Consider the following 57,299-nt stretch of genomic DNA (forward strand, 5'->3'; position numbering starts at 1 on the left):
GCTAGTTTTCCGTTTTCTACCGTATTTTTAAAGCTAATTCGGTATTCTACTTCTTCTCCTAACTTCGGCACTAGATTATTTACGCTTTTCTTTGCTTTCATTTTTCCATCTTTGTGTAATGGCGTAATTTTTGCTTCTGGCTCTTTTGAATCTTTCGTATCGTCAACAATTGCCTTATTGACGATTTCCTTGCCTACTTCCGCTTCTTCTTTCACCTTTACTTTAAAGACGATACTTCTTTCTTTCGTATCCGTAATATTTTCGTATTCAGCGATAACTTTTCCATCTTTCACACGTAACTTTACTGGAGCTGGTTTATCGCCTTCCGCCTTTTCACTATCATTTACATACTCTAAACCATTAGGGATTGTATCCTCTATTTTTACCTTTTCTAGTTTTCCGTTTTCTACCGTATTCTTAAAGCTAATTCGGTATTCCACTTCTTCTCCTAGTTTTGGCGTTGGATTATCTACTGTCTTCTTCGAATCAATCATTCCATCTTTATACTGCGGAGTAATTCTTTCCTCCGGCTCAATCGGTGGATGTTCCGTATCGTCAACAATTGCTTTATTGACAATCTCTTTACCTACTTTTGCTTCTTCCTTCACCTTTACTTTAAAGACGATACTTCTTTCTTTCGTATCCGTAATATCGATATACTTAGCTTTAACTACCCCAGCTTCAACTGTTAATTCTACTGGACCCGGCGCTTCGCCTTCAGCCTTAATACTATTCTCTACATATTCAAGGCCTGTTGGAATTGTATCTTCTACTCGCACCTCTGCTAGTTTTCCGTTCTCTACCGTATTATGAAAACTAATTCGATATTCGATTTCTTCTCCTAGCTTCGGCTTTTCATTATTAACTACCTTTGTAGCAGCAATTACACCTTTTTTACTTTGCGGTGTAATAACAACCTTTGCATCAGTCGGATCATGTTTCGGATCTTTTGCAACTGCTTTGTTTACAATTGCTTCCCCTACTTTTGCCGTCTCTTTTACTTTCACTTTAAAAACAATACTTCTTTGTTCCATATCCGTAATTTCTGGATATGTTGCAGTTACTTTGCCATTCTCCATTTTTAGTTCTACTGGCTCTGGTTTTACACCTTCTGCTTTCAAACTACCTTTCACGTATTCAACACCTTCAGGCAACGTGTCTTCTATCATTACCTTTTCGAGCTTTCCGTTTTCTACTGTATTATGAAATGTAATGCGGTATTCCACTTCTTCTCCTAGTTTTGGTGTTTGATTCGTTACGCTTTTATCTACGTCTACTTTACCGTCTTTATAACCTGGCGTAATCTTTTCTTCTGGGTACTCAGTCTGACCATTCGGATCACTTACAATTGCTTTATTAACAATTGTTTCTCCTGCTTTTGCTTCTTCTTTTACTTTCACTTTAAAAATGATGCTTCGCTCTTTTGTATCTGTAATCTCTGGATACTTTGCGATTACCTTACCATTTTCTACTTTTAACTCTACTGGATTTGGTCCAGCACCTTCAGCTCTCTCACTACCTTGAACAAATTCTAAGTTAGCTGGAATTTCATCTTCTATTGTAACTGCCTCTAGTTTTCCATTTTCCACCGTATTTTTGAAGCTAATTTGATATTCAACTTCTTCTCCTAGCTTCGGCTTCTTATTTGTTGCTTTTTTCTTTGCAGCAATTTTGCCGGCCTTATGCTGTGGTGTAATCTTTTCTTCTAGATCCTTTGGTGGATTTGTTTTATCACTAACAATTGCTTTGTTAACAATTTCTTCACCAATTTTTGCAGTTTCTTTTACTTTCGTTTTAAAGACGATACTTCTTTCTTCCATATCCATAATTTCTGGATACTTTGCAATTACTTTGCCATTTTCAAATTTCAGCTCTACTGGCTCTGGTTTTGCACCTTCTGCTTTCAAACTATCTTTCACGAACTCAAGACTACTCGGTAATTCATCTTCAATCGTCAATACATCTAGACGTCCATCTTTGATAATGTTTTTAAAAGTAATGCGATACTCTACTTCATCACCTAAACTCGGTGTTTTATTTGAAGCTACTTTTGTCGCTTCTATTTCTCCAGGAACCTCTTTTGGAGTCGTAACTGTAACATTTGCATCGTCTTCACTCTCATACTTTATCTCAGCACTATCTTGTCCCTTTACAGCAACGACATTTTTGACTGTTGTATCTGATTGTATAGATTCTTTCACTTTCACCTTAAATGTAATAACGGCACTTTCACCAGGCTGTAAAACACCACCGTCTGTAGAATCTGCCCCTTCACCAAGACGGAAATCAATTTGATTATTTACAAACTCTGCTTCATCATCGTTTGCATCATCTGTTTTTTGTCCTTTATTGCTCCCAGTAACATATTGAATGGATCCCGGGACATACTCTAAGCGATTATCTAATTTATCAAATCCTTTTACATTAGATACCGGTGCTTGATTATTCTTCGTATCATTTTTCACTTCAATTTGGTACGTAATTTCTTCGCCAACTTTAACTTCCTTAATTTCTTTTCCAGCACTATCTAACGCCTTTTTATCAACTTGTAAATTTGGCGCATTATGTTCTGTGACGAATGTAGTGTTGTTTAATACGTAAATATCACCGCCGCCACCATATGCTCTAAAGCGCATTTTTCCTTCTTTTAAATCGTTTTTCACTTGCTTTGGTCCCTCAAGATGATACGTATGAATATCTGTACTAAATGAATTTGTCCAATCTGGGTTATATCCCGGATATTTTTTTGTAACAAACTCGTTAGTCCCATCCACTTGTACTTCTGTCATAGACGAGTCATTAACATCATTGTCCTTACCGTTAATATTTTTCAGCTTTTGATATCCTAATCCAAAGTCATACTCTCCATAATCATAGGCATATCCATCATTATCAGCAGGATCTCCTTGTGACGAGAAATAACTAAATTTCGCCTTAAAAGCCCCTTCTTTCGGTGTGTTTATTTTATTAACACTAATATCTGTCCAAGCTGTACTTTTTTGAGAAACTAAACCTTCCCAAATTTTCATATCTTTTACGGTTTCTTTATAGTTTTCATACACTAATATAAGATTCCAGTTGCCCCAGTAGTAGCCACTACCCTTTTCAAATTTAATTTGTGGTACATTTGCAACTGTCACCGTTTGAGAAATACCTTGTTTTGCAATCACATTTGTTACGTCAGCATATGCAACATATCCTGCGCCACTGCTATAGTGATTTGCAATATACGGTAAATAATTCGCTTTTCGTATACTATCAGCACTTACTTCGGTGTATTGCTTATTTCCCATCTTCACTTTAACAGGCTGTCTTACATCTTCATCGCTAACTCTATAATCTGTCCTTGCATCACTTGGAGTTCCCATAGCAGCTGTCCAAAATAAATACGCCTTTTTCACTTTACTTCCAGCAGGGATGTTAGGAAAAGCTCCTGTTGATGAATTAAATGTAGTGTCATCATTATCAATATCTACAGCTTTTTTATTTACTTTCCCCCCGACACTTTGCCTAGTATAGTGATTATCTGTTAGCCCAAGCGTCACATTACCAGTCTGTACTAAATCACCAGCAGCAATTACGGAATACAGTGGATCTCCAAACCCTTGCTTATCCCCTGTTTGGATTTGAACCTTTGAAGCATTTTCTGATGCAGCTTGTACTTCTGTATTGCCCTGCTTTGCTGCCTCTTTTTCTGGCTGTTTCTCAGCTTCAGTTACTGGTTGTTCTGCCTTCTCCAGTTCTGTTTTTGATGTAGGTTTATTTTTATCTTCTACAGATACTTTTAGCTTTTCATCAACTTTTTTAGCTGTATTATCAACTGATGCGCCTACTTCTTTCTTATTACTGTCAGCCTCATCATCGGCATTCACTTCAACCTTGTCTTCAGACGGAATCCCTTCAACATCTACAGACATATTTCCTATTTGCACTTGATCTTTTTGCACACTAATTTTTTGTTTGTATTCTTTATTAAAATGCTGTGCACGACTAGCTTTTATTAACACAGTCATTTTTTCGTGTGATTTTAAATCTTGAATTTTAAGATTAAAAGAAAGAAGCTTTCCTCCCTTATCTTTTTCTTCTATATAGAAATCAGCTACCCTATTTTCAGGTAGTTTCTCCCCGTTTACTTTCATAGATTGAGGAAGAAACATAATTTCATTGTCATTATTTTGTTTCATCACCAATTCTTGAATTGGTGTATCTCCCGTATTTTCAATCGTATATTGAAATACGTGCTCCCTCTCAGCTACTTCTCCCCTGTATATTTCAGCATTCACTTTCTCTGCCTTAATCTTCACATCATTCCCTTGTAACTCATCCCAGCTCTTTTTATTTATCTCTGTAGCAAAAGCGCTAGGTGAAGGTAATATGATGGATAGGAGAAGTGTAATCATTGTTACGACATTAAAACTTTTCAACACTTTTTTCATATTTCTACCTTTTCTCCTTTCTATATATTTGCTATCCGTCTACTTCATTTCAGTACCCATTTCATTTAGTAACCGGAAACATAGCAATATATATCCACTCGCAACAATCCGTCCTACGAAGATGCATCATTGAAATCCCTATTTCAACAATACAAATCTCATAGAATATTACTATTTTAATTTATCAAAAATAGCATATATATCGGATACCCATATAAACCCCTACTATTTTTTTAATATAGGAAAAACCCTCTATTATATAGGTTTATATGACAGTTAAAGGATACATAAAAATCTTAACATACTCGTTAATCTATTTATACAAGCAATAGGAAGTTTACCATTTTTTACTTATTTTAGTTCATTAATTATTATTTAAATTCCCGAAAAATAGTAACCGTTACATGTAAAAATATGTTATATTAAAATGAGAACAAACGTTCTAATTTAGAGGAGGAATTTTTAATGATAAACGAACCTATTATCGTAAAAAAAGAAGCTTTCCAAGCAATCGGCGTTTCGACTACGACGACAAATGAAATAGAAGCATCTACTGAAGGAAAAATTCCCGGGCTTTGGAACCAATACTTCCAAGAACAAATGATGCATCACATCCCAAATCAACAAACGAAAGAAACATTCGCTTTCTACTCAAATTATGAATCAGATGAAACTGGTACATATCAATTTACAATCGGCATGCCAGTTTCCTCATTAGAAGACGTTCCTGAAAATATGACAACTGTAACAATACCTGCCGCTACATATGCGGTATTTACAACAAGAAAGGGACCAGTTGCTGAAGTCGTTTGCGAGGCCTGGGAATATATTTGGAAATGGTCAAAAGAAAACAAACGTGCTTTTACAACAGACTTTGAGCTTTATGATGAAAAAGCAACAGATCCAACCAACGTACAATTGGATATTTATATTGCATTAGCCTAAACGACAAAAAAGAAGATACCATTTGGTATCTTCTTTTTTGTCGTTAAATAGCCACTGTGCAAATTCCACATTATTGTCTACAATGAGAAAGTGCAGTATAGAAATATTAGAAACTGTATAAAGTGAAACTATACTCAGTAGTGGGGGGGCATCCCCCCACTACTGAGTATTAGTTGAACCAATCGGACGTTTACGGGCAGTTGGTCTCCCACCTAACTTCTTTGCTCGAGCCAAATTTTGAGGTGGGAGTTTTACTGCCCGTTAACGCGGGATAAAGTGATTGTTAACAGGTTTTTTAGTTTAAATTTGTCACATAGAAAGGAAGCAATATGGAGGAACTACAACAAAATAAATCTGCTTTAAAAGAAAACGCGAAACCGTTATTAAAAAATACGAATTTCCTTTTTCTTTGGGCAGCTACTCTCTTTTCAAGCTTTGCTTTAGCCTTTTTTACTTTTTCACAAACGTGGTACATAGCAAAAACATTAAACCTTGAAGCTTCACTCGGTGTTGTTTTCGTCGCTCTTAGTGTTCCAAGGCTTATTTTTATGATTATCGGCGGAGCATTAGCTGATAAATTCCCGAAAAAAAACATTATGTTTTATTCTAATATTATTCGTGCCATTCTTGTCGCAACCATACTCACGTGGTTCATCGTAGGTGATGTAACACTATATACATTTGCTTTATTCGCTTTATTCTTTGGGCTTGCTGATGCTTTTTTCTGGTCAGCAGATGGATCTATCTTGCCTGAACTTGTAGAAAAAAGCCGTTTAACACAAGCAAACTCACTTACGCAAATGACAAACCAAGCATCGGTCATCTTAGGCCCTGTACTTGGCGGCATTCTTATCAAATTTACGAACTATGAAACGATCTTTTCGATCACAATTTTATTGCTGATCGTCGCAGCCATACTCGTTCAAAAAATACAATTTACGATGCCAGAGCAGAGAGATACAGACAAAGGCATGTTCACTTCTATTAAAGAAGGAATCTTATATGTAAAGGAATCACCATTCCTTTCAACTTTCCTTCTTTGTAGCGCCTTTTTAAACTTATTTTTAATCGGTCCGATGCAAGTCGGCTTCCCGCTTTTCGTTAAAAATGTTCTGCACGGCGACTCGCTTCAGTTCAGTTACTTAGAAGCGTCTGTAGGAGGCGGAATGGCAATCGGTGCTGTCATTGTCGGTTTAAAAAATATTAATCGTAGACGCGGCCTATTTTGTATTATCATGATGCTACTATCTGGCGTATTCTTCTTATCCATCAACTTTAGCACCGTACTTTGGCAAGCATTATTAGCTGGCATGTTTTACGGTATTACAATCGCAATGGCTATCGTTCCGCTTATGGCGATGATTCAATCAACAGTAAAAGAAGAAATGATGGGACGCGTAATGAGTTTACTTATGCTATCATCAATGGGCTTTATCCCGCTTTCTTATGCATTCACATCAATCGCACTCGCAATAGGAATTCCAATCGTAACCGTTATGAAAAGTGGTGCAATCGCCGTTATCGTCTTCGTACTATTTGTAGCGATTCGTGTTCCAGTTGTAAGAAAGTTTGATTAACGACTTGGAGTCATGTGTTATACGCATGGCTCCTTTTTAAACGGATCAAATAACGGTATCCCCTTACTTCTTCTCACAGCTGCTCCCCATTCTAATCCAACCTCTAAAAACAGATCCCGCACTGTACTGTATAAAAGAGCCTTCACATTTTTACGGATTTCCCCGTATTTATACGCTCTCACAACACTCTTTACTCGCCAAATGAAATTCCCATACACTTCTTCATCAGCTAATATTTGCTCCAGTAAAACACCTTGCTCTAGTAACCCGCTCTTTTTATAGGCAAGTTCCACCTTACTCCAAAATATATTAATCTTCTTCGGATTACGCGTCATCGGCACAAGTGCGTATATAAAAGGCTTCGGTATATCGTGGCGGCAATACGTCTCATCAAGTTCGTACGTTTCTTTTCTATTCTCTTTTATTTGTGGAATGTTTTTAGAAAGAATTGTTTCCCCCTCATTTTTTTGCTCGTTTTTACTACAGCCAGCTGCACGATCATCACTTTCACATGCGGACATTTTCATCCGGTCATCCATGCGGTCAATTGCAGATGTAAGAAATACATATAAGTTCGCACTATATCCGCCGCGCCTATGTCTTTCTTTTGTCGCAACACGCTTTATAATGCCTAGTTCCTCTAACTTTGCAATTGAGCGGCGTACTGTACGAATACTCTTTCCAACATTCGTCGCAATTGTCTCCATTAACGGACAAGCAACTCCCACTGTTTTCTGTTTCTCATTCACTGCATACTTTCCTAAAAAATAAATGATGGTAGCATCCGTCTTATTTAATTGGAATCGATAGCACTTCAAAACTTGCTTTTGATATGTATTAAACTCTTCTTTACTTCGAAATTCACTGTATGGTTTCATTAAGTTATATAAGCTTCCCATTTTCATCACCTCATTTATAGGTAAGAGTCTGGAAGAAAAATTGGCGTGATATTTAAAATTTTTTTAATGGAGATGAAAATATGATTGTAATTAGCGCTTGTTTAGGTGGTATCGCTTGTCGGTATGATGGAAGTGACAATCTCGTTTCAAAAATAGAAGATTTGCTGCAACAAGAAGATACAGTCCTCATTTGTCCTGAAGTATTAGGAGGATTACCAACGCCTCGTCCTTCAGCTGAAATTATTGGCGGGAATGGCGATGACGTTTTAGATGGAAAAGCAAAAGTGATGACAAAAGGTGGTGAAAATGTTACAGAAGCTTTCGTGCGCGGCGCTTATAAAGCTCTAGAACAAATGAAAGATTTACACCCAGAGTACATCATTTTAAAAGAACGCAGTCCATCTTGTGGTAGTTCTACGATTTACACTGGAGAATTTAACGGGAATAAACAAACTGGTTACGGAGTAACCACTGCTTTATTCAAAAGACATGGATTGAAAGTCATTTCGGAAGAGGATTTTGATAAAGAAAAAAGGAATTGACCCTATTCGTCAATTCCTTTTTTCTTTCTTATTTTGCACCTAGCTTTTCTTTCACTTTCGCAGGAAGCTCATCTTTCTTTACTTCTTCCCAAGCTGATACACCTTTTTTATCTGAGTGATATACACGTAAGAATGCATCTTTACGTAAGTTTTTTTGTGCAGTAAATTCTAATTCTTTTTCTTTTCCGTCTTTATCAAAACCAGTTAGTTTATATTCGTAATCTTTATAAGGCTGACCATTATCAGCTTTACCATTATACTCTTTTCCATCTACCGTAATTTGAACGTAATACTCGTCTTTACCCATACGATTTAAATCACAGCCAACTAATAGGCTTGCAAATACAACTAAAATACTAAAAAGTGCAATATATCTTTTCATTTCCTTCACCTCATGTGTTTTTCTTATATTGTTATCTTAAAGCCTGATCTTTAAAGAAGAAATTCAAAAACATGACATGAACATTACACTTTTGTAAGATAATAATTATTTCTTCACTTTAGAAACCGTCATTCCGTCACCAATTGGAATCAGTACGGATTCTAAACTTGGATGCGTTGCTACTACTTCATTAAACTTCTTCATAACTTCTGTATAACGTTTTTGTTTCGCACTTTCATCAACTACACTACCACCAGCTAAAACATTATCTGTAATAATTACCGCACCTGGCTTAGCAAGCTGGATGCAGTATGTTAAGTAATTTTCATAATTCTCCTTATCGGCGTCGACAAAAAAGAAATCAAATCGCTTATTACCAGCGACTAGTTTTTCAAGACTTTGTAACGCAGCACCCGTCATATACGACACTTGTTTTCCAAATCCCGCTTTATGTAAATTACGATGCGCTACCTCTGCATATTTCTCTTCAAGTTCGAGTGAAGTTAACGTACCTTCTTCTCCAAAACCTCGTGCAAGACAAATGCCACTATATCCACCTAATGCACCTATTTCTAAAACATCTTTCGCTCCAGAAATGGAAACTAACATCGTTAAAAATTTCCCCGAAGAAGGCGATACCGATATCGGTGGCATTTCATTTTCTTTTATGGAAACAATCACTTCATCCAAAAGAGCATCTTGATCACAAAACACTGAATCGATATAACGATTAATTTGTTTCATCAGATGCAGTCCCTTGCTCTAGATTTTCCTTCTCATCTAACTTAGGCGCTTCTTCTGTTTCACACTCATGTATTTCAAATAGTTGTGTAAATTCATTAATAACCATATCAATTGCCTTTAATTCTCCGATTAAAATTTGCTGAATAGACTGGAATTCTGGCTCACTTAACTGTTGTTTAATTGTCGCTCGTTTCAAATTCATCATTTCTAAAAAGGCAATTGCTCTCCCGCGGCGAAATGTTTTCGGTCCGCGATGATGAGATCCGTCCCTTCCTTTATGACGCTCACCACGGTGGTGTCCTTCTTTCATGAACTTATCTTTTCTCATTTTAAATCCCCCTTTGTATACAAATGTATACATTTGTTTTATTAACCAAAATTGTATACGTTTGTATACAATTTGTCAAAACAAAAGAAAAACCGCTAATTGGAAAAGAAGCATTTAACTCCTTTCTAATTAGCGATTTCGTCTTCAATATGTGAAAAGGGATTTCTAAATGATGAAGGGAATATATATTTATTGTTTTCTAGCTTTTGAGAGGAGAAATAATATGAATCCTATTTTATTAAATGTTCCGTTACAAATAGAAACAGATAGACTTATTCTTCGGGCACCACTTCAAGCTGGTGAAGGGGCTATAGTACAACAAGCTATTAAAGATTCCATTAATGAATTAAAACAATGGCTGCTTTTATTCCAGTCAATTCCTACTGTTGAAGAAACGGAAATTCTCCTAAGAAATGCGCATATAGATTTTTTGAAAAGAGAAAGCTTTCGCTATCTTATCTACCATAAAGAGACAAATGATTTTATTGGAACTGCTAGCCTTCATGGAATTTATTGGAAGGTTTCTAAATGTGAAATTGGATACTGGATTAACACCCAATTTAGTGGAAATGGATATATGACAGAAGTAGTAAATACGTTAATAAACCTTGGATTTCAGTTATTCAAATTTAGAAGGATTGAAATACGATGTGAACGTAATAACACGAAAAGTCGTGCGATTCCTGAAAAATTAGGTTTTGAGCTTGAAGGGATATTACGTAATGAAGATCTTACAGCTGACGGCAAACAACTAACTGATACTTGCATCTATGCAAAGATCAATTAGATTTTAACATTCGTTATGTAACATATCTTAAAGTCGTTTTCTAAATTGGGAAGGCGACGTTTTTGCTTTTTACAACAAAAGAAAAGACCTCCTTAACGATTTTATTTCATCGCTAAAAAGGTCTTTTTCTATTTCTGCTAAAAACTTAGCACTCTTCTGGCTTACCAGCATTCGTCGCTGTACGGAAAGATGATCCACATCCGCATGATGCGATTGCGTTTGGATTGTCGATTGTGAATCCGCCGCCAAGCATAGATTGTTTATAATCAATTTTTACTCCTTTAACAATTGGAGCACTTTCTGTATCGATAACAAATTCAACACCGAAAAATTCAAGAACTGTGTCGTCTTCTTTTGGTTCTACTTCAAATCCTAAGCCGTAAGAAAGGCCAGTACATCCGCCACCATGTACAGCAAGGCGCACGTACTTCTCTCCATCTTCAGCATCTTTTAACATATCTTTAATTTGAAAAGCTGCTTGTTCTGTTACTTCAATCATGAAATACACATCCTTTCTGTTCTCATTCTATTATACATCTTTACGCTTCTATCTTGTACTCATACACTCCGCGGCAAATTACTTCCGCTGGTCCTTTCATTAACACATTGCCTTCTTCTGTCCATGCAATCATTAAATCGCCACCAGCTAAATGGACTGTAATTTCCTTACCACGTTCCATCTTTCCATTTAAAATAGAGGCTACAACTGCAGCACACGCCCCTGTTCCGCAAGCTTGTGTTACACCAGATCCTCGTTCCCAAACGCGGAAGTTCATTTCTTCCTCATTCAAAATCTCGATGAATTCAACATTTACTCGCTCTGGGAACATTTCATGTGTCTCAAGGACTGGCCCAAGTGTTGTAAGAGGTGCTTGTTCTACATCATTCACAAAAATAACCGCATGCGGATTCCCCATTGAAACAGCTGTAAATGCATAACGATGATTATTGTATAAGAAGTTTTCACGAATAAATGGTGTTTCACCTTCACCAAGCATCGGTATTTCTTCACGCGTTAAACGCGGTGCTCCCATATCGATTTTCGCTAACGTAACTTTCCCTTCTTCTACTGTTACTTCCGCCGTTACAATACCAGCTAACGTTTCAATTGTGAAAACTGTTTCTTCTACTAGTTTATGCTCATACGCATATTTCGCTACGCAGCGTAAACCGTTACCGCAGCTCTTTCCTTCTGATCCATCATTATTAAACATGCGCATTTTCACCGGAGCTACGTCAGATGGACAAATTAAAATCATTCCATCTGCTCCAATACCAGTATTAATATTTGAAACCTTTTCCGCCACAAGAGCTAAATCTTCTTCAGGAATTTGTTCTTCAAACATATTTACATATATATAACTATTGCCAAGACCATGCATTTTTGTAAAAGAAAATTGGCTCATTTGTATTCACTCCAAAAATAGTTTGTTATTTTAAGTATAAAATGCACGCTTTTAGAACACAATATGAATGTCCCCCGTTTCTCATATTTGACAACATTTGGCGATGAGCCATTCTTGCACAAATTGTGTAAGAAAAAAGCCCTTTTAAAAGGGCCTTTTTTTATTTATATTCAGTATTATCCTCCCCTGCGAAACAAAATTTTATCTAATAGAAAAAGAAAAAGGTGCTGCCGATTGCAACACCTTAAAACATTGGATTTTCATCCAAATAATCATATACATTATTGACTAGTTCTTCTACTGTAGCACCTTGTACGACTTCGCCGTTTACAAGTGCAAATGGCCCCTCAAAACAAATGCCACAATATCCTAAACAACCATACTCCATTACATCTAAATTCGGATCTTTTTCTAATTTCTCTAAAGCTGCTTGTGAACCACTCGCAAGATTACCTACACAAAATTCAATTAATGGTTTAATCAAAATTCTCCCCCCTGTACTACAAAACAAATTACCTTCTGACTATCTATAAGAAGAAAACTAAGCTGTCTCTTGTTGTTTTCGTTATACATTCTAAACTATTTAGTTACTTCACTATTTCACTTCAAAGTAGATGGTTTTATTTTATATAACATGATACTTGCAATGAAATGGTAACTAAAAAGGCAAAACAGTTTACTTTACTTTTCTTCTTATTGTACAACAGAGTATTCATTCATGCATTGTTATTTGTTCACAAATTCGATATAATTTGATTGAGTAAAGTCAAAATATTTTATTAATATAAAATTGTGTGATTAGGGGATATTTCAACAGAAAAGGGGTAATCCATCATGAAACACCTCGTAATACTAGGTGGCGGCTACGGTGGAATGAGAATTCTGCAGCGGCTACTTCCAAGCAACCAACTTCCAGATGATGTACAAGTGACATTAATCGACAAAGTACCATATCATTGCTTCAAAACTGAATATTATGCATTAGTTGCGGGTACTATTTCAGAAACGCATATTCGTATACCGTTTCCCGAGCACCCACGCCTCAATATTCAATACGGCACAATAACAAATATTGATCTTGAAGAAAAAGCTGTTCATCTCGATGGCGGCGAAGCGATCTCATATGATGATTTAATTATCGGTCTTGGCTGTGAGGATAAATATCATAACGTTCCTGGGGCGAAGGAATATACACATAGCCTACAATCGATTGAACAAACACGTAAGACATATGAACAATTAAATAGTCTAGAACCAAACGCAACAGTAGCTGTCGTTGGTGCTGGATTAAGTGGCGTTGAAGTTGCAAGTGAACTTCGCGAAAGTCGTTCTGATTTAAAAATCCACTTATTTGATCGAAAAGATAGAATTCTTTTCCCATATCCAGAGAAATTAAGTAGATACGTAGAAGAATGGTTCGTAAAACATAAAGTTACTATTATAAGAAACTCTAACATTACAAAAGTAGAACCAAACATTGTGTACAACCACGATGAACCACTTGAATGTGATGCAATTGTCTGGACAGCTGGTATTCAAGCAAATGAAGTTGTTCGAAACCTTCCAGTTGAACAAGATGGTAGCGGACGGGTTGTTTTAACAAAATATCACAATATTCCGAATAACGAGCACGTATATGTTGTAGGCGATTGCGCAGCACTTCCGCACGCTCCATCTGCCCAACTTGCTGAAGGTCAAGGAGAACAAATTGTCCAAATATTATTAAAACGTTGGAATAATGAACCACTTCCTGACGAACTACCTGTTATTAAATTAAAAGGTGTTCTCGGTTCTCTTGGGAAGAAGCACGGCTTCGGTTTACTAGCAAACCAACCATTAATGGGACGTGTACCGAGATTATTAAAATCCGGTCTTCTTTGGATGTACAAATATCATAAAGGTTAATACTTTACAGGCTGTCTACTAAGCAGGCAGCCTCTTTTATTCGTTAACATATAATTATCAGACACATCTTTCTCAATATGAATAATGATTTATTTTTCATTTTTATATTAAAAACTATCGATAAACAGTGTATGCTATTTATAAGTTGTTTTATTTCCTTTAAGACCGAAGTCATTCGGTCTTATTTTTTGTGTTGTAAATACTTTTACAGGAGGCATTCCATTTTACTTATGAACGTAACGAAACTAAACGATCGAATAGAAGCGAAGAAGAAAGAATTGATCTATCTCGTTGAAAAGTACGGATTTACTCACGATAAAGTAATTTCTTTCAGCCAAGAATTAGATCGTTTACTTAACTTATTAATAGAACTCAAAACAAAGAAAAAACGTTGCTCTTTATAACCGGTATCTTCTCTTTTTTGATACGATATAACTAGAATCAGAAAGGAGCCATCTATGTTTATATTAAAAGACGTTACATATAAAGATATACTACACATTCCTTATTTACAGATTCAAAAAGAAAAAATCACATGTATTATCGGTGAGAGTGGGAGCGGAAAAAGCACATTGCTTCGTATGCTAAATGATTTGCAATCACCAACCTCTGGTACAATTGAATATAACGGAAAATTAATTTCTGACTATCCCCCTATTCAATTACGACGTGATGTAATCATGCTTGGACAAACGCCACCTATTTTTGATGGAACGATTAAAGACAATCTATTAATGGGACTTCGTCTTTCTGAAAAACCATTTCCAAATGATAATGCTCTGCGAAGCGCATTAACGACTGTTAGCTTAGAAAAAAATTTAGAAGACAACGCTGATTCCTTATCAGGCGGGGAAAAACAACGACTTGCTTTTGCACGTATCGTACTTATGGATCCACCTGTCTATTTATTAGATGAACCAACCTCGGCGCTAGATAGCGATACAGAACGCCGCGTTATGAAACAATTTACTATGCTAGCAAAAGAAAAGAAAAAAACAGTTATCTTCATCACACACTCGCAACAACTTCCAGAAGAAATTGCAGACGATATTATTGAGATTAGCAAAGCAAACGGTGCAACTAGAAAGGAAGTGCTCTCATTTGAAGGGCGTTATTGAACTCCAAATTTGGCAACTTGCCGCTGCATATATTTTCATTCTTATATTAATTGGACTTGTAAAATTAAAAGGAATACCACGCGAAAAACAAATTGCGCTCGCAACATTCCGTATGACGATTCAGCTCGTACTTGTTGCATATGTCCTTACATACGTATTTGAAAATAGTAATCCATTTTATACAATTGCTCTTATTACTTCTATTACTACCTTTGCAATTTTTAATATTTATAACCGAGTTAACATCCCAATGTCAAAAGACTTAAAACGAGTAGCCGCTCTTTCCATGGTTGCCGGATCAATTGGACCACTTCTACTATTTATCTTTGTTATTATCGGTCACGATCCTTGGTATGCACCGCAATACATCGTTCCGATTACAGGAATGTTAGTTGGGAATGCGATGACAGGTGTTTCTCTCGGTGCAAATACGTTCTTAAACAATATGAAATCGCAAAGAGGCCAAATTGAAGGTGCCCTTATGCTCGGCGCAACACCGAAAGAAGCCGCCGCTCCGCTCATCCGTGACGCTTTTGACTCTGCTATTTTACCAACGATCAATTCTATGGTCGGAATGGGAATTATAAGCTTACCAGGCATGATGACAGGACAAATCTTATCTGGTGTATCACCATTTACAGCTATTCAATATCAAATTGCTATCATACTCGGTATTTCAGGAAGTACTGCCTTTGCTGTTATTATCTTCTTACAGCTTGGATATAAAACTTTCTTTAATAAGCGGTGTCAGTTGAAAGAGATTGACCATAGCGCGCGGTAAATGTTGCACTGTTCACGGTAAATAAAATTATATCGACGATTTTTCGAATATATCTATCGTAACTCAAAATATATCAACGATTTTTGAAATATATCGACGATTCGACAAGGAATATCGACTTACCGACAAAAAATGACAATAAAAAAAAGGAGGCTAATCGCCTCCTCTTTTTTATTACTTACGCCTTCTTAACGAATTGTGATTTTAACTTCATAGCTCCGAAACCGTCGATTTTGCAATCAATATCGTGATCGCCATCAACTAGACGGATACTCTTTACTTTCGTACCGATCTTCACAACTGAAGACGTTCCTTTTACTTTTAAATCTTTAATGACAGTAACAGCATCGCCGTCTTGAAGAACGTTTCCGTTCGCATCTTTTACAACTTTTGCACCATCATTATTTTCAGTTTCTGCTTCTTGGCCCCACTCATGAGCACATTCTGGACATACGAAAAGAACGCCATCCTCATACGTATATTCTGAATTACATTTTGGACAATTTGGTAAAGTAGCCATAAATTCATTTCCTCCGTTCATTATTTATACGTAAAAATCAAAATTGATGTTTACATCTCGATAAATAAAATTTGTACAGCATTTCTTTATAGTGCCACAGTCTTACGTTATTGACAAGCCTACCTCAAATTCTCATTTTTTATTGTATTTTACAAATTTTCAATTCGTATGGTGTTTTGTATTCACATTTTTCGATAATTAGTTTATTCGACATGTACTTCTTCCATCCAACTGCTCGTCTTAGATTTCACTACTATTAAGTGCTCATTTTCCCATTTTAGTTTGCCTAAAAATCTAGAATAGACTACTTCATTCCCTACTTCTTCTACGAGCAATTTATTTACCACTCTTAGCCCTTTATCATTATACACTTCACACATTAGCTGAAATCCTTCCGAACGGTGAATTCCTTTTAATATAGCTGTTTTCTTTCGGCTTGGGCTCTTCTTCGGTGTTTTATCCACTAAAAACACAATCTCATAATTCTCTTTCTCTATTTCTTGAAGCGCTTCATTCACATACTCTTTAATCGTTTCTAATGATAGATTTGAATATTTTTCAATAGCTGGTACGACATAGAGGTAAACCAACTCACAAAAATGCTTATACTTCTCCTCAACTGATTCCACATTTAAAAATTGCATATAATCATAAGGTACGAATATACAAATTTCTCCCAGTGTCTCATGTAGTTCATAAGAAATATCTTTATTAGGGTTTGCTAGGCAATATATATCTATATGTTCTACAGTTCCTAATCCAAGATTCACCCTACTTAATTCCTTTGAGAAAATCAATTCAAAAATTCTCATTTCATGTAATCGATTATAATGTTTTTTAGGACGTTTCTTAGCCCAATCATAAAAATAAACATCCATCATACGACCTTTCCCTCCTAACATATAAAAAGAAGAACCTTCACAAGATTCTTCTTTCCAAAATGAACGAGTTCTCACTAGAACCCCCAACCATTCTCTTCAATGTAAAATTGATACTCTTCTAACTCTTCTTCACTTAACTTCTTATTATTCTCATATACCTCTTGCCACTCGAAATAATCTTCATCGAAATAAACAGCAAATTTTATTTTCACATTTTTCTTCTCTGTATAATCATAACCAGTAAATTCTACTACGTCATAATCTTTTTCTTTCTTTACAAGCTTCCACGTTGGATTATCCGTCATAATCTCTAAAGTAAAACCTTCATCACTTGAACGAACAACATTTTTAATGTTCGGCTCAGTTGGTAAAAGGGAAAGTCCAAACATAGCTCCACCAAATACTATCGTCACTATAACTTGTAAACCAATCATGCCAGCAAAACTAGCTCCACCCTTTGATTGTAAGTAATACGCCTTCTCATGATCAGGCATATTTTCTCCCTTATGTAAAATACGGGCAGCGTGCTTATAATATAAACGGTTTCCTTGCCATCCAGTAAATATCATCATTCCTAATTGAAGAACTAAACTAAACGTTAAATAAATCCCATCTGAAATATCTATAAAAGGAGTTACAACGATACTAGGTACCGCTAATAACGTAAGTATAATAAACAACTTATACATTTTACGATAGGCTAACCAAAAAGTTGGGAAGAAAAAGGCTACCCAATTCCACGTATTTCCTTGCGCTGGATTTTCTACTTTGCCCCACTTAAAGTCATAATACGCCGTATTCTTTTGAACGACTGTATGTAACTGTTGCGGAGAAATTGTTTCTTGTAAAACAGTGTCCTTCACGTACATCATCCTTTTCTTCTTTCTATATACATGTATTTTATAGAAAGAAAAAGAAGGATTCTAACAAAAAGTACATATATTTCATAAAATTGAACAGAAATCGAATATATTCCGACAATTATCCGTTTATTATTCCATTTTACTTTTAAATATATTAGAATACTTATGAATGATAGGTTTAATACACTAAGTTAAACTTTTTATATATTTAATACTAAAAATGTTTCACATGAAACTATCTATATTTCTTATTATCTTGCTATCATTTTCGATTTGCTACAAACATCGATCCCATATAAAAAGCTAGTAGGAAACACAATATAATTGCACTTCCCGCTAAACCTTTATCACACTTTTTATATCCCCCTACAACGCCCAAGTAATATTCATCTCTTCAAACGACTCCTTACTAACTTCCAATCCTTCACTATCATCCGTTCCGATCATCACTACTTCTTCTTTAGATAACATAATTTCCTCGTTTGGATTTTTGATTTTTCTCTCATACACGAGTTGTAAAAGCTCTATTTGCTCTTCTGTCAGCTCATATTCTTCTTCTAATCTTTCTATTGCTGATTGCAGATCAAGTAGCGGAATTTCTAATAAGAATCCGCCATGCTCTTCCATCTCTTCAAATGAATCAATTGAATACGCACCACTATCCTCAATCCAAAATGCAGTTGTAATAAAAGGAACTGTTTCGCCTTCTACTTCTTCTAATACGTATTGAAGTGCTTCTTCTTTCGCAATGTCTATCACTTCCGAAGGTGCCCCTTCAAAATAATTTGCCGCATCAATCCATTCATCAATTCTTTCACTATTCACATCCTGCAGACATACGATCGTGTAATTCGGATGAAACGTAATTGTCCCTTGTCCGCCTTGAGTATCTTGCATACTATAGTTAAATCCGTCCCATGAACTTTCATGTGAGAAATCTGGACAATGCGCTACATTAATTGCATGGGCAATCGACTTTAAGATGCACCCTTTCCATAGTTGTTCTTTATTTATATGTAATTTATATTTACTCATCATCTTCCCCCATACACATATTTTTTCTATTATCTTTCCTCTACATAATACTTGTAAAGCCTTTTCTACCTACTACAAAATAAGAAAGACGCCCTTTTCAAAAAGGCGTCTTTTTATAGCTGGAAATTCACCAATAAATAAAATGAATTGTTTAATACATGAATTCCAATTGGAACGAGTAAATTATTTGTTTTTTTATATGTGTAGGCTAAACATACACCCATACCAAAAATATATAAAACACTCCCTACTGTAAGGGGATGACCTAAAGTAAATATAGAAGCACTTATAACGGCACTACTAAGTATAGAGAAGCGCTGAGATAATTTCATAAAAAACATACCTCGGAATACAAGCTCTTCCCAAATCGGTGCAAAAATCGTGAGTACAACTACGTATAAAATGATTTCACTTTTAGTAGGCTCTATTACTATATTAGATTCATCCACACGAAGTCCATGTGGTAAAACTAAATTTAATACCGCAAGATATATAAGCAGTACGATCATCGTCATTACTATCGTTACATAATGTTTAAAATTATTGAACTGTATTGATTTTACTAACTGCACACAATAATTTCTTGCTGGTGAGTATATTAAAATAATAGTAAGAAATGTTAAAGGCGGAATAAGATGATCTACATACCATGGATATAAGGAAGAGTCATATGTAATGTTTAAAAAACCAATTCCATGCATGACCCCAAAAATAATTATTATCATGCTAATTACTTCGCGCATACTCATTACTACATTCTTTTCTTCATAAGAAGCTAATTCTGTATTCACCCTATCTCCTCCAGTATAATTAAACCTTTTAAACCATTATATACCAATTTCAACACAAAAACAGACGATACAACCTAATGTATCGTCTGTTTTTCCCTACCATTTCTCTCTACACGTTTCAATTAAATGCAGTAAGTACTTCCTCGTCATATCTGCCCGTCTCCACCTTGAGAGCATTCGCTTTTCTTTTGGATTCTGCCGTATCCTCGCTACTTCTTTTAATAAAATCTCCCATTCTTCCCCTGAACGTTCTAACAAGTATTGCAATCCACTATCTTTGGAAACGATTGTTTTATGATCTAGTGTATATAAAATACGGCCCATCGTAACGACAGCTGATTCTACCCACTCTTCTATAAAAAATAAATATGGCTGTTTCGCCTTTTCACTCCAGTACTGTTCTACATTGTATTTCATCGTATTTACTACATCATTCCATCTTATTTGAAACGGAAGATCTTCCGCTTCTTTCCCGATAACTGTAATACCTTGATTTTTTAATGTCCACCATGTGACCGCATTAATATCCCAATGACCTATATCCGCTTTACCATCTGCACAATACGCGTACTCATTCATTTCATCATTGTATTTCCCTAAATCAGCAAGCGGAATATACATACCATCCATTCTTTCACCTAACGTACTATCACTAAGCTTCTTATGAAGTTCTACAAGTTGCTGTTTTTCAGCTTCATTCACAGAATCACTTATTACTGTAACAAAATCAACATCGCTCGTTTCTGCATGAAATGCACCGAGTGCGATGGAGCCGTAAATATATACCCCGACTATTTTTTCATCCAAAAAAATTTCTTTTAATTCTACGGTGTACTGCTCCATTAACTGTTGTACTTCCGTTGGTAACGAATGCTTCACTCCATTTTTCACATCTATCCCTCCATTAAAAAAAGCCTTCGCAAATTCGCAAAGGCTTCCTGTTTTATAAATATTTCTCGATTTCTTCGTAAACATCCTTCAAACGAGGATTTCCTTCTCCAACAATTTCTCCATTTACAAGAACGACCGGATAAAATAGATCTTCCTCCACTACGCGCTCTGCGAATGCTTTTTTATCCTCATCTTCTTGTTTTTCTTGAAAATCAATATACTCGAAATTAAATTTATTTTCTTGTCCTTCATATTTACGACCAATCGCCGCTTGTAGCCACTCAAACGTTTCTGTTGAAGATGGCATTCCAACGCAGCTCGCACAAATTACTTTCGTCCCATACACTTGCACATTAACCATTTCTTCTCCCCCGCCTCTTGTTTCAACAGCATATTAAGATGTCTTATTACATAAGCACATCATTTTACAAACTTATTCCCTACCCCTATACTGAAAAAACACGATAAAATATTTCGACAATAAAACAAGAAGAGAAAAAATAGATTTTCCCCTCTATCTTGATTATAATAAAACTGATGAAAGGAGTCGATAAAAATGGAAAACCCACATATGGAAGAACAAGTATTAGAAGTATTAGATAAATTACGTCCATTCTTACTTCGCGATGGCGGAGACGTTGAATTAGTAGACATTGAAGAAGGTATCGTAAAATTACGCCTTATGGGTGCTTGCGGAAGCTGCCCAAGTTCTACAATCACACTAAAAGCTGGTATCGAACGCGCATTACTTGAAGAAGTACCAGGCGTTATTGAAGTAGAACAAGTATTTTAATTAAAAGCGGAAGCGGCTCGTTCAAAATGTGAGGAGGATGGAGCTTCTGACATATAGGCGCTTTTTGCCTCGGCGGAAGAAGCGAAGCCACCGAACATTTTAGCCGCTGGAGCTAGATATTAATCTAAAAGCGGAAGTGGCTCGTTCAGAATCGCTTCCTAGAAAGAGACCCAAATGGGTCTCTTTTTTTATTCAAATAGCACCTCTCCTTTAACATCATAAAACAAAATTGGAAATCCTTCTCAAAAAGTGAGATAATTAATACTATAGAATCGTTCACACATATACAGAAAAAACATAGGGGGACGACACATGCCAAGAATGGGAAACACTTTTTTAACAATTCAAGAACTAGAAAAGAAAAAAGAGTATTTATTAGATCTTTCATCCGTTATACCAACGTGGAATGCGAGCTACCAATTTTTATTTAAAGAAATCCAGCAAGAATTATTGAGTAAAGTAAATGAAAAAATCGAACAACATCAATTCATTTTAAATATATGTGCAGATCAACAGGTAGGGGCATAATGTATTACATACAATTGTAGTATAAAAAAAGAGACCTCAATCGGTCTCTTTTTTATTTTAAGATAGCCAATCTAATTTTTTAATCCCTAACTTATCAACTGGTAAACGAAGTGAGCCATAAAAATGCTTCATAAATTGCTCAGAGCGGTTCACATCGTGTAAAATGGCTTCTAAGCGATCTCTATATATGCTTTTTTGTTCTTCGTTTCCTGTTTGGTAATATCGTTCGACTGTTTCAAAGTAGTGAAGTGGGAACAGGAGCCTTGCAAATAATAAGCGCCAACCAAATGAGGATAGCGAATAATTTCGTTCATAGTCTGTAACAAATTGAACGATTGTTTGCTCCCAGTCTTTCTGTTTTTCTATCATCATATAGCGGATTAATTCTGCCATATCTCGAGTTGGGTGATCATACACCCAATCAAAAGGAAGTTTGAGGCGCTTCGTTTGATGCCATAATAAGGGTGTAAATCGTTCTTGGCAAATTGTTGCTGCATCAGTCATTTGCGGCGTATCATCCATCTCTGTATCGACAACATACTGAATTGCATTTTCTGCAACTCCTAAGTAATACGGGAAGGATTCAATAAACAATTGATCGAATACGTCTGTAGGGTGGTTCATCACTTGTGATTGCCAAAACTTTTCTAATTGATCGAGCCTTTTTTCCCATAACGCTTTCCATTCACCAATGCGGCTTAATTGCTCGATTTCTTCTGGAAAGAATGCGCCTCGTTTATGGAATATAGAAAGCTCACTTCCTAATGATGTAGCATGTCGTTCTAACGCACGCATACCTTTTAATAAGCAGTAATTTTGTTCTTCTATCTCGCTTACATAGTAGCCGTGTATAGTCGGAACGAAAGTCGCTACAGTTATATCCCCTTGCTGGTTCATATAGTCACTGAGCTTTTTCATCTCTACAAGTACTTCTTCCTCCATTTCTCCAATTGGAACAAGTACATAAATTTTGTTGCGAATCCAAAAGCTTTTATAGGGGCCAAGGGGGATTAATTCTTTAACATGCATGTGATAATGCTCATAAATATGATGAATCATCGCAGTCGCCACCTATGGTTTTTCTTTATATATATGAGCTTGTGCTCGCCTTTCATTCCTATGCACATGATAAAGCAAAGAAACGTATACAAATACTAAAAAGAAAAAAAGGTGATAAACATGAAAGAATCAAATCAACTACAAGAAAGAGCATTACAACTATTACAAGAGCGCGGTGTAACAATTGACGATATTGCTGAGCTTGTTCATTTTCTTCAAAAAAAATATCATCCAAATTTAGAGATGTCAGAATGCCGTTATAACGTTGAGCGTGTATTATCAAAACGTGAAGTACAAAACGCACTGATTACAGGTATCGAACTCGATGTTCTTGCTGAAAAAGGAATGTTAAGTGAGCCGTTACAAGATATCGTAAAACGTGATGAAGGCTTATACGGAATTGATGAAGTGATCGCACTTTCTATCGTTAATGTGTACGGCTCTATCGGTTTCACGAACTTTGGATATATCGATAAATTAAAACCTGGTATTTTAGAATACTTAAATGATAAATCAACTGGAAAGGTGCACACATTCCTTGATGATATCGTTGGCGGAATCGCTGCCGCTGCTTCAAGCCGTTTAGCGCACCGAGCTGATCATTCGGAGTAAAATACGAAAGACCGTCAGTTTCATACTGACGGTCTTTCATATTCCATAATCATAAATTCTCTTCCGCGACTCAAAAAAATAGGACCTTGCTGAAAACCTATGTTTTTATATAGCGTAATCGCCCTTGTATTAAATGTCGCTACGCTAAGTCGAAATGTCTTCGGTTTATATTCTTTCGCTGCAAAGGCTATCCCAGCTTGAAAAAATATCTCCCCCAACCCTTTCCCCGTTAACGCTGGCTTCATGCCAAGTCCGATATCAATTACATCTTCTCCACCATATAAATGAGCATCTCTTCCCCCTGGCACTTGTGCATTTTCCCCAAAACAAAAATAGCCGATAAACTCTCCCTTATCGTCACAACAACCATAATACGTCCCATCTAATAATTCTTCTATTGCTTCTTCCTCTCCTGAAAAACTATACAAATCATAAGGTTCTTCATACGTCCACGTATTTATCTCATTTGCTTCTTCTTCTGTTAACTTATGTATATCCATCCTTCTCTCCCCCTATTATATTTCTACTAACAATATTCGATATTCATCTTATAATTCATCTTTCTCAATATATTTTTTAAATTTATTATTTCATTTTCATGGAAGATTTTCCTTATTATGTTACGATTAAACAGAATTATTTGAAATAAGGTGGTGACAATTTGAATTACTTTTCTTATCTCTCCTTAGAAGAACGTCAAAAATTTTTCTATAAAGAACCTCTTAGTTTTTCAAAAAGTATAGAGAAAGAGCAATTAGCTTACGCATTAGGGGCTACACTGTATACTCCTGGTACGAAAGAAACGATTGCGGAAGATATAATTAGAAAAAAACATGTGGAAGCTACCTCTATTATTTTTTGTCTAGAAGACTCTATTAGCGATGAGGAAGTAAAATTTGCAGAGCAAAACATCGTCGTTCAAATACAGCAAATCGCCAACTTAGTCAGTGCCAACATACTAAGTCAATCAGACATTCCACTTCTTTTTATTAGAGTTCGACAGCCAAGTCAAATGAAGACAATTGTTACTGAATTAGGTAGTGCCGTTCATTGCTTATGTGGTTTCGTCTTCCCAAAATTCACACCCGTTAATGGAAAGACTTATATCGATCAGCTTGCATATATAAACGAACTATATTCATTATCCCTTTATGGAATGCCGATTTTAGAATCACCAGAAATTATGTATAAAGAAACACGCGTAGAGTCGTTATTACAAATAAAAGATTTACTAGATTCCTATCGTGATTACATCTTAAATGTACGTATTGGCGCCACTGATTTTTCAAGTATATTTGGTATTCGGCGCAATAAATACACACCAATCTATCATATTACCGTTGTTCGTGATTGTATTTCAGACATTATTAATATTTTCTCCAGAGCGACAAATGAATATGTTATTTCAGGATGTGTATGGGAATATTTTTCTAATGATTACGAAAAAGGGCTCATTCAAGAGGTATCGCTTGACCATGCAAATGGATTAATCGGAAAGACAGTTATTCACCCATCTCATATTAAAGTTGTACAAGCAATGCACATTGTCACAATGGAAGATTATTTAGACGCAAGGTCAATTTTACAAAATGCAGATACGTATAACGGAGTGCTAAAAAGCAGTTTTGCTAACAAAATGAATGAAGTAAAACCACATTATAACTGGGCTCGCAAAACCATTTTAAAATCTAATATTTACGGGGTGCTACATGAAAACAAACAATTCACCGACTTCCTTATTACAAACGCAAAACAACACGTATAACGTTTTAAATAATATAAAGGTTCATGTAGAAGTACGTGATAATCCATATAACTTAGAATTAAACAATCTTTTTCAAATGGCAGCGAGGATAAATAAGAAGCGGAGTTTTTTATTTGTGAGTACAATTCTTGGAAAGCATCTTCCTATTAAACCGGCAGTCTCTCTAGCAAGTGGATTTGCTCTCGCTGCAAGATATATGGAAATACTACATAATACTTTTCATCCGTTTCAAAAAGAAATTTTAAATCTTATTTCATTAGAAGTTGATGAAATTCCAGAAGAAGTATTTCATTATCAATATCCCTTGCAAGAAGAAGTGTTATTTATCGGATTCGCTGAAACAGCAACTGCACTTGGCCATTCTATGTTTCAATGCTTTCAAAATGCAAAGTATGTACATACAACCAGGGAATCGATACCCAATCTCGAATCTGTCATTACATTCGAGGAAGAACATTCTCATGCAACATCACACCGTTGTTATGTCGATAAGAGCTTTTTTCAAAACAACAATCCAATCGTTCTCGTAGATGATGAGATGACAACCGGAAAAACCGCACTAAATATTATCAGATCCATTCAACAGCAATTTCCACGAGAAGAATATACCATTGCTTCTTTATTAGACTGGCGTTCTAATACTAATAGAAGACAATTTAAACAACTAGAAGAAGAACTTCAAATAAAAATTCATGTTATTTCTTTATTAGAAGGAATCATTCATACAACTGGCCAACCGTCGAATGTTTCAAAACCAACTATGCAAACTGAAGAAACAAAACCTTATTTCAAAAAGCATACCATTACTTGTCCAACATTATCCTATACATCAAATTACATAAAATATACTGGACGCTTTGGCATTTCATCATATGAACAAAAGCACATTCATTCTTTTACTCAAGAAGCAGGAAAAATGTTACAAAGAAAGAGAATTGGAAAACGAGCGCTCTGCCTCGGAACGGGCGAATTTATGTATATTCCAATGAAAATCGCTGCTGAAATGGGTGAAAATATTTTATATCAATCTACAACACGAAGTCCTATCCACCCTGTTTCAAATGATGTGAACTACGCCATTCATAATCATTTCCCATATCCAAGTCCCGAAGATTCTACTATTACAAATTACTTTTATAACATTTCACCTCATGATTACGATGAAGTATTTGTTTTTCTGGAACGTGATGTAAAAGAAGAAGCCCTATCTCCTCTTCTATATCAGTTACAAACAGTTATTCCCTGTATTCATATCGTCTCATTTTCAAATAGCACAGAAAAGGAAGGTTGATAATTATGGTAAAAGTAAATTCTCATATTAGTAGTTACGATCCAAATGATGCTATTTTTCTATTAAAAGATATTAGTGATTTAATGAAAGAAAGTTCCACAGAAACTAGAGAACAAGCAATTCAAGCCGGCACACATTATTCTGAAATGTTACCAGTAGAATATAAACCATCTAAAGCATATATGGACTTATTCTTTTCCTCCCTGCAACAATACAAGCACAAACTAGCAACTGCAGTTGGAGTTGTCGCTGAACAAATTATACAGACTAAAGGAACGAATCTTGTCCTCGTCTCATTAGCTCGTGCTGGTACACCTATCGGGATTCTTATAAAACGCTATATACGCTATCAATATAACCTTGATGTACCTCACTATTGTATTTCCATTATTCGTGGACGCGGTATCGATGAAAATGCACTTCGCTATATTTTAGAACATCACCCTAAAGAAACAATTCAATTCATTGATGGTTGGACTGGAAAAGGTGCAATAAAAAAGGAATTGGAACATGCAGTACATACATTTAACGAGAGAAATAATACACACCTTTCTCATTGTATGGCTGTACTTGCTGATCCAGGTTACTGTACTTCAATTTACGGTACACGCGAAGATTTTCTTATCCCTAGTGCTTGCTTAAATGCAACCGTCTCTGGACTAATTAGCCGCACTGTACTAAATGACACCTATATTGGCCCAAGTGATTTTCATGGTGTTAAATATTATAAAGAGCTAGAACAAGAAGATTTATCAAATTACTTCATCGATGAAGTAACAAATCTATTCCCTTCTGTTCATTCTCATATAGATAATCAATTACATTATATTGCTTCAACATACACCGATCCATCTTGGCAAGGATTAAAAGATATACAGTCTATCCAAGCTCACTTTGAAATTGACGATATTAACTTAATTAAACCAGGAGTCGGTGAAGCAACTCGCGTATTACTCCGGAGAATACCGTGGAAAATTTTAATACGCAAGCAAAACAATCCCGATTTAAAACATATTTTACTTCTTGCTAAAGAAAAGAATGTCCCTATTGAAATATATGAGAATATGGCTTATTCATGTTGCGGGCTCATTAAACCTCTTAGGAGGGAAACAATATGATTTTTGCCAGTGATCTCGATCAGACGCTTATTTATTCCCGAAAATCATTTCGTGCGCCTATAGAAGATGAGTCAATTCAACTCATTGAAACCTTAGACGGAAAAGAAATTTCTTTCATATCACATAAAACCATTTCACTACTAAAAAAATTGCAACTGCACTCATATTTTATCCCAGTTACAACAAGAACGATGGAACAGTTTCAGCGTATTACTTTATTCCAAAATGAAATCATTCCCGAATATGCCATTACAAGTAACGGCGGTAATATCCTTCATGACGGCAAGCAAGATGTTACTTGGAACAAAGAAATAAAAAAAAGACTTTCAGTAGAATGTTTAGAGAGAAATGATATACTAAAGGAATTTGAACAAATCGCTCATAAAGATTGGGTTATATCACAAAAAACAGCTGATAATTTATTCCACTATTGCATCATTAAACGAGAGAACATTCCTTATGACGAATTAACATCCTTTATTTCTTGGTTAGACAAACAAGGCTGGGCTCATTCACTTCAAGGTAGAAAATTATATTTTGTACCGAAGCCTATTAACAAATGGGATGCTGTGCAATATATAAAAGAAGTGCTACAAATAGACACTATTATTACAGCTGGGGATTCTTTACTCGATTTATGCATGCTTGAAAAAGCTAACTATGCCTTCGCACCACTTCACGGTGAATTAGGGGCAACATATAATCACTTACAACCCCATGTTGTAAAGACAGATGCAATCGGCATATATGCCGCAGAAGAAATCGTAAATAAATCACTTCAAATTATTCACAGTTCATTACCTACCTCATAATCGAAATATGCACAATTGCATACGCATACCTATGAAACAAATGGTACAATTTTATTTGAATCGCTGTTGCTACACTTCTTGATCAAAGAAAAGGCGTTAAAACGGATATTAGCGCCTTATCAAACTCAAGCAATTGGCACATTTGTCATCATGAAAGACACTCGAAAGAGTGTCTTTTTTTTTATATCTCACGAGGACTTACTCATTTCAACATATAAACACATAAAATAATGTAACTCTTTACATGCATGAATCCTTTCCTCAAAGTTTTGAAGCAGATTCAAAATAAAAAAGCACTCTTGGCTAGAGTGCTTTTTACTTTCACATAAGGAGGTTCCATAGTATGGATAGTACTCTCGTATTTAACTTCGGCATTGGTATTGTTATCATTTTATTTGTTTTCTTTGTTCTTTGTATGAGCGGGGTATAACAATCTTTTATGCTGATAACTCTTTTAAAGTATCACTTAATTTAAACTTTCTTAATTGTAAGGAAGCAATCAATGCTGCCCCTGCCCCAAGTATCACGCTAGCTAGAGCCAATATGATAACTTGATTATACGGAATAATAATAACTGTTAACTCGAGACTCGATAACACAATATAACTAAACAAAATCCCACCAAAAATCCCTATACAACCCGCTATCGCTCCAAGTAAAGTTCCCTCTAATAAAACGATCCGTCTCATCTGCTTCGGAATAGCTCCTACCGCACGAATCATACTAATTTCAGCACGTCTTTCATGCAAGCTTGCGACAATCGCATTCATTAATCCTATACCAGAAATAATGAAAACAATTACAACTAACAAGCGAATTAACATCATCATTTGCGATAATAACTGCTCTTGTTCTTTCAATAAATCATAACTGTTTATAACTTCTACATTCTCTTTATTATTTGTAACTTGTTTTACTTGCTTCTTAATCGCTTCAAACGATTGATTAGAATTTGTCATAATTTGAATTGCTTCATATCCTTGTACGTGAAACTTATCGCGAGCCCATTGTTCATTTACGAAAATATCCAAACTCCTTAACCTTAATCCTTGCTCAATAATCGAAACGACTTTAATTGTTTGTTTTTCTTTCCCTTTTCCTTGTACGTCAACCGTATCATGCAACTGAAGCCCTAAATTTTTAGCCACTTCCTTCGTAACGACTCCCTCACCATCTTGTAATGGCTTATTTAAAGCTTGTCCTGCAATCACTTTCGCCTTTGTTACTTTCTGGTACGCTACAATATCGTTTCCTACAACTTCCATTGAATCATAGGTCAAATTGTTTTTTTTCATAAATTCATACCATTCTTGATTCGCTTTTTTAAAGTCATAATTCACAAGCTTTGCGGTAAAGTCAGTAGCATTCCCAACACTCGATTCCACACCATCAATTTTTCTAACCTTCTCCATCCAACTAAACGGTAATGTTTCTATTCCTTGCGACTCTACTGGAATTCTTACTACTAAGTCCGCTGGTAAATGTTTTTGTAACCCTTTTTTCATACCTTCATACATAGAATTTACATACATCGTTCCAACAAGTGCTAACATAAAACCAAATGCTAATATAGCAACCGACACGGCTGCCTTGTTTCGATAACGAATTACATTCCGGCTACTAATCGTCGTTTCAATTCGTAATATCATTTGAAACGGTTTTGCAATCACTGGTGCTATTACGCGAATAAATAACGGAATCGCCAATAACAAACCGACCGCAAATAAAAGCGCTCCTATCGCACTTGGATTAAAACCGATATACTGCTCTAATACGCTACCCGTGAGTCCAATAGCGGTACCAAGGATTAAAATGCTAAGACTAAAAGCACTCCATCTTTTTTCTTTTTTTTCATTACTAGGAAGACCAGGACGAAGTGCTTGAACTGGTGGAATCTTTCTAACCATGAAAGCTGGTATAATGGCCCCTATGATAGACATAACAATCCCTAGTAAAAAAGTAATGAGTAAAATCTCACCTGAGATCGAGAATGATGCTTTCCCTGCGCCCTCAATATTCACCCATTTATTAATGAATGATGCAGCAATTGTTTGCGTACCTGCTCCAAGAATAACTCCTGCTAGCGATCCGATTGCTCCAATGCATAAAGCCTCTAATAAAACGACTACTATAATTTGATTTGGGTTACTACCGAGCGCACGTAATAATGCCCACTGCTTAAATCGACTTCTAACAGATAAGAAGAAACTTCCCATTATTAAAAGAGCTACAACAAATAAAGCAATACCACCTAAACTAAAAATTAACGGCTTCATTACATTTAGTCGTTCAAACGCCTTATCAACATAAGTACGTTGATCCACCTTTATATTTTCTATCTTCTTATTTACATCAAGAGCAATTGCTCTTTTCACATTTACATCGGCTGTTTTCACTTGAACGAGGTTGAATTGATTTGGTAGATTTAATTCTTTTTGAAGCCAATGGATTGGAAAATAAGCCCCGTGCCCCATTGCTGCCATTAGCGGTGGATTTAAAATGCCGACGACTTTCACAGTCTTTTCTCCATGTTGCGGGAATGGCAACTGAATCGTATCTCCTACCCGTATATTTTCACGATCTGTATATCCTTTTGTCAGTGCTACTTCAGCCCCTTCTTTCGGATATCGACCTTCTAATATTTTATAAGAATTCATTTCTGGAGAATCTTGCTCCACCCCCCAATAGGACGGTTTTCCCGATAACTCTTTATAATTTGGAAAAGGATATGGTATAAGTACTTTTGATATTTTTTCAGCATTTTCTAAGCCATCTATTCCTTTTAAACTTTCATTATTTAAATACATATCATTTTTTATATAACCAAATTGTAAATTATAATCTCCATACCGGCTTACTACTTGTTCCTTCACGCTTTTCTCTACTGATTGATTACCTAGTAATAACATCGTCGCTAACATAACACCTAAAGCTGCACCGAGGGCAATCAACATATTACGTAACCAATTTTGTTTCATCGATTTTACTGCATACTTAATTACCCATCGCATCACCTTTACCCCCTACTTTAAAGTGACGATTCATAATCTCTTGAATGTGAGTAACTTGTTGCGGGATATTTCGAAACTTCCATCCTTTACTTTCAGCATGTTCATGAATCACTTCACCATCTAATAAGAAAACAACTTTATCCGCATGGGCCGCTACGAACGGGTCGTGCGTTACAATGACAGCTGTTTGCCCTAATTCATCACACGCATTGCGAAGTGCCGCAATTATGTTTTTGCTATTTTCCGAATCTAGTGCCCCTGTTGGTTCATCTGCTAATATAATAGCCGGCTCATTTGCAAAAGCTCTTGCAATCGCAACCCTTTGCTGTTGCCCACCTGATAACTGTGCTGGTAAATGTTTTTCTTTTCCCTTCAATCCGACAAGTTCTAATAATCGCTTTGCTGTCACCGTTGCCTTCTTTTGCGACACATTATCTAACAGTAAAGGTAATCCTACATTCTCCTCCGCACTAAACACTGGAATCAAATTAAACTGCTGAAAAATAAAACCGATTTTATGCCTTCTAAATAAAGCGAGCTCTTTTTCTTTTAATGTTGAAATCTCTGTACCATCAACTCGAATACTACCTACCGATGGAATATCTAATCCACCTAATAACTGCAATAAAGTCGTTTTCCCTGAACCACTTGCCCCCATAATACAAACAAAATCTCCTTTTTGAATTTGAAGATTAATGCCTTTTAATATCTTTACTTTACTATCCCCAATATCAAACGATTTTTCTAACCTTTCAATTTCAATAATATTCATCCCAATATCCCCTTCTCTCTCTATTTACCAATCTATATATTCTATTCAGAATGCAAAATCCCTACTTTTTTGTATTTTTTTGTCACATACTAACATGTATCCCATATTAGCTAATTACATTTTCACTTTATTTCTCACGTCAGAAAAGTTGACTCTCACAACAGAAGTAACCATAATAGTTACATAAATAAAAAAACTATTCACACATCCACAAATAGGAGGAAGAATAATGAAACATGTAATCGTTTATGCACACCCAAATACAGAAAGCTTCAACCATGCGATTTTAGAAACGGTAAAAAGTGAATTAGAAGAAAAAGGTCATGAAGTTCGCGTTCGTGATCTATACGAATTAAACTTCAATCCAGTATTAGGCGCTTCGGATTTCATCTCATTTTCTCAAGGAAATACACCAGAAGATATTAAAGAAGAGCAAGCGCACCTCTCTTGGGCTGATAGCATTACATTCATTTATCCAGTTTGGTGGGCGGGACTTCCTGCTATTTTAAAAGGATACGTTGATCGTGTATTTAGTCACGGCTTCGCTTATGCTTACGGTGAAAATGGTATCGAGAAGTTGTTAAGCGGTAAAAAAGGCTTATTATTATCTACAATGGGAAATACGAAAGAAGCATACACAGCAGGCGGTATGTTTGAAGCAATGAAGAAAACAGCAGATGTTGGTATTTTTGAATTTACAGGCATTGAAACAATTGAGCATACATTCTATACGAGTGTCCCTTCTGTGGATGATAATGTGCGTAAACAATATCTTGAAGAAGTGAAAGATGTTGTGAATCGTGCATTTTAATAAAAAAACTCCGGTTGTTAAAACCGGAGTTTTTTATTTCGTCATTAATTTCGGAATATATCTTTGAAGAATGCTTTCTAACTCATTCATATCTTCCTGTCTAATAAGTAAATTCACATTGTCATTCATTTTTTCTCGCCCACGATATAAAAATATATTTTCTTTTGGATTTTCCCATGTCGATGTTTTATAGCCTTTTAATTCTTCATATGAATAAAAGTTTAATCCGTCTACTACACCTTTTTCATATATTTTTACACTTTTAATAAGATTGATAGCTATTAAAGTCATAAAACAACTTGCTACAACATAACTACCCGACTGAATAAGAAACTGTTCAGCTGTATCCATATCGCCACTTACGTACTGAGCATATATATACATACATTGTCCAATGAAATATGCTGGCCCAAGTAAAGCAATCCACCGTCTCTTCACTCGTGGATATGTTGCAATAAGTTTTCCCGCACTTTTTTTCATTTCATTTATTTTATATATCTTCCATAGAACAAAAAACAAAACACATAATGTAAAAACAAACATAATACATGACATCCAGTACACTCTTATTCCCTCCTCTTGCATCATTACATATAAATTTTACATTTTATATAACAACAACGAATATGCAATTATGCATAAAAAAACAGGTAACCTATTCCGGTTACCTGCATTTCATTACATCTTCTCAATCCACTCCGTCAAGTTATGCACAACTTGCGTTGGTTGTACTTCATATTCTGTTAACTTCTCCACAGTTGTGACTCCAGTGTGGACAAGAAGCGTATGCATACCAGCATTTACTCCCGCCAAAATGTCTGTATCGTAGTTATCCCCAACCATTAATGCTTCATCTTTTCCTATACCAAGCACTTTTAACGCTTGTTCCATAATGATTGATTCTGGTTTTCCGATAAAGATTGGATCCACACCTGTTGATACTGCTACAACTGATGTTAATGAACCGTTACCTGGTAATAATCCGCGCTCAGTCGGAATAGCAATGTCTCCATTTGTAGAAATAAATGTTGCGCCGTTACGTACAGCAAGACAAGCTTTTGCTAATTTTTCATATGTGATGTCACGATCTAAACCGACAACAACGAAATCAGGATTTTCATCCACAAGTTCAAATCCTTTTTCCACAAGTGCATCATGTAAGCCCTCTTCACCAATCATATAAACAGTTGCGTCTTGTTTGCGTTCATAAATGAAGTTCGCAGTCGCCATGCTCGTTGTGAATATTTGCTCTGCTTTCGCTGGAATATCGAAACGAACAAGTTTTTCTGCCACCTGTTCTGGTTTACGCGTTGAGTTATTCGTAACGAATAAATAAGGAATGCCGCGCTCTCCTAATGCTTTTACGAAGTCGCTCGCTTCTTCAATTTGTTCTTCTCCGCGATACATCGTACCGTCTAAGTCAATTAAGTAACCTTTATACATCGATTATGTCTCTCCTTCTATGCTAACGTTCTCACCTATCATACCACTCTTATATTACCCGCTTTTTCCAAAGAAAAAAACGCTTTACCTTAAAGCGCCCCATAACGTTCATTTTTTCTCTTTTACTTGGTAAGAACAACTACAATCGCCCTCACACATGTTTGCTAACGTCTTTACATCTGCACCTGCAAATAAACGATTATACATCTCTTTTTCATCTTCACATACTTGCGGGAATCTCTCTGCAATTTCCTTTAACGGACAATTTTGTTTTTCAATTATGAAAGAGTTTTCTCCATCTCTCTTTATTTGAACCATATAACCATTTTTCTCTTGCATAGCTGCTATCTCTTGCACTTTATATGCTAAATTCTTTTGATTACTCACTCGCTTTTGCAACTGTTCTTCCATTCGCTTCGTTCTCTCTTTTAAAACGTGACGAAGTATTTTTTCATCACCCATCCGAGCTAAATCCTCTAGCATATCAATCGCAAATTGCTTATACTCCTTCGGGAATGTATCTTCTCCCTTTTCGCTTAATCCATACAAATAAGTTGGTCTTCCGACATGTTGCCTTACCATCTTGGAATAAATGAAACCATCTTTCTCAAGATTACTTAAATGTCTTCGGATCGCCATTTCTGTAATCTCTAAAACATCAGCTAGTTCTGCTACTGTATGCTCTCCCTTTACTTTCAACAATTGCACAATTTCATCTTTCGTCGTACGTGCTTCCCCCATGTTTCAACCTTCTCCCTTTTCTTTCTCACATACAATATAAGATCCCCAAAAAGGTACCTTGGGGATCTTATAAGCATAATTATTCTGGTACAAATGCAGATACAGGTCCTAATTCCTTCTCTAAATAACTGCGAATATTTGCTGGGTATTTCTCTACCACGGCAATATGTTTTTGAATCGTCTTATATAATTCATCATGATTCATTTGAATATAATCTTGCGTAAGCATTTTCCGAAGAAGAATCACTTCTTTCATTCCTTGTCCTTCTTCTGCACTTATCACTCGCTCGTCCATCAAAATATCGATAATATCTTCATAACTTCCTGGATCGCGCATAATAAATCCATCAATCATCGCATTCCCTACGTCTAATACACTATCAATAATTAGATGAGTTATGCGTTCTAATGCGTAAAATTCAAACTCGGTTTCATATATCTTTTTCTCTTGAAATGTACTTGTTGCTCGTTCTAAACATACTAGCATTTGTTCTATTTTCTTTCTGTCTACAAAATACATGAATGTCACCTACCTGGAAATTAAAGCATTTACATTTTAATTGTAACGCTTTCTTCTGAAAAAATCGACAATTTTTCGAATTCACCTTTTCTCCGTTATTTGTTATAGTTATATTTGTATGATTTTTGAAATTGGAGGAATGGAATCTTGGAACGTGAACTCGCACTAGAAATTGTCCGTGTAACAGAAGCAGCAGCATTAGCATCCGCACAGTGGATGGGCCGCGGAAAGAAAAACGAAGCAGATGATGCAGCAACTACAGCAATGCGTGATATGTTTGATTCAGTAAACATGGCAGGTACAGTTGTAATTGGTGAAGGAGAACTTGATGAAGCACCGATGTTGTATATTGGTGAAGAACTAGGAACAGGTAACGGTCCAGAAGTAGACATCGCCGTTGACCCATTAGAAGGTACAAACATCGTTGCAAAAGGCCTTGCAAATGCAATGGCAGTTATCGCAATCGCAGATAAAGGAAACCTTCTTCATGCTCCTGATATGTACATGGAAAAAATCGCGGTTGGTCCAAAAGCAGCTGGTAAAATTAGCTTAGATGATCCAATTGAAAAAACAATTGAAATTGTAGCAGAAGCTAACAATAAAAAGATTCGCGATCTAACAGTTATCGTTCAAGAACGTGAACGTCATCAAGATATTATTGACCGTGTTCGTGCAAAAGGTGCACGCGTAAAATTATTTGGTGATGGTGATGTTGGTGCGTCAATCGCAACAGCACTACCTGGAACGGGTATTGATTTATTCGTAGGTATTGGTGGAGCTCCAGAAGGTGTTATTTCTGCAGCAGCATTAAAATGCCTTGAAGGTGAAATGCAAGCTCGCTTAGTTCCAATGAACGAAGAAGAAGAAGCTCGTTGTCGTGAAATGGGATTAGAAGACCCTCGTCAACTTCTTATGTTAGATGACTTAGTATCTGGGGATGATGCAATCTTCTCAGCAACTGGTGTATCTGCTGGTGAGTTATTAGACGGTGTGAAATTCCTTGGCGGAGATTTAGCTGAAACATATTCTATCGTTATGCGTTACAAAACAAGAACGGTACGATTCATTAAAACGCATCACCATTTAGATCATAAACCACACTTAAACTTAGATATTTAATAAAGGAGCCATGTGTATGGAAGAACGTTTCTTTCTGTACGACGACACAGTCGCTACAAGAACTCGTTTCGTTAGCTTTATGGGAGAAAATGAGCGTCATGATTTAGCGCTTTTATACTCTGATCGTCATTACGGTAAAACAATTGTCCTTGATATGCAGCGCAATAAATTTGCAATCATCGGTCCTGACGATTTAAACGAACCAGGCTACTTAGAGCATGCATTTTCTATGACTGAAGAAATTGCAGAAGAACTACGCTCATTTTTATTTGAACTTATATAATTTATCGTAGGCACCAGCTATTTTAGCTGGTGTTTTTCCACTTTAAGTATTTTGAATTTTCAAACGACTATGTTATAATTAAGAATAAATCTATTTGGATAGAAAGGACGTTATCTACGTATGCCAACATTTACTTTGTAATGGACCAGCAATTGGATAGCATTACTCTCAAAAAAGCACCACGCTTTTTCAAGGGAGTAGTCTGCCCATTCCCATTACAAAGGAACGTAACGCATCTGTAGTATGATGTTTACGGAGGTTCCTAAGGGAACCTCCTTTTATTTTTGTCTATTTCTCATGTCTTCATACTACAAGACATCCAAATAGCTGTATTACGTTCCTTTACCACTACTATAAGAGGTGAAGGAAAATGCAGAAAGTACAACTTTCTTGGAGTTTATATGAAAATGAGCAAAACACAATCGAAAAGTATTGTAAAAATTGCAGACGCAATACCCTATTTACTGACACGAATATTCGTAGGCATAACGCCAATGGAAAAAATATATACCGCTTTGCCATTTATAAATGTCCAAAAGATCATACGTGGAATCAAAAACTTCGTATTTATAAATCATTTACTGATCACGTTGAAACAGTCGACATGACGCAGCAAGATCAAACAGAAACAACTACTACCATTTCCATTATGCAGCATAAGGAAAACGGTATAGCCGAAATCACGATCGTATTAGATATCGTTTTCGGTTCCCACCGAATGGATAAAGCTTTATCCACATATATTTCCGACTGGAGCCGTACACGCATTGTGGATAAAATTAAAAATGGGGATATTCAATTGAACGGACAACACATGAAACCAAACGCAATACTTTCTGAAGGTGATTCTATTTCAATTTGTTTGTGAGCAAGTAAAAAAATCCTCTTACAATCGTAAGAGGATTTTTTTATTTCTTCACTTTTCGTAATACGAAGTGTGCACAACCGAAGTTACAGTACTCGTATAAATACTCCGTTAACGTACTAATTTTCGTATCATATGTCGAACGTTGATTACTATCATCAAAGAAACCGCGCAATCTAAGTTGCTCATAACCCCAGTCCCCAACGATGTAATCATATTTATTTAAAATTTCTGCATAACGCTCTTTAAATGCTTCTTCACTAAAACCATCACGAAAGTTTTTAATTACTTCGTACTGAACATTATTAATGCTCACCGTAGCATGCATCTCTTGCTCTTGCTTTTGCTCCATCATTAACTTCCTCTCTAAGCATTCTTCTTTTTATCGTATCACAAAGCATACCAACCAACAATTTCAAATACAAAAAATTGAAAATTAGTGCATGCTATGGAGAAGGAGGTGATACATCGTGAAAAAACAAATTATACTCTCTCTCCTCACTCTTTCCTTATTTGCAGGCTGTCAATCAACGAATAAAGCCGAAATGGAACGTGAAGAAGGAAGTCGTGTTCTTGTTTCCAATAAAAACGACATGTATCATACGGAAAATACAAATACACGATTAACGAGAGTCGGTTATTCATCTAAACAAAAGCATGAAGTATCTAACAAACAAGTAGGAGCCATTAACCGTGAGAAAGTCGCTGAAATGATTACAAGCATGACAGTCAAACTTCCTGACGTTACAAACGCTGCTACGCTCGTTACCGATGATGAAGTATTTGTTGTATACCGTGCAAACACAACGGATCCAAAACTCGTAGCAGATCAAGTATATAAAGCTGCTTTGTCCATCGTCCCTCGCTATTATAAAGCATATGTATCAACAGACCAAAAGTTGATTTCTCAAATTCAAGGACTTCAATCTGGTGCTTTAAATGATACAGAATATACACAGAGCCTCGACATGCTAAAACGGGAAATGAGTAAAAATCCTCATTTGAACAATACGGGGGATCAAACTTTGAATGATATGATTAAAAAATAAAGAAGATGGAGAAAACCTCCACCTTCTTTATTTTTGACTATTTCTTACGATCCGCATAAACCGCCATCGCATCACACATAAACTGTGCTAATCCTTGGCCAAACTTATCGATATTTTTCATGAAGCGCTCATCTGCGACGTACATTTGACCGAGTCCTTTAAAAGCATCTAATGAATATTGTCCGAAGTTTTGCAAGTAATCGTACCATACTCCTATTGCTTCCTGTGCCTCTTTAGAATCTGGTGCGCCGTGTCTAAGCGCCGCTAAATTTCTGTAAATCGTATTGAACTCTTCTTGATTATCTTTTGACATACCTTTTGCATATTCATTCGCTTTATCTACAGCTGCGTCTCCCCATCTTTCACGCGCTTCTTCTTCGTACGGATTCTGGCTGAAATCGAAGCCTTCAAACTTCTCTTTGTTCGTCATTTCAATCTCTCCTTTTGTATGTTGAATTGTTTTATCAATCGTCGCAATCACTTTATCTAACCTAGCACGCTTTTCAAGAAGCATTTTCTTATGAAGCTGTAGCGCTTCTTCTCGGTCAAATGATGGACTCATGATAATTTCTTTAATCTTCTTCAAAGGGAAGCCTAGTTCTTTAAAAAATAAAATTTGCTGCAATGTCTCTAAATTTTCATTGGAATACAGACGATATCCAGACTCTGTCGTCTCATCTGGGGTTAACAACCCAATTTCATCATAATGATGCAGTGTGCGCACACTAATTCCAACTAAATTAGCTACTTCTTTTACCTTCATTGTCATGTGTATCTCCCCCTTAATACATACGATAAAGTATGACGCAACGTTAGAGTCAATAAGTAAATTCATTTTTGGTTAAAAGTTTCATCTCCACTATATTTCATGCATAATAGATATGTACATATATTAGAAAGCGGTGAAAGTATGGTTTCAAGTACGGTAATTGCCAGTATCACAATTCAACTTGTGCTTTCGATTCTGGTACCTATTATTGCGTTTGTTTATTTTCGTAAAAAATATCATATTAATTGGAAAGTAGTCGGTGTTGGTGCTCTTATTTTTATTGGATTTACCCAAATTCTCGAGACACCGTTCCACCTATTTATGCGCGGAAATCCGGCAATCGCTCCAATTTTAGAAAATCCATTTGTCTTTGCACTTTATGGCGGACTAACCGCTGGTATTTTTGAAGAATTAGGACGTTTCGTTGCCTTCTTCTTCCTACTAAAAAAATATCAAGAATATAAAGATGGTTTTGCTTACGGAATAGGTCACGGCGGGATTGAATCCATTTTAGTCGGCGGATTCTCCGCATTACAGACACTTATATTCGCAAATGCTATTAACAATGGTAGCTTCGCTCAAATGGCAGAAAAACTACCACAATTAAATGTTATAAAGGATATGTTAATAGAACAACCCGCTTATTTATACTTCCTTGGCAGCTTGGAAAGAATTATGGCTCTTGTACTGCAAATTGCCTTTTCGATGCTTGTCTTATACGCAGTAAAACAGAAGAAATATATCTTCCTTGTTTACGCTATATTATTCCACGCATTTGTAGACTTTTTCGCGGCACTTTACCAAACAAAAACAATCAATATCTTTGTTGCAGAAGGAATTACCCTTCTCTTCACAATTGGTGCTGTCATTCTTATTCGTAAAATGAAAGAAAAATTAATGAGTATGCCGGCGTAAAAATAACCCACCAGTTGGTGGGTTATTTTTTATATGGATTATCATAATGATGATAGCTTTTTCCCTCTTGCAGCTTCCTCTTCGTTTCTGCATCTATAACAATGTACTTACGAAATTCGTTTGCTTCATTTTGAGAAAAGGACGCGAAAAAATAAACTTGGCGATCAGGGTGAATAAAAGAATCTTGAAACACCACACTACTCCGACAACCCACAGCTGTTTTTTGTAGGAAAGAAAATTCTTCATCAGGCACTTCTTTAAATGAGATTTTTTTTCGAACGCTATATGCTGCATTTTTATATTCTTTATACACCTTTTTATCTAACTGTTCATAAAACACATCTTCACTCACAAACGATTTATTTCGGTTGCTTCGATAATTTAATTTCGTATTCGATTCTGCATATGTTGTGGACAAGTGCAGAAAAAAACAAAGACTGAATATAATACATATCATTTTTTTCATAAGTGCACCTCAAATGTTCATTATCCACATTACTTTTCCACATATTAAAATCAATATGCCATTTCCAATGAAAAGGAATTTTTTCCACATTTGTCGAAGTATATAGCGTCAACTTGAAAGATGGGGATGAATTATGAAGAAATTGATTGTCATACGACATTGTTCAGCAACTGGCCAAGAACGTGGTGCCGAATTAACGATTGCAGGAAAAAATCAAGCAAACACCCTTGCTACATTCCTCTTAGAAAACCAACTACAAATAGATCATATTATTTCAAGCCCATTTGTGCGAGCTATCGATTCTATTCGGCCCTATGCGCTCCAAGCTAACTTGTCTATCCACGAAGATGAACGATTAGCTGAACGCATATTAAGCGACGTTCCAATGAACAATTGGATGCAAAAACTAGAATCTACTTTTACAAATATAGATATTGCCTTTTCAGGCGGAGAGTCAACAAAAGAAGCAACAGACCGTGCTATATCGCTTATCCAAGACGTTTTAAAATTAAACCATACTACAACACTACTCGTTACACACGGCAACTTACTCACACTGATTTTAAAGCACTTTAATCATACGATCGGCTTTAATGAATGGAGAGCTTTAACGAATCCTGATGTTTATGAAATTGTAATTGATGAACAATGTACTATAAAACGATTATGGGAAGCATCATCCAAGTAATATCTCTTTCCAACACATTCAGTTGACGCCACGAGAAGAAACTGTACTAACAATAGAAAGGGGTATCACTCCATATGTACGAAGATGTACTTGCTTTACTACATAAAACAAATGCTTCTTACGAAAAGTTTGAACACGAACCGGTACTCGATTATGAAACAGATCGTATCGTACGTGAAAGGCTTGGCTTACAAGGTACTCCAAGTAAAAGCTTATTTTTAAAATCAAAGTCTGGAGATTATTACGTATTTTTCACGTTAGAGGGTACAAGGCTAAACCGGGGAGAGATGAAAGAAATAACGGGAGAACGCTTATCTCTCTGTTCTCCTGATGAGCTAAGAGAAGAAACAGGCTGTACGCCAGGATGTGTCGCTCCTTTCGGTTATTCACAACATGTAACGATTATTGTGGATCGTGCGATTTATGCTTACGATAAAATTTTAATTACACCTGGTGTACCTGAATTTACAATTGAATTATCCACAGAGGAATTAAAGAAAATCTTATTAACATGCCCAAATGCTGTTTTAGAGTATAAACAAAAAGAGAGCCAATAATCAGCTCTCTTTTTTTCATTATTTTGCTTCTGCTGTTTTTTCTTTTGCAGAACGAACTTGCTCGTCCGCATGGTAAGAAGAACGCACAAGTGGGCCAGCTTCACAGTGGCTAAAGCCTTTGCTAAGTGCAATTTCTTTAAGCTCTGCAAATTCTGCTGGTGGGTAATATTTAAGAACTGGTAAATGCTTCTTAGATGGTTGTAGGTATTGTCCAAGAGTTAAAATATCCACATTGTTTGCACGTAAGTCATCCATTGCTTCAATTAAATCTTCTCTCGTTTCACCTAAGCCCACCATAATGCTCGATTTAGTTGGAATATCAGGCTGCATTTCTTTTGCTCGACGTAAAAACTCTAATGAACGGTCATATTTTGCTCTAGCGCGAACTCGGTTAGATAATCGACGTACTGTTTCAATGTTATGGTTTAAAATATCTGGTTTTGCATCCATTAACATTTTTAAGTTTTCTTCTACTCCACCCATATCAGATGGTAATACTTCGATTGACGTAAATGGATTTTTACGACGTACAGCGCGTACTGTTTCAGCAAAAACAGCTGCTCCTCCGTCTTTTAAATCATCACGTGCAACCGCTGTTATAACAACGTGCTTTAAGCCCATCTGTACTACAGAATCTGCTACGCGTTCTGGCTCTTGTAAATCAAGCTCAGTTGGTAAGCCTGTTTTAACCGCACAAAAACGACAAGCACGTGTACAAACCGCACCTAAAATCATAAATGTTGCTGTTTTTCTTACAGCCCAGCATTCATGAATATTCGGACATTTCGCTTCTTCACAAACCGTATGAAGATTCTTAGAACGCATCATTTTCTTTAAGCCTGTATAGTTTTCATTCGTGTTTAACTTAATTTTCAACCATTCGGGCTTGCGCTTATATTCTGTTTGTTTTGTCATGGTTATCAACTCCGCACAATATGAAATAGTTTACCGTGTTCGCTTCTTTCAATGTAACATATCTATTCTAACGTATGAAAGCGATTTGCTCAAATGAAGATTCTAAGATTTTTTCCAATCGTTCCCTATAATGAAATACTCCGTATATCCCACACTAAAAAGAGTGATGTTGTGAAAGGAGTCTATTTCATGCTTCGAAAAATTTCTCTTTTGCTTTCGATTTGCTTTCTTCTCCACCAAAACATCGCTTACGGTGAAGATAATCAGCAAAGCATATACGAAAAGCGCATGGCACTATATAAAGAAACCGAGCAATCTTCAGGCATTCCGTGGTATTACTTAGCTGCAATGGATCAATATGAAAGAAATATACGGAGCGTAAGAAAAGATATTCCGAAAAAACCAGATGCCATCATTTCCCTTTATTTCAAACCAGAAATATGGGCTGGACCCGTTAATGGTAACGACACTCTCCCCCATACAATTTCTCTATTTGGCGGATTAGGTTTAGATGGTGACAAAGATGGATTTGCAAATGCAAATAACGACCGTGATCTTTTGCATACAGCAGCAACGATTTTAAAGAAACAAGGAACGTCCGAAGACCGTGTTCACATTATGCTTTGGGAATATTATAGACGTGCGAAAACAGTTGAATTAATTACCGAATACGCCCAAATCTATAAACATTATGGACGTATTAATTTAGAAGGAAATGCTTTCCCACTTCCAATTCGTAGCGACCATAGCTACCGTAGTACTTTTGGCGCTGGAAGAAGTTTTGGGGGAAGAAGAGTTCATGAAGGCACTGATATTTTTGCAGGCTATGGCGTACCAGTAAGATCCACTTGCTATGGCATCATTGAAACAAAGGGCTGGAACCGCCTTGGCGGATGGCGCATCGGTATTCGTGACCTTCATAATAATTACCATTATTACGCTCATTTAGGCGGATTCTCAAAAGAAATACAGCTTGGACAAATTGTCGAACCTGGAAAAGTAATCGGATTTGTTGGTAGCACCGGTTATGGCCCTCCCGGCACAGCGGGAAAATTCCCTCCTCACTTACATTTCGGCATGTATAAAGACAATGGCTATACAGAATGGGCTTTCGATCCATACATGCATTTAAGTCTTTGGGAGCGAAAAGAACGCGCAAATACAAAACGATAACCGTAGCAATATGCTACGGTTATTTTTTATATTCGGCTAACTATCCGTTTTCTTTTTATCAGGTACAACAACACTCCTGCTTCCGTAATAAGTAGGCACTTCCCCTTGAACAATGCGCGTTGCAATCGGAACATCTTGTTTTACTTTTATTTCTTTCGTATGAAATGGAATAATCACTTGCAACGTTACTTCCATCTCCATAATAATTTGAATCGCTGTCGTATTGATCCCGTGCGGTTCAATTTTTTGTTTAATATCCGTATTCACATGACCAATCGTCGTGAAATCAATTGGAATATCGGGTCCTATATTTCCAAGAAGCGCATTATCCGTTACACGACCAAAAGGAACTGCCATCGTTGCTCCATTTTTTTCAGAAATACCTAGCCCCTTCAAATCACCTTGTTCTACTTGCTGTAAATATTTTTCTATGTATGTGGTCGTTGATGTTACGATTTCATTTACTTGCTTCGTATTTAAATTAATTGTGGATACTTTCCCGTTTTTATCATTTTGCACTTTCATTAATGAATCGACATCAAAACCTTCATTCATTCTATCTTTTACCGCCTTCGTCATAATCGCTGTCGCCATCTTATGCGTCTCTACTTCTCCATATTTAAGTAATGTCGGCTGAATGCTACTATTCACAATCCATAATCCTTGCACGAGTAATATAACAAAAAGAATAAACGACATAAGCAGTATGTACCGAAAGGAAATAGGCCCCCTTCGAAACCGCGAATTTTTCGAACGAAATATACTCATAAAAAAACCTCCTTCTTATATCATTTCTATGCAAGAAGGAGGGACGATATATGCTTATCTCATTTTTAATAATGCTTCTTTTCCGATTGTGCCGGCCGTAATACCTAAAGCTTCGGCTTCAATCGTTACTGATTCTAGCGGTGCTTCAAGAAGCTGTTCAATCGTTCTTACACCAACCGCGCGGCCAGCAATAATTCCTCGATCCCCTAACTTCTCATTTAAAAGACCTACATCTAATGCACCGCACATAATATATCCTTTATCGCTCATTACAGCTAGCAAATTTGTCTTTGGAAGTTTGACGCTAACCGCAATAAACGTATAATTATCGATTATAATTGGCTCTACATTAACCATAGTTCACACTCCTCTCTTTCTTATCTGTATGACAAGAGAAAAATGAGTGTTACAAGTAACTAGCCTATAGTTTGACGGAAGATGTATGAGTTATCAACACGTCTGTTAACACATCTCTGAGTAACTCTGGCATATAATATTGTTTGTCAGAAAGTGTGGATAGCTCTGGGTATAAGTAGCCGAATGTAAACATATCAATCGTTCCTACTGTATATATACGATCTAATTCCAGCGATTCCCCGTTAATCAATACATCTTCGAGTAAAATTTTATTCCCAGGAATCGTATCTGGAATGACCTCGACACCAGCGTAAATCATTTTCCCCATCACTTTCCCGCGAAATCCAAATCCTTTTACCTCAAGATTCTCCATATTTGGACGGCGCGCTTTCAAAATAACTTCTCGTAACGTTTTCCCTGGTACTTTTAATAAGCATGGATTAATGGGATGTGGACAAATTCTGTGAATATCTCCGCGCGTCACAACACCTTCATTTAATCCCTCTAATAGCACACCAGCGTTCACCATTCCAATTTCTGCACCACACCACGTTTTCAGCGCATTTGCTAACATGCGCGAAAATGATGTCTCCTGAAACCAATCGACCGGTAATGCTTCCTTTAAATGAACGACAGGCTCGGCCATAATATGTTTACTTTCTTCCTGCAGCACTTCAATTGTGGATAACGGTTTGCTATAAGCACCTAAACGTTCTGTCTTAATCGCTCTACCGTCTGTTTTCAACAGCTTCTTCGTCTCTTTATCCACAGTAAGCTGGACGTGCCCAACGTAACGTCCCCACTTTTCACAACAACAAAGTAACGTATTATTCATAAGAACGCCTCGCTCAAATAAATGGTGCGTATGTGCACCTAAAATAACATCTATATCATAATGCTCTGCCATATACTCATCCATGCTTTTTCCAAGGTGAGAAAGGACAACCGTAATATGAGCCTCATCTCGCACTTCTTCTAAAATAGACTCTAAATGGATAAGCGGATCTTCAATATGCCAATCGAGCATATGATAAAACTCTGGATACGCTACCGTTAATCCGATAAAAGCAATCGTAATCCCATCTGTCGTTGTATGTAATTTATAAGGCTTTGCCCACTCCGGACGTACCCCTTCTTTTTTAAATAAATTCGCGACGAGCACCTCAAATCCAGCATCATCATATAGACGATTCAAATGCTCCTTGGCTAACGTAATTCCTTCATTATTTCCGATCGTTACATAATCATATAGCGCCTCATTCAAAAGCTTCGTATTGCCAAGTCCATTCGTCGCTTCCGAAATACTATGAAAACGATCCACATGATCGCCGATATCAACCGTCAAAACGGTCTCTCCCGCTTCCTGTCTTCGCTTTTTCTCTCCTTGTACAAACCGAGAAATTTGCGGCCAATTTTCAAAATGACTATGTATATCGTTTGTATGATAAAGGTGGATGATTGTTTCTTTATTTATATTCAGAGAAAAAACCTCCTCTCAGTTCCTTACTGCCATTTACGCTACGCGTACGCAATAATCCTGTAAATACTTTTCGTCTTTTCTTGCTATTTTACATTGTACTCGCATTGAGGGAAAAAGCAAAAGATTGCCCTTTTTGATAGGAAAACTTTTTCTAGTTTGTGGAAGGGTTTTAGGTGGAGGAGGTGTTTTTTTGTGGTTGGGGTTCGGGAGGGGGGATTTGTCAAAAAGTTTAACCGAGTTTTTTATGTTTGTTTTTCTGAGTGGTTTAGCGAGCAATTTGGTGGATTCTCCAATGGGGTTTGTCAGTATCTTCGCCTTACTTCCAGTCGTTCTCTTTTCATATAAAATGTTGCGGGGTATATGAAGAATTTCTTTTGTCTTACTTTGTCAATAAGTCGATATTCCTTGTCGAATCGTCGATATATTGAAATAATCGCCGATATATTCCGAGTTATCGTCGATATATTTGAAAAATCGCTGATATATTTAACTGAACACCCGCCTGGGTATCCCAGCCTGACCTGATCTACACTGAACCCAACCCAAGCACAACATAAAAAAGCGCCCTGCATAGCAGGCCGCTTCCACTTTAAATATTAACCAATAGAACCTTCCATCTCAAACTTGATTAGGCGGTTCATTTCAACTGCGTATTCCATTGGAAGTTCGCGAGTGAATGGCTCAATGAAGCCCATTACGATCATTTCTGTAGCTTCTTGCTCAGAAATACCGCGGCTCATTAGGTAGAATAATTGTTCTTCTGATACTTTCGATACTTTTGCTTCGTGCTCAAGTGAAACGTAATCGTTTTTGATTTCGTTGTAAGGAATTGTATCAGATGTAGATTGGTTATCCATGATTAACGTGTCACACTCGATGTTAGAGCGAGAGTTCTTCGCTTTTGGTCCGAAGTGTACGATACCACGGTAAGTTACTTTACCACCATGCTTCGCAATCGATTTAGAAACGATTGTTGAAGACGTGTTTGGTGCTAAGTGAATCATTTTCGCACCAGCATCTTGGTGTTGGCCTTTACCAGCAATCGCGATAGATAATGTTAAACCACGAGCGCCTTCGCCTTTTAAGATAACTGCTGGGTACTTCATCGTTAATTTAGATCCAATGTTACCGTCAATCCATTCCATCGTTGCGTTTTCTTCACAAACCGCACGTTTTGTAACTAGGTTGTATACGTTGTTCGCCCAGTTTTGGATTGTTGTATAACGGCAATATGCATCTTTCTTAATGATGATTTCTACTACCGCACTGTGAAGTGAGTTAGTCGTGTAAACAGGTGCTGTACAACCTTCTACGTAGTGTACGTGTGCGCCTTCGTCTACGATGATAAGCGTACGCTCGAATTGTCCCATATTTTCAGAGTTAATACGGAAATACGCTTGAAGTGGTGTATCCACTTTAATACCTTTTGGAACGTAGATGAATGATCCACCAGACCAAACTGCAGAGTTTAATGCAGAGAATTTGTTGTCTGTTGGTGGGATTACTTTTCCGAAATGCTCACGGAAAATATCTTCGTTCTCTTTTAATGCGCTATCTGTATCTTTGAAGACGATTCCTAGAGCTTCTAGGTCTTCTTTCATGTTGTGGTATACAACTTCAGATTCGTACTGTGCAGATACACCAGCTAAATATTTTTGCTCAGCTTCTGGAATACCTAATTTATCAAATGTTGCTTTAATTTCATCAGGTACTTCATCCCAAGACTTCTCAGATTTCTCAGATGGTTTTACGTAGTACGTAATTTCATCGAAATCTAAGTCGTTTAAGTCGCCGCCCCATTGTGGCATTGGCATTTCATAGAACTTATCCAGTGATTTTAAACGGAAGTCTAACATCCACTGTGGTTCTTCTTTCATACGTGAAATCTCTTCAACGATCTCTTTTGTTAAACCGCGTCCAGCACGGAAAATCGAAACGTCTTTGTCTTTGAAACCATATTTATAATCGCCGATATCTGGCAGTTGCTTCGCCATGTTGGTGTGTCCCTCCTTAGATAACCTCGTTTTTAGGAACCTTTAACATTACTTATCTTCGTTTAAGCCCTTTTCTAACGCTTTCCACGCTAATGTTGCACATTTAATACGTGCCGGGAACTTGCATACGCCTTGTAATGCTTCAATATCTCCTAAATCAATGCTGTCATCGTACTCTTTTCCTAGCATCATGTCAGAGAAAATTTTAGAAAGCTGAAGTGCCTCTTCAATTTTCTTACCTTTTACTGCTTGTGTCATCATGGAAGCTGAAGACATTGAGATGGAACATCCTTCTCCTTCAAACTTCGCTTCTTGCACAATACCTTCTTCTACTTTCATCGTAAGTTGAATACGATCGCCGCAAGTTGGATTGTTCAAGTTAACTGTAACACTATCTTCTAACACGCCATTGTTACGAGGATTCTTATAATGATCCATAATAACTTGACGATATAACGTATCTAAATTATTAAATGACATTTGTGAAATACTCCTTTGTCTTGATTAGCGATTCAACAAATGTATCAATTTCTTCTTTTGTATTATATAAATAGAAGCTCGCACGTGCTGTAGAAGAAGCTTTTAGCCACTTCATAAGCGGTTGTGCACAGTGGTGTCCTGCGCGAACCGCAATGCCTTCTACATCTAATACTGTCGCTACATCGTGAGGATGTACGTCTTCAATGTTAAATGTAACAAGACCAGCGCGATGCTTTGGACCATAAATTGTAACGCCATCTACTTCTGATAGTCTTTCTAAAGCATATTGCGCTAATTCATGTTCATGCCTTTCAATATTATCAAGACCGATTTCTTCTAGGAAATCAATTGCCGCTCCAAGTCCGATTGCATTACCGATAATCGGTGTACCTGCTTCAAACTTCCACGGAAGCTCTTTCCAAGTAGATTCTTGTAAATCTACGAAATCAATCATTTCACCACCAAATTCAATTGGCTCCATATTGTTCAGCAATTCTTTTTTACCATATAATACGCCGATACCTGTAGGTCCGCACATCTTATGAGCAGATAATGCGTAGAAATCACAGTTCAAATCTTGTACATCCACTTTCATATGAGGTGTACTTTGTGCACCGTCAACGACCATAATTGCGCCATTTTCGTGTGCGATTGCTCCGATTTCTTTTACAGGGTTAATCGTTCCAAGCACGTTTGAAACTTGCATAATAGAAACGATTTTTGTATTCGGTGTAACTGTTTGACGAACATCTTCTAAAGAAATTGTACCGTCTGGTTGAAGCGGAAGGTATTTTAAAGTTGCACCAGTTTTCTTCGCAACTTGTTGCCACGGAATGATGTTACTATGGTGCTCCATGTAAGAAATAACGATTTCATCGCCTTCTTTTACATTTTCAAGACCATAGCTAGCCGCTACTGTATTTAATGCAGTTGTCGTTCCGCGCGTGAAAATAATCTCTTCCATTGATTTCGCATTAATAAACTTGCGAACTTTCTCGCGTGCACCTTCATACGCGTCGGTAGCTTTCGTACCGAGCGTATGAACACCGCGATGCACGTTAGAATTATATTCTTTATAGTAACGTTCTAACGTTTCAATGACTTGAATTGGTTTTTGAGAAGTTGCTGCACTATCGAAATATACAAGTTGTTTGCCGTTCACTTTTTGATCAAGAATTGGAAACTGTTTGCGTATTTCATGAATATTCATTAGCGAACTTTCCTTTCAATTACCTCAACAAGCTGTGCTTTTACTCCTTCAATTGGAAGCTCATTTACTACAGGTGCTAAGAATCCATGGATGACTAAACGTTCTGCTTCGCGTTTTGGAATACCACGGCTCATCAAGTAGTATAATTGGTACGGATCTACGCGGCCTACTGAAGCTGCGTGACCTGCCATTACATCATCTTCGTCGATTAAAAGAATTGGGTTTGCATCCCCACGAGCTTTCTCATCTAACATAAGAACGCGAGAAGATTGTTGTGCATTTGATTTAGATGCACCGTGTTCAATCTTACCAATTCCGTTAAAGATAGATGTTGCACTATCTTTTTGTACACCGTGTTTTAAAATCCAACCTTCAGAGTGTTTACCGAAGTGAACAACTTTAGTTGTAAAGTTTTGTGTTTGGTTACCACGGCCAATTGTTACTGTTTTCGTATCAGCATATGAACCGTCGCCCATTAAGTTTGTAACGTTCTCTGAAATTGTGTTTCCGTCATTCATAAGGCCTAGAGCCCAATCAATGCGGCCGTCGCGTCCTACAACACCGCGGCGGTTAACGTAAGTTGTTACGTCTTTTGCTAATAGATCAACCGCACCGAATTTCACTTGTGCGCCTTGTTCCACGATTACTTCTGCTACGATATTTGCAATACCTTTAGCATTTTCATTTGCAACGTAGTTTTCTACATAAGTTGCAGTACTGTTCGCATCAGCTACGAATAATACGTGGTTATATACGTTAGCTTCTTCGCCGTCTACTAAGAATACAGCTTGAAGTGGAGTTTCAAGAACAACGTTTTTCGGAACATATACAAATGCACCGCCGTTGATTAATGCAGCATGAAGTGCAGTTAAACGATGCTCGTCTACCTTCACGCCGTCTTTCATTAAATACTTTTGTAATAGTTCAGCATGCTCTGTTGCAGCTGTTACGATGTCTGTAAAAATAACACCTTTTTCTTTTGCTTCGTCTGCTAAAGAAACGAACGCAGTTGTACCAGTACGTTGTACCAATACGCTGTTATTTTCATCGATTAAGTTTTTCACTGCTTCTGGAAGCTCTGTTAAAGAACTTACAGGCTCTTGCTTAGCAGCGTCGCCTTTTCCGATAAAGTCCCATTTCTCAATTTTCGTTTTATCAGGCGTTGGCATTGGAAGTTCAGTTGCTTGTGCAAGAGCTTGTAAGCGGAACTCAGTCAACCAAGCAGCTTCGTTTACTTCGCTTGCGCGTTGACGGATTGTTTCTTGATCGAAAGGTAATGTACCGATTGTCATGTTTATGCTCCTCTCTTACGCTTCTTGCTCTGTTGTTTCGTCTTCAATACCTAATTCTTTTTTAATCCAGTCATAACCTTCAGCTTCTAGACGTTGTGCAAGCTCAGGGCCACCAGATTTAACGATACGACCGTTCATCATAACGTGAACGAAGTCTGGAGTGATGTAGTTTAATAAACGTTGGTAATGCGTAATCATTAGGCAACCGAACTCTTCGCCGCGCATTTGGTTAATACCTTTAGATACAACTTTTAATGCATCGATATCAAGACCTGAGTCGATTTCATCTAAGATTGCGATTTTTGGCTCAATCATCATTAATTGAAGAATTTCGTTACGTTTTTTCTCTCCACCAGAGAAACCTTCGTTTAAGTAACGTTGTGCCATTTCTGGATCCATTTCTAGGAATTCCATGTTTTTATCTAATGTACGGATAAATTTCATAAGAGAAATTTCATCGCCTTCTTCACGACGTGCGTTAATTGCAGAACGTAAGAAGTCAGCGTTTGTTACTCCGCTAATTTCACTTGGATATTGCATTGCTAGGAATAGACCTGCTTGTGCGCGCTCATCTACTTCCATTTCTAATACATCTTCACCGTCGATGATGATGCTACCTTCTGTTACTTCATACTTTGGGTGACCCATAATCGCAGAAGATAAAGTTGATTTACCTGTTCCGTTAGGTCCCATAATTGCGTGGATTTCTCCACCTTTTACTTCAAGGTTTACACCTTTTAAAATTTCTTTGCCATCAATTGATACGTGTAAGTCTTTAACCGTTAATGTAGAACCAGCCATCTCAATACCTCCATTAATCCTATATATACATTTTAAAAATTCCTAAAACGTTCATATTCTCATTTTATTCTCATTCTAATCTTATATCAAATAAAATGATATCGCAAACGACGAAAAAAAGTAACAATTTTTTCACAAATGTATATAAGTATTTCCTTTACATCTTTCTATGATACACCTTTCTTCTTATTTATATAAAGAAAAAAGGACTGGTAATTTTCCAGTCCTTTCCTCATATTTATTCACTTACCGGAAGTACAGCACCTTTATATTCTTTATTAATAAAGTCTTGAATTTCTTTTGAATGCAGTACTTCTACTAATTCTTTAATTTCTTTTTTCTTCTCGTCACCTTTACGAACTGCAATAATATTTGCGTACGGAGAGTCTGATCCTTCAATCGCAATTATTCTTTTACAGGAACAACTGCCCCTTTATATTCTTTAGTAATAAAGTCTTCAATTTCTTTTGAATGTAATACTTCTACAAGCTCTTTAATTGCTTTTTTATCTTTATCACCTTTACGAACCACTAATACGTTTGCGTATGGAGAATCATCGCCTTCAATTGCAATTGCATCTTTTTCTGGGTTTAATTTCGCATCAATTGCATAGTTCGAGTTAATTAAAACAGCGTCGCCTTCTTTATTGTTATACACTTGTGGTAACAAACCAGGCTCAATATCCGTTTTGAACTTTAAGTTTTTCGGATTATCTGCAATATCTTTTGGAGTTGCACTAACTGGATCTACTCCGTCTTTAATTTTTAAAATGCCTTCTTTTTGTAAAATTGCTAAACCACGTCCATGGTCAGTAACGGAATTACTCATAATAATTGTCGCCCCGTCTGGAAGCTCTTTTAAGCTCTTATATTTTTGAGAATATACACCAATTGGTTCTAAATGAATTTTTCCTGCAATTTCAAAATCGTATTTTTTATCTTTTATTTCTTTTTCTAAATACGGAATGTGCTGGAAGTAGTTTGCATCTAAATCCTTATCCGCTAACGATTTATTTGGTAACACGTAGTCTTGGAATTTTTTAATTTCTAACTCAATTCCTTTTTTCTCTAATAAAGGTTTAGCCTTTTCTAAAATAACCGCATGCGGCACGTTAGAAGCCCCTACAACTAGTTTCTTTTCATCTTTATCTTTCCCGCCACAAGCTGCTAACCCAAAAATTGAAGTTGAAATAAGTGCTGTAAGTAATAATTTTTTCATTTGAAACATCCTCCCGTTTTTTTATTATCGTTTATCTATTCGAACCGTTACACGATCACCAATCCACTGAATGAAAAATACAACTAGTAATACACAAATTGTCGCAACGATTGTTACATCGTTATTTCCTCGTTGGAATCCTTCTAAATATGCAAGTGTTCCAAGGCCACCAGCACCAACAACTCCCGCCATTGCTGTATAGCCTACTAAAGCAATTGTCGTAACTGTAATGCCAGATACTAATGCTGGTAATGATTCTGGAATTAGCACTTTTAAAATAATTGTGCTTGTTTTTGCTCCCATCGCTTTTGAAGCTTCGATTACACCTTTATCAATTTCACGAAGTGCAATTTCAACCATTCTCGCGTAAAATGGTGCCGCTCCAATAATTAAAGCCGGCAGTGCTGCACTCGCTCCAAGAATTGTTCCAAGCAGAATCTTTGTGAATGGGATTAATAAAATGATTAAAATGATGAACGGTATCGAACGGAATATATTTACGAACGCTCCAATCGCTGTGTTAACCGTCTTGTTTTCCCATAAATTATCTTTCGCTGTCATAAAGAGTAACAATCCTAAAATTAGTCCTAAAACAAATGTCGCAAGAGCTGCGATTGCCGTCATATATAACGTTTCACCAGTTGCTTCTAACATTTGATTCCAATCAACATTTGCGAGTAATTTATCCATGTGCGATCACCTCCAGCTCTACTTGATCTTGATGTATTCCCTCTATTGCTTGCTGAATCGCCGTTTCCTCACCATTTAAATGAACAACTAAACTACCGTAAGAACCGTTATTCGTTTGTGCGATATTTCCTTGCAAAATGCTAACTTCTATATCACTGCGTTGCATTAATCTTTGAAGTACTGGTCTTTCTACAGCTTCACCGATAAACTGCAAACGAACGACTTTACCATCTGGATACTTTTCAATTAAACTTTCAATCGTTTCATTTGTATCTTCAGAATCCGTTAACTGCTGTACGAATCGTTTCGTAATGTCTTTCTGCGGATTACGGAATACATCAAGTACTGGACCCGTCTCTACAATCTTTCCTTTTTCCATTACCGCCACTCGATTACAAATCTTTCGAATCACGTGCATCTCGTGTGTAATAAGTACAATTGTTAAACCGAGACGCTTATTAATATCTAATAATAAATCTAAAATTTGATCTGTCGTTTCTGGATCAAGAGCTGATGTTGCCTCATCACATAAAAGCACTTGCGGGTTGTTAGCTAACGCTCTTGCAATACCAACGCGTTGCTTTTGTCCTCCGCTCAGCTGAGATGGATACGCGTCTCCTCTTCCTTCTAAACCAACGAGATGAATTAACTCATCAACGCGTTTTCTTCTCGCTGCCCTATCAACACCTGCAATTTCAAGTGGGAATTCAATATTTTCACGTACAGTTCGTGACCAAAGTAAGTTGAAATGCTGGAAAATCATTCCGATTTCTTGCCTTGCCTTACGAAGTTCACTTCCTGTAATTGCTGAAATCACACGATTTGCAATTGTAATTTGGCCTGAAGTTGGTTTCTCTAGCTGATTGAATAATCTGATTAACGAACTTTTCCCAGCCCCACTATATCCGATAACACCAAATATTTCGCCTTTGTCTATTTTTAAATTGGCATTATCTACAGCAGTGACATCACCGCTTTTTGCTTTATATATTTTCTTTACATTCTCTAATAGAATCATGGTGTATCACCCCTTTTTTATTTGGATCGACTCCGCAATTTTTTATGTTTAATGCGTGTAGTCCACCGTTATCACTACTTTTATTATTTGAATGTCCTCCACATTCAAACAATAAAAAAACCTTTCCGCTTTAGAGAAGCAGAAAGGTTTATATGCGTATATAACAACATTATCCCTCTCTCTCATCTCTCAAAGCATTTGCTTTGCAGGAATTGGCACCATTTCAACATAAGTTGACGGTTGCCGGGCTTCACAGGGCACAGTCCCTCCACCTCTCTTGATAAGAGAAATCAGATTACATTTTCGTCTGATTTGTAATTTATGAAATTGTCTATATTTTATGAATTGAATTGTATCAATATCCACACACCATGTCAACAGAAATTTTCGTAAAAAATGAAACTTCAGAATTTTAAGCACCTACTGACATCGGTTTACATATATGAAACATCGATTCGACTAATAGCATCGTTCGGTATGTTCCCGAATATTGCACACGTCCATCGTTCATTAACATTTGCAACCTTACATTGCCGTTCACCAATTGTTTTACATCTTCTTCATCTACACAAACGATTTGCTCCGTTCCTCTTTCCTCATGTAGCAGCTCTATATAATCCCTTGAAATTTGTAGCGAACAACTTTCATCTCCAAAACGGAAATTAACCGTTTTTTCTCCTTGTCTTAAAAGCGGCTCTAAATGATATTGACCATTAGCGTAATTTACAAATGATTGCAGCAAAGAATATAATTTCACCCTAAATCACATCCTTCATATCACTTTCTATTACACATACCATTCCCTCTCACTAAAGAGCAATCCTGTTACTTTCGCTCGACAAATACTGTAACCACACTGCCTCTCGACATATTTCCCGAGAAATATGTCGAGGCGGCAAAAACTTTGCCGCCTACTTTAATTCCTTATATAAATATTCAACCGAATGAAATGCATATATCTTCTTCATGAGTGTCCCATTTTCAAAAACAAGTAAACACGGTACACTTTCGATTCCATACTCTTTCGCTAAATGCGGAGCATAATTTAAATCTAACATTCCAATTTGGAGGTCTCCAATTGTCAT

The 57,299-nt window shown here is 36.6% G+C and carries 65 protein-coding genes and 1 riboswitch (1 of these 66 running past the window's edge); of the genes, 24 read left to right on the forward strand and 41 right to left on the reverse strand.

Annotated elements, in window-relative coordinates; genetic code table 11:
* The coding region (locus BAQ44_RS27585) for an isopeptide-forming domain-containing fimbrial protein (RefSeq protein ID WP_116758426.1) at positions 1–4,436 on the reverse strand (4,436 nt) is incomplete at its 3' end.
* 465 nt (positions 4,437–4,901) lie between these two features.
* Here BAQ44_RS27585 and BAQ44_RS27590 point away from each other — a divergent pair.
* Positions 4,902–5,381: a GyrI-like domain-containing protein gene (locus BAQ44_RS27590; protein ID WP_071724894.1), complete on the forward strand. Its 480-nt coding sequence runs from the start codon at positions 4,902–4,904 to the stop codon at positions 5,379–5,381.
* A 329-nt stretch (positions 5,382–5,710) separates the two neighbouring features.
* Positions 5,711–6,958 (forward strand): MFS transporter, encoded by a 1,248-nt coding sequence (locus tag BAQ44_RS27595; RefSeq protein WP_071724896.1) that lies wholly within the window; start codon positions 5,711–5,713, stop codon positions 6,956–6,958.
* 17 nt (positions 6,959–6,975) lie between these two features.
* Here the strand turns inward: BAQ44_RS27595 and BAQ44_RS27600 are convergent, their stop codons facing one another.
* Positions 6,976–7,857, reverse strand: coding sequence for a helix-turn-helix domain-containing protein (locus BAQ44_RS27600; RefSeq protein ID WP_071724899.1), 882 nt, complete (start codon positions 7,855–7,857; stop codon positions 6,976–6,978).
* A gap of 80 nt (positions 7,858–7,937) precedes the next feature.
* On the opposite strand from BAQ44_RS27600, the gene BAQ44_RS27605 reads away from it, so the two are divergent.
* Positions 7,938–8,399: a 2-thiouracil desulfurase family protein gene (locus BAQ44_RS27605; RefSeq protein ID WP_071724900.1), complete on the forward strand. Its 462-nt coding sequence runs from the start codon at positions 7,938–7,940 to the stop codon at positions 8,397–8,399.
* 28 nt (positions 8,400–8,427) lie between these two features.
* Here the strand turns inward: BAQ44_RS27605 and BAQ44_RS27610 are convergent, their stop codons facing one another.
* The 3 genes from BAQ44_RS27610 to BAQ44_RS27620 all read right to left on the reverse strand — a co-directional run bounded on the left by BAQ44_RS27610 (position 8,428) and on the right by BAQ44_RS27620 (position 9,853).
* Positions 8,428–8,781, reverse strand: a complete 354-nt coding sequence (locus tag BAQ44_RS27610) for a YxeA family protein (RefSeq protein WP_061679573.1) — start codon at positions 8,779–8,781, stop codon at positions 8,428–8,430.
* 105 nt (positions 8,782–8,886) lie between these two features.
* Entirely contained in the window at positions 8,887–9,525 is a 639-nt protein-coding gene (locus tag BAQ44_RS27615) for an O-methyltransferase (RefSeq protein WP_071724902.1), read from the reverse strand.
* Positions 9,512–9,853: a hypothetical protein gene (locus tag BAQ44_RS27620; RefSeq protein WP_071724904.1), complete on the reverse strand. Its 342-nt coding sequence runs from the start codon at positions 9,851–9,853 to the stop codon at positions 9,512–9,514. Before BAQ44_RS27620 ends, BAQ44_RS27615 begins: the two co-directional genes overlap by 14 nt.
* 223 nt (positions 9,854–10,076) lie before the next feature.
* On the opposite strand from BAQ44_RS27620, the gene BAQ44_RS27625 reads away from it, so the two are divergent.
* Positions 10,077–10,640, forward strand: coding sequence for a GNAT family N-acetyltransferase (locus BAQ44_RS27625; RefSeq protein ID WP_071724906.1), 564 nt, complete (start codon positions 10,077–10,079; stop codon positions 10,638–10,640).
* Positions 10,641–10,785: 145 nt separating this feature from the next.
* On the opposite strand, the gene BAQ44_RS27630 is transcribed toward BAQ44_RS27625, so the two are convergent.
* From BAQ44_RS27630 to BAQ44_RS27640, 3 genes are all read right to left on the reverse strand, one after another.
* Positions 10,786–11,139 (reverse strand): HesB/IscA family protein, encoded by a 354-nt coding sequence (locus BAQ44_RS27630; RefSeq protein ID WP_000573830.1) that lies wholly within the window; start codon positions 11,137–11,139, stop codon positions 10,786–10,788.
* Positions 11,140–11,179: 40 nt separating this feature from the next.
* A complete protein-coding gene (gene dapF, locus BAQ44_RS27635) occupies positions 11,180–12,046 on the reverse strand; it encodes a diaminopimelate epimerase (RefSeq protein WP_061679576.1) in 867 nt (288 codons plus the stop codon).
* Between the two features lie 244 nt (positions 12,047–12,290).
* Entirely contained in the window at positions 12,291–12,530 is a 240-nt protein-coding gene (locus BAQ44_RS27640; RefSeq protein WP_000595025.1) for a YuzB family protein, read from the reverse strand.
* A 350-nt stretch (positions 12,531–12,880) separates the two neighbouring features.
* Here BAQ44_RS27640 and BAQ44_RS27645 point away from each other — a divergent pair, with 350 nt between their 5' ends.
* The 4 genes from BAQ44_RS27645 to BAQ44_RS27660 all read left to right on the forward strand — a co-directional run bounded on the left by BAQ44_RS27645 (position 12,881) and on the right by BAQ44_RS27660 (position 15,850).
* Positions 12,881–13,951 (forward strand): NAD(P)/FAD-dependent oxidoreductase, encoded by a 1,071-nt coding sequence (locus tag BAQ44_RS27645; protein WP_071724908.1) that lies wholly within the window; start codon positions 12,881–12,883, stop codon positions 13,949–13,951.
* A gap of 230 nt (positions 13,952–14,181) precedes the next feature.
* The gene (locus BAQ44_RS30605) at positions 14,182–14,355 is read left to right on the forward strand and encodes an aspartyl-phosphate phosphatase Spo0E family protein (protein ID WP_063260526.1); all 174 of its coding nucleotides are present in this window, start codon (positions 14,182–14,184) and stop codon (positions 14,353–14,355) included.
* Between the two features lie 54 nt (positions 14,356–14,409).
* Positions 14,410–15,069 (forward strand): ABC transporter ATP-binding protein, encoded by a 660-nt coding sequence (locus BAQ44_RS27655; protein WP_071724910.1) that lies wholly within the window; start codon positions 14,410–14,412, stop codon positions 15,067–15,069.
* Positions 15,053–15,850: an ABC transporter permease gene (locus BAQ44_RS27660; protein WP_071724912.1), complete on the forward strand. Its 798-nt coding sequence runs from the start codon at positions 15,053–15,055 to the stop codon at positions 15,848–15,850. The genes BAQ44_RS27655 and BAQ44_RS27660 overlap by 17 nt, the downstream gene beginning before the upstream one ends.
* A 178-nt stretch (positions 15,851–16,028) precedes the next feature.
* Here the strand turns inward: BAQ44_RS27660 and phnA are convergent, their stop codons facing one another.
* The 7 genes from phnA to BAQ44_RS27695 all read right to left on the reverse strand — a co-directional run bounded on the left by phnA (position 16,029) and on the right by BAQ44_RS27695 (position 21,192).
* A complete protein-coding gene (gene phnA, locus BAQ44_RS27665; RefSeq protein ID WP_048528370.1) occupies positions 16,029–16,370 on the reverse strand; it encodes an alkylphosphonate utilization operon protein PhnA in 342 nt (113 codons plus the stop codon).
* A gap of 203 nt (positions 16,371–16,573) precedes the next feature.
* A complete protein-coding gene (locus BAQ44_RS27670) occupies positions 16,574–17,251 on the reverse strand; it encodes a hypothetical protein (RefSeq protein ID WP_071724984.1) in 678 nt (225 codons plus the stop codon).
* Between the two features lie 74 nt (positions 17,252–17,325).
* A complete protein-coding gene (locus tag BAQ44_RS27675) occupies positions 17,326–18,120 on the reverse strand; it encodes a DUF2628 domain-containing protein (RefSeq protein WP_071724915.1) in 795 nt (264 codons plus the stop codon).
* A 360-nt stretch (positions 18,121–18,480) separates the two neighbouring features.
* On the reverse strand, positions 18,481–19,149 hold the full coding sequence (locus BAQ44_RS27680; protein ID WP_063260522.1) for a hypothetical protein: 669 nt from the start codon (positions 19,147–19,149) through the stop codon (positions 18,481–18,483).
* 113 nt (positions 19,150–19,262) lie between these two features.
* On the reverse strand, positions 19,263–19,940 hold the full coding sequence (locus BAQ44_RS27685) for a CPBP family intramembrane glutamic endopeptidase (protein ID WP_071724918.1): 678 nt from the start codon (positions 19,938–19,940) through the stop codon (positions 19,263–19,265).
* 96 nt (positions 19,941–20,036) lie between these two features.
* The gene (locus BAQ44_RS27690; protein WP_084669662.1) at positions 20,037–20,915 is read right to left on the reverse strand and encodes a nucleotidyltransferase domain-containing protein; all 879 of its coding nucleotides are present in this window, start codon (positions 20,913–20,915) and stop codon (positions 20,037–20,039) included.
* Complete coding sequence (locus tag BAQ44_RS27695) at positions 20,884–21,192, reverse strand: YuzD family protein (protein ID WP_061679584.1); 309 nt, start codon at positions 21,190–21,192, stop codon at positions 20,884–20,886. Before BAQ44_RS27695 ends, BAQ44_RS27690 begins: the two co-directional genes overlap by 32 nt.
* Positions 21,193–21,387: 195 nt before the next feature.
* Between BAQ44_RS27695 and BAQ44_RS27700 the strand changes: the two genes are divergently transcribed.
* Both BAQ44_RS27700 and BAQ44_RS27705 read left to right on the forward strand, forming a co-directional pair.
* The gene (locus BAQ44_RS27700) at positions 21,388–21,624 is read left to right on the forward strand and encodes a NifU family protein (protein WP_000431158.1); all 237 of its coding nucleotides are present in this window, start codon (positions 21,388–21,390) and stop codon (positions 21,622–21,624) included.
* Between the two features lie 312 nt (positions 21,625–21,936).
* Complete coding sequence (locus BAQ44_RS27705; protein ID WP_001137787.1) at positions 21,937–22,152, forward strand: hypothetical protein; 216 nt, start codon at positions 21,937–21,939, stop codon at positions 22,150–22,152.
* 57 nt (positions 22,153–22,209) lie between these two features.
* On the opposite strand, the gene yutH is transcribed toward BAQ44_RS27705, so the two are convergent.
* The gene (gene yutH, locus BAQ44_RS27710) at positions 22,210–23,211 is read right to left on the reverse strand and encodes a spore coat putative kinase YutH (RefSeq protein WP_071724919.1); all 1,002 of its coding nucleotides are present in this window, start codon (positions 23,209–23,211) and stop codon (positions 22,210–22,212) included.
* A 120-nt stretch (positions 23,212–23,331) separates the two neighbouring features.
* Between yutH and BAQ44_RS27715 the strand changes: the two genes are divergently transcribed.
* The gene (locus BAQ44_RS27715) at positions 23,332–23,823 is read left to right on the forward strand and encodes a phosphatidylglycerophosphatase A family protein (RefSeq protein WP_000665102.1); all 492 of its coding nucleotides are present in this window, start codon (positions 23,332–23,334) and stop codon (positions 23,821–23,823) included.
* A 20-nt stretch (positions 23,824–23,843) separates the two neighbouring features.
* On the opposite strand, the gene BAQ44_RS27720 is transcribed toward BAQ44_RS27715, so the two are convergent.
* Positions 23,844–24,323, reverse strand: a complete 480-nt coding sequence (locus tag BAQ44_RS27720; RefSeq protein WP_071724921.1) for a GNAT family N-acetyltransferase — start codon at positions 24,321–24,323, stop codon at positions 23,844–23,846.
* Between the two features lie 161 nt (positions 24,324–24,484).
* On the opposite strand from BAQ44_RS27720, the gene BAQ44_RS27725 reads away from it, so the two are divergent.
* From BAQ44_RS27725 to BAQ44_RS27740, 4 genes are read left to right on the forward strand one after another with little or no spacing between them, the layout of a single operon-like run.
* A complete protein-coding gene (locus BAQ44_RS27725) occupies positions 24,485–25,588 on the forward strand; it encodes an HpcH/HpaI aldolase/citrate lyase family protein (protein ID WP_071724923.1) in 1,104 nt (367 codons plus the stop codon).
* Positions 25,533–26,879, forward strand: coding sequence for a phosphoribosyltransferase family protein (locus BAQ44_RS27730; RefSeq protein ID WP_071724925.1), 1,347 nt, complete (start codon positions 25,533–25,535; stop codon positions 26,877–26,879). The genes BAQ44_RS27725 and BAQ44_RS27730 overlap by 56 nt, the downstream gene beginning before the upstream one ends.
* Positions 26,880–26,884: 5 nt before the next feature.
* Positions 26,885–27,997: a cysteine protease StiP family protein gene (locus BAQ44_RS27735; RefSeq protein ID WP_071724927.1), complete on the forward strand. Its 1,113-nt coding sequence runs from the start codon at positions 26,885–26,887 to the stop codon at positions 27,995–27,997.
* Positions 27,994–28,809 carry an HAD family hydrolase gene (locus BAQ44_RS27740; RefSeq protein WP_071724929.1) on the forward strand — a complete coding sequence of 272 codons (816 nt, stop codon included), beginning with the start codon at positions 27,994–27,996 and terminating at the stop codon, positions 28,807–28,809. The genes BAQ44_RS27735 and BAQ44_RS27740 overlap by 4 nt, the downstream gene beginning before the upstream one ends.
* A 437-nt stretch (positions 28,810–29,246) precedes the next feature.
* Here BAQ44_RS27740 and BAQ44_RS27745 read toward each other — a convergent pair whose 3' ends face one another.
* Together BAQ44_RS27745 and BAQ44_RS27750 are read right to left on the reverse strand one after the other, a co-directional pair.
* Entirely contained in the window at positions 29,247–31,820 is a 2,574-nt protein-coding gene (locus BAQ44_RS27745) for an FtsX-like permease family protein (protein WP_071724931.1), read from the reverse strand.
* Positions 31,804–32,592 (reverse strand): ABC transporter ATP-binding protein, encoded by a 789-nt coding sequence (locus tag BAQ44_RS27750; protein ID WP_061679588.1) that lies wholly within the window; start codon positions 32,590–32,592, stop codon positions 31,804–31,806. The genes BAQ44_RS27745 and BAQ44_RS27750 overlap by 17 nt, the downstream gene beginning before the upstream one ends.
* A gap of 229 nt (positions 32,593–32,821) precedes the next feature.
* Between BAQ44_RS27750 and BAQ44_RS27755 the strand changes: the two genes are divergently transcribed.
* Positions 32,822–33,403 carry an NAD(P)H-dependent oxidoreductase gene (locus BAQ44_RS27755; protein WP_071724933.1) on the forward strand — a complete coding sequence of 194 codons (582 nt, stop codon included), beginning with the start codon at positions 32,822–32,824 and terminating at the stop codon, positions 33,401–33,403.
* Positions 33,404–33,436: 33 nt separating this feature from the next.
* Here the strand turns inward: BAQ44_RS27755 and BAQ44_RS27760 are convergent, their stop codons facing one another.
* The 4 genes from BAQ44_RS27760 to BAQ44_RS27775 all read right to left on the reverse strand — a co-directional run bounded on the left by BAQ44_RS27760 (position 33,437) and on the right by BAQ44_RS27775 (position 36,107).
* Entirely contained in the window at positions 33,437–33,967 is a 531-nt protein-coding gene (locus BAQ44_RS27760) for an iron ABC transporter substrate-binding protein (RefSeq protein WP_071724934.1), read from the reverse strand.
* A 114-nt stretch (positions 33,968–34,081) separates the two neighbouring features.
* Positions 34,082–34,846 (reverse strand): 5' nucleotidase NucF, encoded by a 765-nt coding sequence (locus BAQ44_RS27765; protein WP_063260516.1) that lies wholly within the window; start codon positions 34,844–34,846, stop codon positions 34,082–34,084.
* Positions 34,847–34,954: 108 nt separating this feature from the next.
* Positions 34,955–35,587 carry a helix-turn-helix transcriptional regulator gene (locus BAQ44_RS27770; RefSeq protein ID WP_063260515.1) on the reverse strand — a complete coding sequence of 211 codons (633 nt, stop codon included), beginning with the start codon at positions 35,585–35,587 and terminating at the stop codon, positions 34,955–34,957.
* Positions 35,588–35,666: 79 nt separating this feature from the next.
* Positions 35,667–36,107, reverse strand: a complete 441-nt coding sequence (locus BAQ44_RS27775) for a DUF86 domain-containing protein (protein WP_061678031.1) — start codon at positions 36,105–36,107, stop codon at positions 35,667–35,669.
* A gap of 147 nt (positions 36,108–36,254) precedes the next feature.
* Here BAQ44_RS27775 and glpX point away from each other — a divergent pair, with 147 nt between their 5' ends.
* The 3 genes from glpX (at position 36,255) to BAQ44_RS27795 (ending at position 38,377) form a co-directional block, all read left to right on the forward strand.
* Positions 36,255–37,226, forward strand: coding sequence for a class II fructose-bisphosphatase (gene glpX / locus BAQ44_RS27780; protein WP_000439090.1), 972 nt, complete (start codon positions 36,255–36,257; stop codon positions 37,224–37,226).
* A 16-nt stretch (positions 37,227–37,242) separates the two neighbouring features.
* Positions 37,243–37,509 carry a DUF3055 domain-containing protein gene (locus BAQ44_RS27785; protein ID WP_000392615.1) on the forward strand — a complete coding sequence of 89 codons (267 nt, stop codon included), beginning with the start codon at positions 37,243–37,245 and terminating at the stop codon, positions 37,507–37,509.
* A gap of 370 nt (positions 37,510–37,879) precedes the next feature.
* Positions 37,880–38,377 (forward strand): cytoplasmic protein, encoded by a 498-nt coding sequence (locus BAQ44_RS27795; protein ID WP_071724938.1) that lies wholly within the window; start codon positions 37,880–37,882, stop codon positions 38,375–38,377.
* A gap of 40 nt (positions 38,378–38,417) precedes the next feature.
* On the opposite strand, the gene BAQ44_RS27800 is transcribed toward BAQ44_RS27795, so the two are convergent.
* A complete protein-coding gene (locus BAQ44_RS27800; protein WP_002008894.1) occupies positions 38,418–38,729 on the reverse strand; it encodes a YutD family protein in 312 nt (103 codons plus the stop codon).
* 115 nt (positions 38,730–38,844) lie between these two features.
* Between BAQ44_RS27800 and BAQ44_RS27805 the strand changes: the two genes are divergently transcribed.
* On the forward strand, positions 38,845–39,423 hold the full coding sequence (locus BAQ44_RS27805) for a YhcN/YlaJ family sporulation lipoprotein (protein ID WP_002191082.1): 579 nt from the start codon (positions 38,845–38,847) through the stop codon (positions 39,421–39,423).
* 37 nt (positions 39,424–39,460) lie between these two features.
* On the opposite strand, the gene BAQ44_RS27810 is transcribed toward BAQ44_RS27805, so the two are convergent.
* Complete coding sequence (locus BAQ44_RS27810; protein ID WP_071724940.1) at positions 39,461–40,192, reverse strand: MerR family transcriptional regulator; 732 nt, start codon at positions 40,190–40,192, stop codon at positions 39,461–39,463.
* Between the two features lie 99 nt (positions 40,193–40,291).
* Between BAQ44_RS27810 and BAQ44_RS27815 the strand changes: the two genes are divergently transcribed.
* Positions 40,292–41,107 carry a YhfC family intramembrane metalloprotease gene (locus BAQ44_RS27815; protein WP_071724942.1) on the forward strand — a complete coding sequence of 272 codons (816 nt, stop codon included), beginning with the start codon at positions 40,292–40,294 and terminating at the stop codon, positions 41,105–41,107.
* Between the two features lie 22 nt (positions 41,108–41,129).
* On the opposite strand, the gene BAQ44_RS27820 is transcribed toward BAQ44_RS27815, so the two are convergent.
* The gene (locus BAQ44_RS27820) at positions 41,130–41,573 is read right to left on the reverse strand and encodes a hypothetical protein (protein WP_071724944.1); all 444 of its coding nucleotides are present in this window, start codon (positions 41,571–41,573) and stop codon (positions 41,130–41,132) included.
* A gap of 133 nt (positions 41,574–41,706) precedes the next feature.
* On the opposite strand from BAQ44_RS27820, the gene BAQ44_RS27825 reads away from it, so the two are divergent.
* Together BAQ44_RS27825 and BAQ44_RS27830 are read left to right on the forward strand one after the other, a co-directional pair.
* Entirely contained in the window at positions 41,707–42,261 is a 555-nt protein-coding gene (locus BAQ44_RS27825) for a histidine phosphatase family protein (protein WP_071724946.1), read from the forward strand.
* 74 nt (positions 42,262–42,335) lie between these two features.
* Complete coding sequence (locus tag BAQ44_RS27830; protein ID WP_071724948.1) at positions 42,336–42,818, forward strand: YbaK/EbsC family protein; 483 nt, start codon at positions 42,336–42,338, stop codon at positions 42,816–42,818.
* An 18-nt stretch (positions 42,819–42,836) separates the two neighbouring features.
* Here BAQ44_RS27830 and lipA read toward each other — a convergent pair whose 3' ends face one another.
* The gene (lipA, locus tag BAQ44_RS27835; RefSeq protein WP_000166375.1) at positions 42,837–43,733 is read right to left on the reverse strand and encodes a lipoyl synthase; all 897 of its coding nucleotides are present in this window, start codon (positions 43,731–43,733) and stop codon (positions 42,837–42,839) included.
* A 189-nt stretch (positions 43,734–43,922) separates the two neighbouring features.
* Here lipA and BAQ44_RS27840 point away from each other — a divergent pair, with 189 nt between their 5' ends.
* Complete coding sequence (locus tag BAQ44_RS27840; RefSeq protein ID WP_061678025.1) at positions 43,923–44,906, forward strand: M23 family metallopeptidase; 984 nt, start codon at positions 43,923–43,925, stop codon at positions 44,904–44,906.
* 36 nt (positions 44,907–44,942) lie between these two features.
* On the opposite strand, the gene yunB is transcribed toward BAQ44_RS27840, so the two are convergent.
* From yunB to BAQ44_RS27910, 14 genes are all read right to left on the reverse strand, one after another.
* Positions 44,943–45,674 (reverse strand): sporulation protein YunB, encoded by a 732-nt coding sequence (yunB, locus tag BAQ44_RS27845; protein WP_071724950.1) that lies wholly within the window; start codon positions 45,672–45,674, stop codon positions 44,943–44,945.
* Between the two features lie 54 nt (positions 45,675–45,728).
* Positions 45,729–46,031 carry a YunC family protein gene (locus BAQ44_RS27850; protein ID WP_000248463.1) on the reverse strand — a complete coding sequence of 101 codons (303 nt, stop codon included), beginning with the start codon at positions 46,029–46,031 and terminating at the stop codon, positions 45,729–45,731.
* Positions 46,032–46,095: 64 nt separating this feature from the next.
* The gene (locus BAQ44_RS27855) at positions 46,096–47,511 is read right to left on the reverse strand and encodes a bifunctional metallophosphatase/5'-nucleotidase (protein ID WP_315851313.1); all 1,416 of its coding nucleotides are present in this window, start codon (positions 47,509–47,511) and stop codon (positions 46,096–46,098) included.
* Between the two features lie 596 nt (positions 47,512–48,107).
* A complete protein-coding gene (sufB, locus tag BAQ44_RS27860) occupies positions 48,108–49,505 on the reverse strand; it encodes a Fe-S cluster assembly protein SufB (RefSeq protein WP_001118824.1) in 1,398 nt (465 codons plus the stop codon).
* Positions 49,506–49,553: 48 nt separating this feature from the next.
* Complete coding sequence (gene sufU / locus BAQ44_RS27865; RefSeq protein WP_000009525.1) at positions 49,554–49,985, reverse strand: Fe-S cluster assembly sulfur transfer protein SufU; 432 nt, start codon at positions 49,983–49,985, stop codon at positions 49,554–49,556.
* Complete coding sequence (sufS, locus tag BAQ44_RS27870; protein ID WP_071724955.1) at positions 49,975–51,195, reverse strand: cysteine desulfurase SufS; 1,221 nt, start codon at positions 51,193–51,195, stop codon at positions 49,975–49,977. The genes sufU and sufS overlap by 11 nt, the downstream gene beginning before the upstream one ends.
* Entirely contained in the window at positions 51,195–52,487 is a 1,293-nt protein-coding gene (gene sufD, locus BAQ44_RS27875; protein ID WP_000152177.1) for a Fe-S cluster assembly protein SufD, read from the reverse strand. Before sufD ends, sufS begins: the two co-directional genes overlap by 1 nt.
* A gap of 15 nt (positions 52,488–52,502) precedes the next feature.
* Positions 52,503–53,288, reverse strand: coding sequence for a Fe-S cluster assembly ATPase SufC (sufC, locus tag BAQ44_RS27880; RefSeq protein ID WP_000929163.1), 786 nt, complete (start codon positions 53,286–53,288; stop codon positions 52,503–52,505).
* A 238-nt stretch (positions 53,289–53,526) separates the two neighbouring features.
* Entirely contained in the window at positions 53,527–53,697 is a 171-nt protein-coding gene (locus tag BAQ44_RS31890; protein ID WP_116758428.1) for a MetQ/NlpA family ABC transporter substrate-binding protein, read from the reverse strand.
* Positions 53,694–54,506 carry a methionine ABC transporter substrate-binding lipoprotein MetQ gene (metQ, locus tag BAQ44_RS27890; RefSeq protein ID WP_016085693.1) on the reverse strand — a complete coding sequence of 271 codons (813 nt, stop codon included), beginning with the start codon at positions 54,504–54,506 and terminating at the stop codon, positions 53,694–53,696. Before metQ ends, BAQ44_RS31890 begins: the two co-directional genes overlap by 4 nt.
* A gap of 24 nt (positions 54,507–54,530) precedes the next feature.
* Positions 54,531–55,196, reverse strand: coding sequence for a methionine ABC transporter permease (locus BAQ44_RS27895; protein WP_061678021.1), 666 nt, complete (start codon positions 55,194–55,196; stop codon positions 54,531–54,533).
* Positions 55,189–56,214 (reverse strand): methionine ABC transporter ATP-binding protein, encoded by a 1,026-nt coding sequence (locus BAQ44_RS27900; RefSeq protein ID WP_071724960.1) that lies wholly within the window; start codon positions 56,212–56,214, stop codon positions 55,189–55,191. Before BAQ44_RS27900 ends, BAQ44_RS27895 begins: the two co-directional genes overlap by 8 nt.
* 179 nt (positions 56,215–56,393) lie before the next feature.
* A riboswitch (SAM riboswitch) is annotated at positions 56,394–56,501 on the reverse strand.
* 125 nt (positions 56,502–56,626) lie between these two features.
* Positions 56,627–56,971, reverse strand: a complete 345-nt coding sequence (locus tag BAQ44_RS27905) for a hypothetical protein (protein WP_000781217.1) — start codon at positions 56,969–56,971, stop codon at positions 56,627–56,629.
* A gap of 154 nt (positions 56,972–57,125) precedes the next feature.
* Positions 57,126–57,299 carry the 3' portion of a thioredoxin family protein gene (locus BAQ44_RS27910; protein WP_084669665.1) on the reverse strand. It continues 135 nt past the right edge of the window, so the window shows 174 of its 309 coding nt (coding positions 136–309); the start codon falls outside the window, past its right edge; its stop codon occupies positions 57,126–57,128.

It is taken from the genome of Bacillus mobilis (assembly GCF_001884045.1).
GTDB classification, from domain to species: domain Bacteria; phylum Bacillota; class Bacilli; order Bacillales; family Bacillaceae_G; genus Bacillus_A; species Bacillus_A mobilis.

Coding starts and splice junctions, on each gene's coding strand:
- BAQ44_RS27590 (WP_071724894.1), top strand. CDS start 4,902: ATGATAAACGAACCTATTATCGTAAAAAAAGAAGCTTTCCAAGCAATC.
- BAQ44_RS27595 (WP_071724896.1), top strand. CDS start 5,711: ATGGAGGAACTACAACAAAATAAATCTGCTTTAAAAGAAAACGCGAAA.
- BAQ44_RS27600 (WP_071724899.1), bottom strand. CDS start 7,857: ATGGGAAGCTTATATAACTTAATGAAACCATACAGTGAATTTCGAAGT.
- BAQ44_RS27605 (WP_071724900.1), top strand. CDS start 7,938: ATGATTGTAATTAGCGCTTGTTTAGGTGGTATCGCTTGTCGGTATGAT.
- BAQ44_RS27610 (WP_061679573.1), bottom strand. CDS start 8,781: ATGAAAAGATATATTGCACTTTTTAGTATTTTAGTTGTATTTGCAAGC.
- BAQ44_RS27615 (WP_071724902.1), bottom strand. CDS start 9,525: ATGAAACAAATTAATCGTTATATCGATTCAGTGTTTTGTGATCAAGAT.
- BAQ44_RS27620 (WP_071724904.1), bottom strand. CDS start 9,853: ATGAGAAAAGATAAGTTCATGAAAGAAGGACACCACCGTGGTGAGCGT.
- BAQ44_RS27625 (WP_071724906.1), top strand. CDS start 10,077: ATGAATCCTATTTTATTAAATGTTCCGTTACAAATAGAAACAGATAGA.
- BAQ44_RS27630 (WP_000573830.1), bottom strand. CDS start 11,139: ATGATTGAAGTAACAGAACAAGCAGCTTTTCAAATTAAAGATATGTTA.
- dapF (WP_061679576.1), bottom strand. CDS start 12,046: ATGAGCCAATTTTCTTTTACAAAAATGCATGGTCTTGGCAATAGTTAT.
- BAQ44_RS27645 (WP_071724908.1), top strand. CDS start 12,881: ATGAAACACCTCGTAATACTAGGTGGCGGCTACGGTGGAATGAGAATT.
- BAQ44_RS30605 (WP_063260526.1), top strand. CDS start 14,182: ATGAACGTAACGAAACTAAACGATCGAATAGAAGCGAAGAAGAAAGAA.
- BAQ44_RS27655 (WP_071724910.1), top strand. CDS start 14,410: ATGTTTATATTAAAAGACGTTACATATAAAGATATACTACACATTCCT.
- phnA (WP_048528370.1), bottom strand. CDS start 16,370: ATGGCTACTTTACCAAATTGTCCAAAATGTAATTCAGAATATACGTAT.
- BAQ44_RS27670 (WP_071724984.1), bottom strand. CDS start 17,251: ATGATGGATGTTTATTTTTATGATTGGGCTAAGAAACGTCCTAAAAAA.
- BAQ44_RS27675 (WP_071724915.1), bottom strand. CDS start 18,120: ATGTACGTGAAGGACACTGTTTTACAAGAAACAATTTCTCCGCAACAG.
- BAQ44_RS27680 (WP_063260522.1), bottom strand. CDS start 19,149: ATGAGTAAATATAAATTACATATAAATAAAGAACAACTATGGAAAGGG.
- BAQ44_RS27690 (WP_084669662.1), bottom strand. CDS start 20,915: ATGTTTACGAAGAAATCGAGAAATATTTATAAAACAGGAAGCCTTTGC.
- BAQ44_RS27695 (WP_061679584.1), bottom strand. CDS start 21,192: ATGGTTAATGTGCAAGTGTATGGGACGAAAGTAATTTGTGCGAGCTGC.
- BAQ44_RS27700 (WP_000431158.1), top strand. CDS start 21,388: ATGGAAAACCCACATATGGAAGAACAAGTATTAGAAGTATTAGATAAA.
- BAQ44_RS27705 (WP_001137787.1), top strand. CDS start 21,937: ATGCCAAGAATGGGAAACACTTTTTTAACAATTCAAGAACTAGAAAAG.
- yutH (WP_071724919.1), bottom strand. CDS start 23,211: ATGATTCATCATATTTATGAGCATTATCACATGCATGTTAAAGAATTA.
- BAQ44_RS27715 (WP_000665102.1), top strand. CDS start 23,332: ATGAAAGAATCAAATCAACTACAAGAAAGAGCATTACAACTATTACAA.
- BAQ44_RS27720 (WP_071724921.1), bottom strand. CDS start 24,323: ATGGATATACATAAGTTAACAGAAGAAGAAGCAAATGAGATAAATACG.
- BAQ44_RS27730 (WP_071724925.1), top strand. CDS start 25,533: ATGAAAACAAACAATTCACCGACTTCCTTATTACAAACGCAAAACAAC.
- BAQ44_RS27735 (WP_071724927.1), top strand. CDS start 26,885: ATGGTAAAAGTAAATTCTCATATTAGTAGTTACGATCCAAATGATGCT.
- BAQ44_RS27740 (WP_071724929.1), top strand. CDS start 27,994: ATGATTTTTGCCAGTGATCTCGATCAGACGCTTATTTATTCCCGAAAA.
- BAQ44_RS27745 (WP_071724931.1), bottom strand. CDS start 31,820: ATGCGATGGGTAATTAAGTATGCAGTAAAATCGATGAAACAAAATTGG.
- BAQ44_RS27750 (WP_061679588.1), bottom strand. CDS start 32,592: ATGAATATTATTGAAATTGAAAGGTTAGAAAAATCGTTTGATATTGGG.
- BAQ44_RS27755 (WP_071724933.1), top strand. CDS start 32,822: ATGAAACATGTAATCGTTTATGCACACCCAAATACAGAAAGCTTCAAC.
- BAQ44_RS27765 (WP_063260516.1), bottom strand. CDS start 34,846: ATGTATAAAGGTTACTTAATTGACTTAGACGGTACGATGTATCGCGGA.
- BAQ44_RS27770 (WP_063260515.1), bottom strand. CDS start 35,587: ATGGGGGAAGCACGTACGACGAAAGATGAAATTGTGCAATTGTTGAAA.
- BAQ44_RS27775 (WP_061678031.1), bottom strand. CDS start 36,107: ATGTATTTTGTAGACAGAAAGAAAATAGAACAAATGCTAGTATGTTTA.
- BAQ44_RS27785 (WP_000392615.1), top strand. CDS start 37,243: ATGGAAGAACGTTTCTTTCTGTACGACGACACAGTCGCTACAAGAACT.
- BAQ44_RS27795 (WP_071724938.1), top strand. CDS start 37,880: ATGCAGAAAGTACAACTTTCTTGGAGTTTATATGAAAATGAGCAAAAC.
- BAQ44_RS27800 (WP_002008894.1), bottom strand. CDS start 38,729: ATGATGGAGCAAAAGCAAGAGCAAGAGATGCATGCTACGGTGAGCATT.
- BAQ44_RS27810 (WP_071724940.1), bottom strand. CDS start 40,192: ATGACAATGAAGGTAAAAGAAGTAGCTAATTTAGTTGGAATTAGTGTG.
- BAQ44_RS27815 (WP_071724942.1), top strand. CDS start 40,292: ATGCATAATAGATATGTACATATATTAGAAAGCGGTGAAAGTATGGTT.
- BAQ44_RS27820 (WP_071724944.1), bottom strand. CDS start 41,573: ATGAAAAAAATGATATGTATTATATTCAGTCTTTGTTTTTTTCTGCAC.
- BAQ44_RS27825 (WP_071724946.1), top strand. CDS start 41,707: ATGAAGAAATTGATTGTCATACGACATTGTTCAGCAACTGGCCAAGAA.
- BAQ44_RS27830 (WP_071724948.1), top strand. CDS start 42,336: ATGTACGAAGATGTACTTGCTTTACTACATAAAACAAATGCTTCTTAC.
- lipA (WP_000166375.1), bottom strand. CDS start 43,733: ATGACAAAACAAACAGAATATAAGCGCAAGCCCGAATGGTTGAAAATT.
- BAQ44_RS27840 (WP_061678025.1), top strand. CDS start 43,923: ATGCTTCGAAAAATTTCTCTTTTGCTTTCGATTTGCTTTCTTCTCCAC.
- yunB (WP_071724950.1), bottom strand. CDS start 45,674: ATGAGTATATTTCGTTCGAAAAATTCGCGGTTTCGAAGGGGGCCTATT.
- BAQ44_RS27850 (WP_000248463.1), bottom strand. CDS start 46,031: ATGGTTAATGTAGAGCCAATTATAATCGATAATTATACGTTTATTGCG.
- sufB (WP_001118824.1), bottom strand. CDS start 49,505: ATGGCGAAGCAACTGCCAGATATCGGCGATTATAAATATGGTTTCAAA.
- sufU (WP_000009525.1), bottom strand. CDS start 49,985: ATGTCATTTAATAATTTAGATACGTTATATCGTCAAGTTATTATGGAT.
- sufS (WP_071724955.1), bottom strand. CDS start 51,195: ATGAATATTCATGAAATACGCAAACAGTTTCCAATTCTTGATCAAAAA.
- sufD (WP_000152177.1), bottom strand. CDS start 52,487: ATGACAATCGGTACATTACCTTTCGATCAAGAAACAATCCGTCAACGC.
- sufC (WP_000929163.1), bottom strand. CDS start 53,288: ATGGCTGGTTCTACATTAACGGTTAAAGACTTACACGTATCAATTGAT.
- metQ (WP_016085693.1), bottom strand. CDS start 54,506: ATGAAAAAATTATTACTTACAGCACTTATTTCAACTTCAATTTTTGGG.
- BAQ44_RS27895 (WP_061678021.1), bottom strand. CDS start 55,196: ATGGATAAATTACTCGCAAATGTTGATTGGAATCAAATGTTAGAAGCA.
- BAQ44_RS27900 (WP_071724960.1), bottom strand. CDS start 56,214: ATGATTCTATTAGAGAATGTAAAGAAAATATATAAAGCAAAAAGCGGT.